This window comes from Asticcacaulis solisilvae, assembly GCF_052327315.1.
Taxonomy (GTDB): domain Bacteria; phylum Pseudomonadota; class Alphaproteobacteria; order Caulobacterales; family Caulobacteraceae; genus Asticcacaulis; species Asticcacaulis solisilvae_B.
Map to the genome: position 1 here is coordinate 3,167,501 of NZ_CP166196.1, position 56,146 is coordinate 3,223,646.

A 56,146-nucleotide genomic window follows, 5' to 3' on the forward strand; every position below is an offset into this window, starting at 1 on the left:
AGGGCGTGCAGGACCGAGAAGACGACCGTATTGGCGACAATGCCCCAGACAATGCCATGGCGGGAACTGACGACCTGCATGAGATAGCCGCGGGTTGCCACCTCCTCGGCGCCGCCCTGGACCATGAAACCGCCCAGCAGCACTATTACGGGCGCGAACGCCGCCAGGCCGGGCTGCCCCCAGAAGCCGGCACTTTCCATACGATAGCCGCCCAGCGCCCAGATCGTGCCGACCACCGCGACCAGGAATCCGCCGCCGATCGCCAGACCACGCAGGTATCGCAAGAGCGCCGGCCCGGAAAAGCCGATCGTCGCCGGCCCCCGGCGCTCGAAAGCCCACAGCCACAGAAAGAAGACGCCATATATGAAGATGAAGCCATAGAGCTGATAGGCATCCGCGCGCCAGTCGACGCCGGTCTGCAACGGGATGTGCAAGACCAGGGCGCAGATCGCCACCGGAAAGGTCGCCAGGACAATGAAGACGACGGTCAGCGGTATCGCGGCTGCCGTCCAGGTTCTGCGATGCCGGACGTCACGCGGGGCATAGAGTTCGAAGCCAGACATTACGTCCTCCTCCAGCTTAAGCCCGAAAAGCGGGATCAGTGATCGACGATTTCGTCGTCGTCGCGCGACGGCCGCACGGCCTTGAGACGCTCACCGCCCTTCGGAAAGCGCATCTGCGACAATAGCAGACCCGCAGCCGCCAGCGTAAACAGCAGGCTTCCGTCGGGGCCTATACCGCCGCCGCTCAGCCAGGACGGCGCATCGCCATTGGTCGAGAGCGCCAGCAGGCCCGGCGTTACGCTGAGATGGCCGCCGTCGATATTCAGCCCAAGCGCCCAGCCCATGGCCAGGTTCCAGCCGGCGTGCAGCCCGGCGGCCGTCCACAGGCTGCCTGTGCGGATGGCGATCAGGCTCAAGGCCGCGCTCATCAATGCCAGATTGATAGCCGCGATCAGCGATTCCGGCGACGACAGGGCATTGAGGCCCGCCTGGATGACCAGGGCGGCGGCGACGTTGAAGATAACCGCTATCCCCCTGCCCCATCGCGCCGCCACGGTATCGAGCATCCAGCCGCGATACAGCGCCTCGGTCGCGGTCGCCTGGATGGCCGTGCCGACAAAGCTCAATACCGTGGCGATCACCCATGTCGAGGTGAAGTGACCGGTCCAGGCGCCCGGGCCATCGATCTGATAGGCGCCGGCAAGCACGCCGGCCGCCGCCACGGCAAAGACAAGGAGCGCGCCGATACCGGCGCCGCGCAGGAACGGGCCGCGGCTGCGGCCATAAAGGCCGATGCCGGCAACGCTGCCGCGCTCGTAATAGCGCAGCCACAGCCACAAAACGCCTGCAACAGGCAAGGACGCGAACAACGCCGCGATATTGTCGGTCCACCGGCCGTTGCCCATGGTGACCATGAACCCCAGCGGCTGGGCGATCTGGCCCGACAACCAGACGCCGGCATAGACGAACAGCCAGACCAGCGGAATGGTCAGCGGCGGCCAGGTTCGCCTGTATGCATTCGATGGATAGATGCCGTCGCCAGCCATGCCTTCCCCTTTGTACCGCAACAGTTTCCATAGTCGGCCGGCGCTGGCAAGAGCACACGGGCTTGACCGGAGGCGAATACAGCCATAATTTTTACGCATGATGACGACACGCGCCCTCCAGCAACAGCAAAGCCGCAAGCCTGCGGCTACGGGGCTGCGTGCGCGAAAGGCATGGCGAGAGTAGGCACATCCCTCTTTCGCTCTTTTCCGCAACCCCGCCCGGCCGGCGGGGTTTTTCCTTGCCGACGGGCCTCTTTTTACCGGAGCCCTCAATGACCACCGACATCGATATCGAACGCATCGCCCATGGCGTGATCGAACGACGCCTGCCCAAGGCCGAATGGACGCATGAAGCGCATTTCGCTGCCGCGCTATGGCTGTTGCGTCATCGCCGCGACGTGCCCGCGATCATGCCGGGCTTGATCCGCGCCTATAACGAGTCCGTCGGCACGATGAACACCGACACCACCGGCTATCACGAGACCATTACCCAGGCGTCTCTGCGCGCGGCGCGACATATATTGGATGACTTCGATGCCGATGCGCCGCTGCCCGTCGTGCTGAGCGCACTGATGGCGTCGGACTTCGGACGGTCGGACTGGCTGCTCAGCTACTGGACGCGCGAGCGGCTGTTTACGCCCGAAGCGCGGCGCGGCTGGGTGGAGCCGGATCGTCGACCCTTGCCATTTTAATCGAGAAGGCTGTGCACGATCTCATGCCAGCGCTCGACAGATATTCCGTTGCTTTGATCTATCGCTAACGGGTGGTCGTCCTGCGTTACACGAAAGAGCGGGACTAGGCCCGGTTCCCGCTGCGTCACCGAAAGGGGCAAGTTTTCCGTGTTCTCGTAAATCGGGATTCGCGAAGACAACCAGCCGAAATAAGGTGGGTCATTCACTCGATCTACATCTGTCCAGCGGTCACATACGCGCAGAAAACTCTTCTCACTCAGAGACGTCCAGACCGCGAAACACAGATCTTCTGTGTAGTCGATAATTGGAATGACAACGTGGCCGCGTTGGAAAAAGTGCTTTTCATCGATGACGCATTGGTCCTTCGTCAAGTCAACACGTTCGGCGAACTGATCCTCAGGTACAAAAAAGCGCCACGGTGCTTCGGCGCCGAAGCACGTCGGCAAATCATTGTGAACTGTCCCGCAAATACGGCAAGTCCAGTCCATGCTACAAATCTCCCCCCTCGTCCTTCATCTGCGCCATCTTGGCCAGGACGCGGCCGCGCCCCTTGGTCAGCGCCGTGACGACGCCGCGCCAGGTGCGGATTTCCTGTTCGGTCATCTGCGCGCGGTTCAGAACGACGCGAAGGTTGCGCACCATCGACTCCTTCTTTTCCGGCGGAAAGAAGAAGCCGGCCTTTTCGAGCTCGTCCTCAAGGTGGCCGTAAAGACCGTGCAGGAATTTCAGGTCGGCCGGCACGTCCATATTCTGCGTAAAGGCGGCCTTCGGCGCGTCCATGACCTGCAGCCGCCATTCGTAGAGCACGATATTGACCGCCTGAGCCAGGTTCAGCGAATGAAAGTGCGGATCGACGGGAATGGTTACGATGGCGTGGCTGAGCGCGATATCCGACGTCTCCAGCCCCGCACGCTCGGCGCCGAACAGAAGCCCGGTCGGCAGATGCTGCTGGGCGGACACATAGGCATCGGCGGCGCACTGGCGCGGCGTGATGACCGGCAATTGCGTCTCACGCGGGCGCGCCGTCGTGGCATAGACAGTCTTCAGGTCGGCGACGGCTTCCGCCACCGTCGGAAAGACCCTGGCGCCGTCGAGCGGCCAGTTGGCGCCCGATGAGGTCGCCCAGGCGCGGTCCTGCGGCCAACCGTCGCGCGGCGCAACCAGACGCAGTTCCTGCAGGCCGAAGTTGGCCATGACGCGGGCGACCGAGCCGATATTGTCGGCCAGTTGCGGGCGGTCGAGGATAACGCACGGCAAGGTCAGATTGGGATCGAGCGGGGGCGTGGCACGGGCTTCTTTCATAGGGCGGCTTATAAGAGCGCTTTTTCGCCATGAATAGTGAAGTTTTCACTTGACCATTTCATCGCAAAAGAATACTGAAGTTAAAACTTCACTTTCGGAGAAACCGCAATGACCACCGTCCACGCCACTTTCAAAATCGAAAAGACCTACCCTCACCCCGTCGCCAGGGTATTCGCCGCCTTTGCCGATACCGCCACCAAGCAGCGCTGGTACGGGCATCGCGGCCCGCAGGACGGCGCGGCCTACGACAACGACTTCCGCGTCGGAGGGCTGGAGCATTCCCGTTCGGTCATGGGCGATCAGACGCCCTTTCCCGGCGCCATTCTGTCGAGTCAGGCCCTCTATCTCGACATCATCGAGAACCGCCGCATCGTGACGGGCTCGAACATGATGATGAACGGCAAGCCCTTTTCCGGGTCGTTGCTGACCTTCGAGTTCGAGGAAGATGGCGAAGGCACGCGTCTGGTCTGTACGCATAACGGCGCGTTTTTCGAAAATTCCGACGGGCCGGACATGCGTGAGCATGGCTGGAACACCCTGCTCGACCGGCTGGGAGACACGCTTTGAACGAACTCGACGCCGCGCGCGTCTTCCAGGCGCTGGGAGACGCGACGCGGCGCGACATGGTCGAGCGGCTGACCGAGGCGCCGATGTCGGTGTCGGCCCTGGCTGCGCCCTATGACATGACGTTGACGGCTGTCGGCCAGCACCTGGCGATCCTTGAGGCTGCCGGACTGGTCACCACGGAAAAGCAGGGCCGCGTGCGCGTTTGCAAGGCGGATGCGCGCGGCCTTGCCGTTTTACAGGCCTGGCTGTCCGACCGGCGCTCGCCCATGGAGCAAAGGCTCGATCGCCTGGGCGACATCCTGGGCGAGGACTGACGTCAGAAGACGGCTTCGACGCCTTGATAGATCCTCGCTTTGGCCTGCCAGCCGGCGATGCGCGAATAGATGACCAGGGCAAAGGTCTGCTGGACGGCAATTACAAGCAGCATGGCCGCGGCCAGTCCCTTGGACGGCGTGCCGGAATCCATACGGCTGACTGTCACGGCCACGGTCATCAGAATGTCCAGGATCACCAATCCCCACCAGACCGAAGTGATCACCGGCCGGCCGAGCTTCACGCCGCCGACGGGTTGGCGGTTGGCATTGTAGAGCTCGGACACCACGATATACGGTTGAACCAGACTGGCAAACGGAACGAAGAACCATCCCACCGCCCAGCCCGGTGAAATGGACGGTTTCGGTGTCGAGATGGCGTGGGTGTTCTTGCTGATCCTGTAGATCCAGAAGCTCTGGACGATCAGCACGCCCCACGGCCAGACATTCACGCTGGCCAGGATCGCCTGATAGGTTTCGAAAATGCCCGGCGGCAGGATAAGCTGCTGCGACATCGAATAGACGATGGCCATTCCGACAATAAGCGCCGTCACAACCTGATAGGCCAGAGCGCCCTGCAGCAAAATCGTCAGAATGGGCGCGCGTTTGAAATCAGATGCCTTCGTCGCCATGAATTGTCCCCCTTGATCCCGCCCCGACTATCGCCGCGATGGTCTTCCCTGGCAACCGGAAACTCGCCTATTTGCGCTCGCCCTCAATTCGTCTATAGGGGGCGCGTTCGCGGCGGGTCGTTCCCTGTGCGTCTTCCCGCCAGCGCTGGCTTTTGAAGAGGATTTCCCTATGGCCAAAATCAAGGTGGCAAACCCGGTCGTCGACATCGACGGCGACGAAATGACCCGCATCATCTGGCAACTGATCAAGGACAAGCTGATCCATCCCTATCTCGACATCGATCTCCAGTATTTCGACCTAGGTATGGAACACCGCGACGCCACCGACGACCAGGTGACGATCGATGCGGCCAACGCCATCAAGGCCTGCGGCGTCGGCGTCAAGTGCGCCACCATCACGCCGGACGAAGCCCGCGTGAAGGAATTCAATCTCAAGAAGATGTGGAAGTCACCGAACGGCACCATCCGCAACATCCTGGGCGGCGTCGTGTTCCGTGAGCCGATCATCTGCAAGAATGTCCCGCGCCTGGTTCCCGGCTGGACCCAGCCGATCGTCGTCGGCCGTCACGCCTTCGGCGACCAGTACAAGGCCACCGACTTCCTGATCCCCGGCAAGGGCCGCCTGACGATCAAGTTCGAAGGCGAAGACGGCCAGGTCATCGAGCACGAAGTGTTCCAGTTCCCGGGTTCGGGCGTCGCCATGGGCATGTACAACCTCGACGAATCGATCCGCGACTTCGCGCACGCTTCGTTCGCCTACGGCCTGGCGCGCAACTATCCGGTCTACCTGTCGACCAAGAACACGATCCTCAAGGCCTATGACGGCCGCTTCAAGGACATCTTCGCCGAAGTCTTCGAGGCCGAATACGCCGACAAGTTCAAGGCCGCCGGCCTGGTCTACGAACACCGCCTGATCGACGACATGGTCGCCTCGGCGCTGAAGTGGTCGGGCGGCTTCGTCTGGGCCTGCAAGAACTACGACGGCGACGTCCAGTCGGACACGGTCGCGCAAGGCTACGGCTCGCTCGGCCTGATGACCTCGGCGCTCGTCACGCCGGACGGCAAGATCATGGAAGCCGAAGCGGCGCACGGCACCGTCACGCGCCACTACCGCCAGCACCAGAAGGGCGAAGCGACCTCGACCAACTCGATCGCCTCGATCTTCGCCTGGACTCAAGGCCTGAAGCACCGCGCCAAGCTCGACGACAATGCCGAGCTGCTGCGCTTTGCCGAAACGCTTGAAAAGGTCTGCGTCGACACCGTCGAAGCCGGCTTCATGACCAAGGACCTGGCCCTGCTGGTCGGCGACAAGCAAAGCTGGCTGACGACCGAAGGCTTCCTGGACAAGGTTTCGGAAAACCTGACCAAGGCTATGGCTTCGTAAGCCCGCGTTTTTCGTAATTCCAACGGCAATAATGATTGCCGTTGACAAGCGCGACTGCGCGCCCGAGGCTATGCGCTCAAGGAGCGAAGCGTTAGCGCTTCGCTATGGGCGAGGAGCCATGCGGCGCTTGAGCTGAAAAATAAGAAAAGCCGCCGGCATTCCCGGCGGCTTTTTTATTGTGGTAACGGCCTCTTTATGCCGCAGTATCCATAGCCGCATCGCCTCTGCGGCGCCGCAACCTTAGTTTCCAGTCTCATTTCGAAACCGGGCGATAGATCATGCGACTGTTCCGCTGCGACAATTGCGGCAATGCCATCCATTTCGAGAACCGGTCCTGCCTGAGTTGCGGCTTCCGGCTGGGCTTTGCGCCGGACGCGCTCAGCATGCACGCGGTCAAGCCATGCGACGACGGCATGCGCTGGTCGCGCGTCGAAAACCCCGGGTACAAGTACCGTTTCTGTCCGAACGCCGCCTGGGACATCTGCAACTGGCTGATTCCGGATCATGAGCCGGAAGAGTATTGCATCGCCTGCCGCTATAACCGGTGGGTGCCGGATCCGGAAACCGCCGACGGCCTCAGGCGCTGGCGTGTCATTTCCGATGCCCAGCGCCATCTCTTCTATTCGTTCCTGCGTTGGGATTTGCCGCGCCCGACGCGGAAAGACGACCCCGAAGGCGGATTGCTGTTCGACCTCAAGGACGACGAAATCCTGCCCGACGGCACCACCAAGCCCGTGCTGATCGGTCATAATGAAGGCGAGATCGTCATTCGCACCGCCGAAGCCGACGATCCGACGCGCGAACAGCAGCGCGACATGATGAACGAGCCCTATCGCACGGTCCTCGGCCACTTCCGCCACGAGACCGGCCATTTCATCTGGAACAAGATGGTCCGCGACGCCGGCAAGACCGGCAGCTTTCGCGCTGTCTTCGGCGACGAAAGCCAGGATTATGGCCAGGCGTTGCAGCATCATTACGAGCAGGGGCCACCGCCGGGCTGGGGATCATCCTACATCAGTTATTACGCCACGACTCATCCGTGGGAGGACTTCGCCGAATGCTTCGCCCACGTTTTACACATTGTGGATTCGCTTGAAACCGCTCACATTTTCGGTTTTGCCCTGGCGCCGCGCAGTCACGGCGAAATGGCGGCACAGGTCAATTTTGATCCATACACTGTCCAGGATTTCGACCGAATCGCCGAGGTATGGATTCCGTTGTCTCTTGCGTTAAACGCCATCCACCACTCGATGGGCGAACGCGACCTCTATCCTTTCATCCTGACGCCGGCGATCCAGGCCAAGCTGAAATATGTCCATAGCCTGATTACCGGACAAATCTGACGCGCTTGACGGCACGCCGTCGAGCGGTCAGCTTGTGACAAAGCCCGAAAAGGGACGGATCAAGGGAGAAGGCGGCGTGGCGATGAAATCGATTACGGCAACTGCGATTCTGTGGATGTTGGCGGGCACGGCGTCAGCCGATACGCGCCTCGATATGGCGATCGGCGGCCAGACCCTGGCGGAATCGACAGGCGCGCACACCGAATGGCGCTATCAATGGCCCGCCATCTATTTCGAGAGCCGCTTCAAGGGGCCGGAGGTCACGCTTGATCTCGACGATTCCAGCAATACCTTCAACGTGCTGATCGACGGCAAGATGTTCATGCAACTGGATCGACCCGGGACGCGGCGGATAACCCTCAACGATCTCGGCGCCGGCAGCCATACGATTCGCCTCGAGAAGCGCTCCGAGACCCAGTACGCCACCGGCGCCTTCCGCGGCTTCTTCGTGCCGGCGAAGGCCGACGCCCTGCCCGCCCCGGCCTATCCCCGTGAAATCGAGGTCATCGGCGATTCGGCCACCGTCGGCTACGGCAATACCTCGGCCTTCACGAAATGCTCGGTGGAAGACATCTTCGCGACGACAGACAGCCAGCAGGGCCCTGTCGTGCTCTCGGCGAAGCATTTCGGCGCCGCCTATCGTATCAACGCCTTCTCAGGACTGGGCATGGTCCGTAATTACGACGGCCATGAGCATCCGAAATACCATATGCCCATGCTCTATCCCCGCGCCGTGTTTGACGACGCGCGCGCCGATTCGTCGCCCTGGGCGCCGCAAATCATCGCCGTCGCCATCGGCGGCAACGATTTCTCGACCGACCTGCATGCCGACGAGCCGTGGAAGACGCGCGCCGATCTGCTGAAGGACTATACCGAGACCTATGTCCGCTTCGTCAAAACGGTGCGGCAGAAGAACCCCAAGGCCTTCCTGCTGATCGTCGGACCGTCGCCCGACCGTAAGGAATATGCCGACGCGGTCATTGGCGTGTTCGATGCGCTGAAGGCCTCCGGCGAAACGCGGATCGACCACCTTACCCTGCCGAAGACCGACAATATGGGCTGCAACAGCCATCCCAATACGCACGACGATGCAAAGGTCGCCCAGATGTATATCGACTACATCGAATCGCATCCGGATCTTTGGCAAAGGCACTAGACTTCAAAGCCACAGATCACGAAGTTTGTTATCGGCGGGGCGACAAGCGCCGTTAACCATGATAAGACACCCGCCAAGGTTCATTCCGGGGGTTGATCGTGTCACGGATATTCGGCGTCATTCTCGTCATCGTTCTGCTGGCCGCAGCCGGTCTGTTCTATGCGTCGCCGATGATCGCCTTCTATGACATCCGCAGCGCCGCCAAGAGCGAGGACATCCAGTCGCTGTCCAAGCTGATCGACTTTGATGCCACACGCACCAGCGTGAAAACCCAGCTCGACGCCGGCGACCAGGGCGTTGCCGCCCCTGCCCCATCGCCGCTGACCGATCCGGTCGGCGCCACCGGCAACGCCGTGAAAAACCTCGGCACATCCATCGGCAAGGCGTGGAACGACCTGACGCATCCGCAACCAGCCGCCAAACCCGCGCCGCCGCTGACGGCTGACGATTACCTCAAGCCACGCGCCCTGCTGGCCCTGACCTATGGCGCGGGCAAGGATGCCGCCACCGTAGATCCTGACAAATTCACCGCCAAGCCGCCTGCGCCCAAGGTTGCCTTCTTCAGCCTGGAGCATACGCGCCTGACGGTAAAGGATGCGGATCGCGGCACGACGACCTTTACGTTCGAGCGCCATGGCCTGATTCACTGGCAGCTGGTCCATATCGGCTTCCCGAAGCCCGGCGAAATAGAGGCCGAAAAGGCCGCCGCCGCCGCGTCGTCCGCCTCGGCATCGGCCGCGGCCCAATAAGACTTTGCCCGCTGCATTCGGCGGTATAATAACCGCTTCATGTTAGACACTCTCGTCCGCGTCCTTGTCTTCTTCGGTTTTATCGGCCTGGGCGTCGCCCTGGTCCGCTTCAAACGCCTGAACGCGCAAGGGCTCGATGGCTTGAGTGCCTACTTCTACTGGCTGGGCTTTCCCGCCTGGCTGATGGTCAGCTTTTCCAGGCTTTCGCGATTCGACGGCCAGACGGCGATGACGCTGCTGGTCTATATCGCCGCCATGCTGACCGGCGCGCTTGTCATTGCGCTAATCGTTCGTCTGTGCCGCCAGCCCCAGGCCAATGCGGTCGGCGCCGGCATGGCCAGCCTGATCAACAATTCCGCCTTCCTGGGTATTCCGATCGCGCTCAGCCTGTTCGGCCCGGAAGCCGGCCGAATCGGGCCTTTGGTCGTCGCCGCGGATTTCCTGGTGTTGTTCAGCACGGCGTGCGCAGCCCTGGCCAAGGCGTCCGGCCAGACCTTTTTAAAAGCCATGCTCAATACGGCGCGCAATCCAACCGTGATCGGCGCTTTGACCGGCGTCGTCCTGATGATTCTGGGCCTGCGGTTTCCGCCCCCGGTCGAAAACGCGCTCGACCTGCTTGGCCGTTCAGGTCCGCCCGTAGCCCTGGTTGCCCTGGGCGGCATGCTGGGCCTGATGGAGCCGCGCTTCCTGATTCGCGCCGATATCACCAGCGGGCTCGCCATCGTCGGCAAGATTTTGCTGGCACCCGCGTTGGTGGCGATCGCGCTCGGCTTCCTGCATCTGGCGCCGGAAACCTACAAGGTCTGTGTCTTCCTGAGCGCCACGCCAACCGCCGTCAGCGTCTTCATCCAGACCAAAATGTATGGCACCTGGTTCGAAGGCGCGGCCAAGACGGTTGCGCAGGGCACAACGCTCAGCGTGTTGACCCTGTCGGCCCTGGCCGTCATCCTGACGCATCTGACGTAAAAAAGGCGCCGGGGTTACCGGCGCCTTGTCTTTTAAGCCTGGAGCGCCTGGCGGACCGCATCGAGCCCGGCTTCGGCCTTGGTATCATCCGGCGCGCCGCCCTGCGCGAAGTCCGGCTTGCCGCCGGCACCCTGCCCGCCCATGGCGATCACCGCGGCCCGGGCCAGTTCAGCGGCGTTGAAACGCCCGGTCAGGTCGGGCGTCACCGCGACGGTAACCGCCGCCTTGCCGTCGAGCTTGCCGACCAGGGCGACGATGCCGCTGCCGACCTGCTTCTTGAAATCTTCGGCGAGCGGACGCAGGTCCTTGCCGCCGACACCGTCCAACACGCGCGCCATGACCTTGACACCGTTGATGTCTTCGGGACCGGCAGCCGCACCGCCGCCACCGCCGACGGCCAGGGCGCGCTTGGCTTCGGACAGCTCCTTTTCCAGGCGCTTGCGGTCGTTGATCAGCGCTTCGACGCGGGCTTCGACCTGCGCCACCGGCACCTTGAACTGCGCCGCCAGGGTTTCGGCGACATTGGCCTCATCCAGCAGGTACTGACGCGCCGCCTCGCCGGTCAGCGCCTCGATACGGCGGATGCCGGTACCCAGCCCGCCTTCGGACACGATCTTGAACAGGGCGATATCGCCGGTGCGCGCCACGTGGGTGCCGCCGCACAGTTCGACCGAGTAACGTTCTTCGCCATGCAGACCTTGGCCCAGCGTCAGGACACGCACTTCGTCGCCGTACTTTTCGCCGAACAGGGCAATGGCGCCAGCGTCGATGGCCGCTTGGGGCGCCATTGATTCGGTGCGCGCCTCAGCATTCTGGCGAATGACGGCATTCACTTCCGCTTCGATGCGCGCGATTTCATCAGCCGACAGCGGGCCGCCGTGGCTGAAGTCGAAGCGCATGCGTTCGGCATCGACCAGTTGGCCTTTCTGCGCCACATGCGGGCCAAGCACATTGCGCAGCGCGGCGTGCACCAGGTGCGCCGCCGAATGGTTCGAGCGCGTCGTGGTGCGCTTGCCGGCATCGACCTGAAGTTCGGCCTTGTCGCCGACGCGCACGCGGCCTTCGGTCAGTTCGACGCGATGGACGTACAACTCGCCGGCCTGCTTTTGCGTATCGAGGATCCGGCCCTTGCCATGGGCGAAATCGACTGTGCCGGTATCGCCGGCCTGGCCGCCGCTTTCAGCATAGAAGGGCGTCTTGTCGAAGACGATTTCGACCGTATCGCCGGCTTCGGCGTCTTCGACGCTTGCGCCGTCGCGCACCATGACCTTGACATGGCCTTGCGCCGACAAATGATCGTAGCCGACGAATTCCGAAGCGCCGACAGCGTCACGGATCGAGAACCATTCGGCAGCCGCGGCCTTTTCGCCGGAGCCCGCCCAGTTCTGCTTACCCATCGCCTTCTGCTCTTCCATGGCAGCGTCATAGGCGGGCACATCGACGCTCAGTCCCTTGCCGCGCACTGCGTCCTGAGTCAGATCAAGCGGGAAGCCGTAGGTGTCGTAGAGTTTAAACGCCGTCCTGCCGTCAAGAACGTCACCCGACTTGAGATCACGCGTCGCTTCGTCGAGCAGTGTCATGCCGCGGCCGAGCGTGGTGCGGAAGCGCTCTTCCTCCTGGCGCAGCGTCTCGACGATCGTAGCCTCGGCGCGCTTTAGCTCGCCATAGTGGTCGCCCATTTCAGCAACCAGGGCCGGCACCAGGCGGTGCATCAACGGTTCCTTCGCACCCAGCAGGTAGGCGTGACGCATGGCGCGGCGCATGATACGGCGCAGGACATAGCCCCGGCCCAGGTTCGACGGCGTCACGCCGTCGGCGATCAGGAAGCTGGTCGAACGCAGATGGTCGGCGATGACGCGGTGCGACGGCAGGGCGTCGCCTTCGGCGGCCACACCGGTCGCTTCGACACTGGCGCCGATCAACGCCTTGAACAGGTCGATGTCGTAATTGTTGTGCACGCCCTGCAGCACGGCGGCGACGCGTTCCAGGCCCATGCCGGTATCGATCGACGGCTTCGGCAGGTTGAGGCGCGTGCCGTCTTCCTGCTGGTCGAACTGCATGAAGACCAGGTTCCAGATTTCGACGAAGCGATCGCCGTCCTCTTCGGGGGCGCCCGGAGGGCCGCCCCAGATATGGTCGCCGTGGTCGTAGAAGATTTCGGTGCACGGGCCGCACGGGCCGGTATCGCCCATCGACCAGAAGTTATCGCTGCCGGCAATGCGGGCGATCTTGGATTCCGGCAGGCCGGCGATCTTCTTCCACAGACCGAAGGCTTCGTCGTCGTCGACATAGACCGTCGCCATCAGGCGGTTCTTGTCGAGGCCGTAGGTCTCGGTGATCAGCTTCCAGGCAAATTCGATCGCGTCGGCCTTGAAATAGTCGCCGAACGAGAAGTTGCCGAGCATTTCGAAGAAGGTGTGGTGGCGAGCCGTATAGCCGACATTGTCGAGGTCGTTGTGCTTGCCACCGGCGCGCACGACCTTCTGCGAGGTGGTGGCGCGCTTGTACGGGCGTGTTTCAGCGCCGGTGAAGACGTTCTTGAATTGCACCATGCCGGCATTGGTGAACATCAGCGTCGGATCGTTCTGCGGAACGAGCGGCGACGAAGACACCACCTCATGGCCTTCGGCCGCAAAGTAATCGAGGAAGGTCTGACGTATCTGGTTCAACGACGGCATGGTGGACTGACCGCTCCGGCAAGTGTGACCGGACATGCAATTCCGGCAAAAGTGACATGCCTATATAGCCATGATGGCTCAAGCGCAAAGCTCTTTGCGCAAGCCAGTCCATTTGCTCCATCCGTAGAACAAAAAAGCGCCCCCTGTTGCCAGGGAGCGCTTTATCAGACCGAACGGTAAAGGGTTTGGGCACTACCGCCCGGCCCGAATTCCTTATCCGATGCCTTACAAGGACTCGTCGCCCTCGTTGGCGTCGGCTTCCGGCGTGCCCAGCAGTTCTTCCGACAAGGCGACCGACTTGTTGCGGATACCCTTTTCGATCTCGGCGCACATGTCCGGATTGGCCTTGAGGAAGTCGCGTGCATTGTCGCGGCCCTGGCCGATACGCGTCGAGTTGAACGAGTACCAGGAGCCCGACTTTTCGACGAGGCCGGCCTTGACGCCGAGATCGATGATTTCACCGATCTTCGAAATGCCATGGCCGTACAGGATGTCGAATTCGACTTCGCGGAACGGCGGGGCGATCTTGTTCTTGACGACCTTGACCTTAACGTTGTTGCCGATGACTTCGTCACGCACCTTGATCGAGCCGGTGCGGCGGATGTCGAGGCGAACCGAGGCGTAGAATTTCAGCGCGTTGCCGCCCGTCGTTGTTTCCGGCGAGCCGTACATGACGCCGATCTTCATGCGGATCTGGTTGATGAAGATGACGATGCACTTCGACTTGGAGATCGAACCCGTCAGCTTGCGCAGGGCTTGCGACATCAAACGCGCCTGAAGACCCGGCAGGCTGTCACCCATGTCGCCTTCGATTTCGGCACGCGGAGTCAACGCGGCCACCGAGTCGACGACGACGATATCGACGGCGCCCGAACGGACCAGCGTATCGGTGATTTCCAGCGCCTGTTCGCCGTTGTCCGGCTGCGAGACCAGCAGGTCGTCGAGATTGACGCCCAGCTTCTGCGCATAGACCGGGTCGAGCGCGTGTTCGGCGTCGACGAAGGCCGCGGTGCCTCCCGCCTTCTGGATTTCAGCGACCGTATGCAGGGCCAGGGTCGTCTTGCCCGACGATTCCGGACCGTAGATTTCAATGACGCGGCCCTTGGGCAGGCCGCCGATGCCCAGCGCCATGTCTAGGCCCAGCGAGCCGGTCGAAATCGACTCGATCTGCTCGACGACGCCATTGGCGCCCAGTTTCATCACCGAGCCCTTGCCGAAGGCGCGATCGATCTGCGCCAGAGCGGCTTCGAGCGCGCGTTGCTTTTCCGTTTCGTTCTTACCCACGAGTTTCAACATTGCCTGAGACATAAAACCAAACCTTCCTATGTCAGATTCCCTCGCCCGAGGGCCAGTTCGTTCTGCGATGTGTCTTCAATTTATCGACAAAACCTGTGTACTCTTTTTGTTCCATGTTCGCAAGATGTTCTCATTAAATATTTCACCGGCCGGAACGCCGCGAAAGCGCCCAGCACCATCCTTTTGAATTTTCGTGGCTTTTCATTTTGACACAGTGCGCGACAAACTGTGACTTGCGGGATATACCCGCTATATAGTCCTTATCGGCATCGAAAGGACGGCGCATGATATCCCGAGCACGCCTGATCGGCAGCCTGACCCGCATCGAAAGCCGGATCAACCGCCCCCTTGTCTTCGCAGCGGCTGTCGTCGCGGTGATGGCCCTGACCGCGCTGTTCGGCATCCTGTTCGGCTATATCAGCGTCGATTCGTGGTACTACATGCTGCTGGCCCAGACCTTCCGGCACGGCCAGGGCTTCCGCCTGCACGGCGAATACCTGGCCGTATATCCAGCCGGATATCCGATGATTCTGGGGCTGACCGCGCCCAATACCGATTTTTCCACCCTGGTCGTCAGCAGCAAGATCGCCAACCTGCTCCTGCTGTCCGGCAGCTTTTTCATGCTGTGGAAGGCATCGAAGAATCCTTTGATGGCGGCCGTCTGCGTGCTCAATCCCGTCGTCCTGCTGATCGGGCTCTATACCTGGTCGGAAAACCTGCTCTTTTTCTGCTTTTCCGGCGCGCTTTTCGCCATAACGCGGCTGTCGGCGCGCAACGACTGGAAGAATCACGTCCTGCTCGGCGTCTTTTTGGTGCTGGGCTGCCTCGCGCGATATGTCTTCGCGCCCTTTGCCCTTATCCTGTGGCTGTCGACCTGGATCGCCTTCGACCGCAAGACCGCCATCCGCGCCCTGCCGGCCTTTGCCGTTACCGGCCTGCTGTTCGTCGCCTATCACGAGTTCAACCGCGAAACGACGGGCTTCGGCACCGGCATGCCACGCGTGCCGGCGCCGGAAAGCTTCTACCTGATCTGCGCCGATTTCGTGCAGGCCTTTGCCGGTATCGCCATATGGGTTGTGGCCGCCCTCGTCATCCTGATCGTCCTCGGCTGGCGGCAGATACGTTTTTCGCCGCCCGACCGGAAAGACTCCGCCGCCACCTTCCTGTTGCTGGCCGGCGCTGGCTTCCTGGCGCTGGCCTTCATACTGCGCGCCCGCACCCTGTTCGACCCCTTCGGCACGCGCACCATCGGGTACGGTATTTCGCTGATGGCCGCGGGCCTGGCCGGTCTTTACGTCCACCTGAAACGCAACCGTGCCCTGCCCGTCGCCGCCATCCTGGTTTCCGGCGTCTTTTCAGCCGTCTATGCCGACGGCACCGCCATTCCCGACTCGATCACACGCCTGATGCGCCATGACTACGCATTGCCGGCGGCCGGCGTCACGGCTATGCGCTCCAGGGCGCCGGCCGCCGACATGATGGTCTTCTTCCAGTTGCCGCCCCCCGACGGCCGAATGGGGGTCATGGATACGGTCGAAGAGATCAATTACGGGCCGCAGACCCCCGTGCTCAGCCCACACGGAGGCCCGGACCTCCAGCCGCAGTCTGCCGCCGACTTCATCCGCCAGGTCATGCCGTTCGCCCATAAGCGTTGCTATTTCGACTTCTCGGGCTTTGCCGACGCCTCGGAGGTAAAGGACTATATCGGCGCCCAGACCCTGGTCGATCAGAGCTTCTCGCTGATCCCCGGCAAGACGCGGAGCCGCTACGTCGACAACTATGCCCCCAGCGTCCGGGCCTATATCACCGCCATCGCCCAGCCCGGAAAGATCGTGCCGTGCGCCGATATCCTGGCCCTGCCACAGACCCAGGCGGCGTTGACCGCCGCGCCCGGCAGGTGAGCCCCATTGCCGTTGTAATCGTTCTCGCCTAGTGTCGGCGGCATAAGCGGCAAAGACCGTGGGGAAAAGGACGCGTGCGCGCGCCTGAGGGAGAACGAGCATATGACACCGGTCCTCAACGACCCGAACTGGGCGCTGTTCTGCGTCGCAGCCGCGGTTATCGTCCTTATCGTGCTGATCGCCTGGCTGAAGATCCAGCCGCTGATCGCCTTCGTCGTCGTGTCGATCGGCGCCGCCCTGGCCCTGCACATGCCGCTCGACGGCGTCATGAAGTCGATCGAAAAAGGCGTCGGCGACATGACCGGGTCGCTGGCCATATTGCTGGCGCTGGGCGCCATGTTCGGCAAGCTGATCGCCGACTCCGGCGCGGCGCAGCGCATCGCCAGGTCGTTGATTTCCCTGTTCGGCGCCAACCGGATGAGCATTGCCCTGACACTGACCGGCTTTATCGTCGGCATCCCGCTGTTCTACAATGTCGGCTTCGTGCTGCTGGTGCCGCTGATCTTTTCGCTGATGCGCCAGTCCGGCAAACCCCTGGTATGGCTGGCCATTCCCTTGATGTGCGGCCTTTCGATCGCCCACGGTTTCCTGCCGCCGCATCCCTCGCCCACGGCTATCGTGCCTATGTTCCACGCCGATCTCGGCCTGACCCTGATCTACGGCCTGATCGTCGGGATACCGACGCTTCTGGTCGCAGGCCCGCTGTTCGCCATGACCGTCAAGGGCATCAAGGCCAATCCGCCGGAACTGTTCGTCGCCGTGCAGAAGTCCGATGCCGAACTGCCAGGCGCCTTCAACAGCTTCCTGACGGCGCTGCTGCCGGTCATCCTGCTGGCCGGCACGACCATCGTCACCATGTCGGGTTGGGTGCCCAAGCCCTATGCCCCGCTGATGGCCTTCCTCAGCAATCCCAGCATTGTCATGCTGGCGGCGCTGATCATCGCGTGCGTGACACTGGGCCTGGCGCGCGGCGCCAATTTCCGCGGCCTGATGGAAAACTCAGGCTCCGCCCTGAGAGAAATTGCCCCCATACTGCTGATCATCGCCGGTGCCGGCGCACTGAAACAGGTGCTGGTCGATTCCGGCGTCAGCGCGCTGCTCGGCACCATGCTGGCGGTCCTGCCCGTGCCGCCGCTGGTGCTGGGCTGGATGATGGCCGGCATTATCCGCGTCTCGCTGGGTTCGGCCACCGTCGCCGGCCTGACGGCGGCAGGTCTGGTGGCGCCGCTGGTCGCCGCCACGGGCGTCAACCCGAACCTCATGGTCCTGGCGATCGGCGCCGGCAGCCTGATGTTCAGCCACGTCAACGATTCCGGCTTCTGGATGTTCAAGGAATATTTCGGCCTGTCGATCAAGGACACCCTGCGGTCATGGACCCTGATGGAGGGTCTGGTCGGCATCTTCGGCCTGATCTTCGTTCTGATCCTGTCGCACTTCGTATAACAAAAGGGCCGCAACGCGATTATCCGTTGCGGCCCGTAACGCGTGCGTCTTCCCGCCTATTTCTTCGGCTTGAGCGATCCGTAATAGGCGTCGTCGAGGACGTTTCTGGCGCCCTTGCCCGACTCCGTCCCGCCGACAATGTTCGAATTCATGAACAGGATGCCGATGACGCCCGGCCCATAGACAGCGACCGAGGTGCTGATCTGGTCGCAATTATTGCCGTTGGAATCGCAGTTTGCACTCCAGCCGCCATTCTTCTCCGACTCGAGATAGCCGCCCGGCCCGGAATTGAAGGGTGTATCGAAGCCCAGTTGCGCCGTTTTCATCGTCTGGAACAGGTCCTTGGTCGGCGTCTTGGCCAGGATCTTGCCGTCGCCAGCATTGAGGCTCTTCATCACCTTGGCCATGTCCTCGACCGTCAGATACCAGCCGGCGGCGCCGCAGATCGAGATATTGTCGCCGAAGTCGTAGCCCGGACGATTGACCGGATTGAGATAGGCGTAGGCATAGATGGCGTTGCCGCCAGGCGGGGAACAGCTGACATTCGCCGCACCGACCGGATCGAAGACTTTCTGCTGCACCAGCTTGACGTATTCCTGCGCCAGGATCGGCCCCTTGATCAGCGGCAGGGCGACAGGCTCCTGCAGCCCCGCCAGTTTCGGCAGGATCAGGCGCAGGATGGCGAAGTTATAGTTGCTGTAGCAGAAGGTATGGTCCTTGGGATTGATCGGGTTGGCTACGTTTTTCGCCTTGGCGTTCTGGCAGGTCTGTCCCCCGTTCGGATCGACCGACTGGGTATAGAAGCTCTGCAGCGCGCCATAGGTCTGGTCGATATTGCCGTAGTCCTTGATGCCGCTGGTCTGCGACAGCAACTGGCGGAAGGTGATCGCCTTGACCGTGCTGCCAGGGTTCCATTCGGACGGCAGGAACGGACCGATCGGCGTATTCAGCCCCTTCGGCAGCATGGCCCGCTTTTCATCGAGCAAGCGGACGGTCGCGATGGCGGTCACCAGCTTGCTGACGCTGGCCACCGTGATCTTGGTCGAAGGCTCGAAGATATAGTCGGCGTCGTTGGCTTTGGTGCGCGCCTTGCCGCCACTGCCGAATTTGGCGTCGCGCCCGACGAAGTAGGCATAGCCGACCACATTGCCGGACAGCGATTTGTCGATCGCCTTGGCGAAATCGCAGGCCACGATGCATTGCGTAGCGTCGCAGATCGGCAGGCTGGGCTGGTCGAAGCCATTGGCCTCTTTCAGCAGGGCCTCCTTGTGCTCGCCGATCGGCGTCTCGGCCTGCGGCCCGCGCCAGTCCATGACGACATGGAATTCGACGCCGCAATGCTGGTCATAGTCGCGATACCATTGCGCATACTGCGCATCCTCCGGCGTCTGCGAGGTCGGCGGCATCAGGATGGCGTTCATGTGCACGCTGACGGTCTGCGATGCGCCGGGCGCCAGGGCCGGAATCGCCACCTTCTGGCTGTCCTGGCGCATCAGCTGGTTCTGGTCGTTGAGCCCCAGCCACATAGGGTCGGTCTTGACCTTGCCGGGATTGCTGACGCGCAGGGTCACGGTGCCGCCGGCGAAATGCAGCTGCGTCCCCTGCACCACGCCGATCTTTTCGTCATAATTGGTGATGACGGCGGTCGGGAAGACGGCCGACGGGCCGAAGGTCACGGGCTTGGGCGGCGGCCCGGCCGGTGTTTCGGTGATGGTGACCGTGGCGGGCGCGCCGAGGGCGGCATTGCCGGCATTATGCGGCTGGATGGAGATGACGAAGGTCAGGGTCTTGGCCGTCGACGCCTTGAGGAAGGTATTGGCGGCGATCGAAAACCGCGTGAGATGGCCGACTGCCGGCGCCGGGGTGACCTCGCCGCTGGCCAGCACCGTACCGGGCGCGGCCTGGTCGACCACCTGCCAGTGCGCGCCTGTCGCCGCGGCCTGGTCGTTGGTCCATTGCAGGGTCAGGGCCTGCGGGGCCTCGACCGTCAGGGTCTGGGGGAAGGACTGGAATTCGCCGCTGCCCTGGACGAAAACAAGGGAAGGAAAGGCCTGGGCCGCCGCGGCGCCCAGGCCGCAGACAAGCACGATAAAAAGCGCCGCAAGGCGTGAAATGCGCGTCATGGGAAATCCTTTGCGTTCTGCCCGGATCAAATTCGTAAGAAAACGCGTACGCACGATGATTGACAGGCCCGCCGTCGCGGCCGGTCCAATGCAATGAAGTCGCAGGGAAAAAGCACCGGACGCACGCTTTCGCGGCCGGCATACGCCCCCGTATGCTGACGCAGGGTAAGTCTTAAATCACGACTTTGTCAATCGTGCCGCGAAGAAAGCATCCATCACGTGCACGGGGTACCGTATCAGATCATGTTTCGGGCGTGGTACACCTGTTCCAGCACCGAAAGCGGCACCGAACCGGCGGTCAGGCCGGCATCGTGGAAAGCCTTGATGTCGAACGCGCCCTTCTGTTTGGCCTTGGCGGCGTCGCGCAGGCGCAGCCAGGTCAGCTTGCCGACCATATAGCCCAGCGCCTGTCCCGGCCAGACGCAGTAACGTTCGACCTCAGCCGCGGCCGCGCTTTCGCTGTCGCCGGTGGCGTCCATCATATAGGTGATGGCCTGTTCGCGGCTCCAGCCGAGATAATGGATGCCGGTATCGACGACCAGGCGGACGGCGCGGAACAGCGCGTCGTGCAGATAGCCGATGCGGCCGGCCGGATCGTTATCGTACAGCCCCATCTCACCCGCCAGCTGTTCAGCATAGAGCGCCCAGCCTTCGATATAGGCGTTGAAGCCCTGGATCTTGCGGATGGTCGGCAGTTGCGCCTCGTTCTGGATCGTACCCTGCAGGTGGTGCCCTGGAATGGCCTCGTGATAGGTAAGGGTCGGCAGGGTCCAGCTCGGGGTATTGGCCGTGTCGCGCAGGTTGATATTGTAGACGCCCGGCCGAGAACCGTCGATCGAGCCCGGCTGATAATAGCCGCCCGGCGCGCCGGCTTCGGTTTCGGCCGGAATGCGGCGGATGGTCACCCTGGCCTTGGGCAGCACGCCGAAATACTGAGGCAACCGGGCCTGGACGACCGCCACCTTGGCGTTGAGGTCGCTCAGCAGCTTGGCCTTGCCCTCGTCGGTATTGGGATAGATGTATTTCGGGTCGACATACATGGCGTTCATGCGCGCCCCGACGGCCCCCTGGGTCAGGCCGAGCTGGCGCAGACGGCGGTCGATTTCGTCCGACAGCTTGCCGACCAGGTCGAGCCCCAGCAGGTGGATTTCGCGCGGTGCGTTGTCGGTCGACGTGCCAAGCTTGGCGCACAGCCCGTAATAGGCATCGCCGTTCGGCAGGTTGCGCACGCTGGCATCGTGCTTCGCATTGGGCAGCGTACCCGTCAAAAGGTCGATCTGGCGCGTCAGGGCGTCCTTGACCGGCCCGTTGACCCTGGCCGCCGCATCGTCCTTCCACGTGCCGGCGATACCGGCCGCCGTGGTGCGGCGATCGAGCGAATTGATCAGCGTATTGTTGGCCGGATCGCCGTCACGCAACGCCGTAAGCTGTTTCAATGCCGCATTGATCACGAAGTCGGGCGGCACGACGCCGCGGCCGAGATCGAGCCGGAAACGTTCGGCCTCCTGATCGAGCGCGCGGGCAAAACCGTCCAGGCGCGTAAGATAGGCCTCGGCGTCGCCACGCGTCTTGATGGTGTGCTGGCTGTCGAGAAGATCCGGAACGTACTGGTAGGCGCCCGACAGCTGGCTGATGACGTAGGGCGACGCGAAACCCCACGAATAGGCGCCGTAGTCGCCGTAGGCGAAGCCCTGCGCCAGTTGCAGCTGGGTGGCGTAATCCCAGCGCACGCTGTCGTACTGGATGCGGTCATTGGCCGACAGCTGGTCGCGGTCGACGGTGTTCAGCGCCTGTACGGCGCGGCTGAGGCGGGAAATATTGCTGGCCTTGGAGGCTTCGGACCGGTCCTCGATCCGCGACTTCGCCGAAGCATATTCGCCCTTGTCGAAACCGAGCCCCGTCACGACGGTCGGCTGGGCCAGGAACTGTTCCTTGAGGATCTGGTCGAAGGCCGTGGTGAGCGCGGCCGTGGCCTCAGGTGAAGACACTTCGGGTACCGGCGGGGGCGGCGGTTCGCGGGGCGTTTCGACGACGTGGCGCGGTTCGGGCTTGCCGTGCTTGCCTTTCTTGCCCTTGGGCTCGGGCTTACCCTTCTTGCCCTTGGTCGATTTCGAGGACGCGCCCTTCTTGGCGGCCGCCTTCTTGGGCTTGGCCTTGGCGATAGCATCGGTCGCCGCCGTGCCGATCAAAGCCCCTAAAGCGCCCAGAATATACCGGCGATCCACCATTATCGTACCTCACGCGACGTCAAAACGACGATCAAGCTAGAGCAAGATCGATACCAAACACAAGCTTTGCAACCGCTTTTATCAATCCGTCGCATAGCGGCATTAGTGTGACGCCGCTGTGATCTGAGTTGGGCCTTAGGGGGCGAGCGTGATTTCGCGTTTTTTCGTACTGCAAGTGACGTGGCTGCTGACGGTCGCCGCCGGCGTGGCCGGTTGGCTTTGGTCGCCGCTCGCGTGGTGGGCGCTGGCCGTCCTGGGGCCGCTTAGCCTGGTGGGCCTGCTCGACATGCTGCAAACCCAGCATTCGATCCTGCGCAACTATCCGATCATCGGGCATTTCCGTTTCTGGCTCGAGGCCATCCGCCCGGAAATCCGCCAGTACATGATCGAGGACGACCGCGACCCGGTACCGTTCTCACGCGAACAGCGCGCCCTGGTCTATCGCCGCGCCAAGGGCGCGCCCGATCAGTTGCCCTTCGGCACGATCCGCGACGTCAACGCCGTGGGTTACGGCTGGATCTCGCACTCCATGGCGCCGGTGCACAATACCGACCACGATTTCCGCATCGATATCGGCGGACCGCAATGTCTGAAGCCATACCGCGCCTCGGTGCTCAACATCTCGGGCACCAGCTTCGGATCGGTCAGCGGCAACGCCATCCAGGCCTTCAACCGGGGCGCAAAACTCGGCAATTTCGCGCACAATACCGGCGAAGGCTCGATCAGCAAGTATCACCGCAAAGGCGGCGGCGATATCATCTGGCAGATCGCTTCGGGCTATTTCGGTTGCCGCACCAGGGACGGCAAGTTCGACCCCGAGCTGTTCGCCAGGACCGCCCGGACCGACCAGGTCAAGATGATAGAGATCAAGCTCAGCCAGGGCGCCAAGGCCGGCCACGGCGGCGTGCTGCCCAAGGCCAAGATCACGGCCGAGATCGCGCGCACGCGCCTGATCGACCGCACGCGCGACTGCATTTCCCCGGCGCGCCATCCGGAATTCTCGACGCCGCTGGAACTGATGGGCTTTATCACGCGCCTGCGCGACCTGTCGGGCGGCAAGCCGGTCGGCCTGAAAATGTGCGTCGGCCACCGCTTCGAATTCCTGGCCCTGATAAAGGCCATGCTCGACACGGGCGTGACGCCCGACTTCATCGTCGTCGACGGAGGCGAAGGCGGCACGGGCGCTGCGCCCGTCGAGCTGTCGAACCATGTCGGCCTGCCGCTGGTCGAAGGCCTGAGCTTCGTGCACAACGCCCTGACCGGCGCCGGCCTGCGCCAGAAAATTCGGCTGGGCGCCTCGGGCAAGATCGTATCGGCCTTCGACTTCTGCCGCATCCACGCACTGGGGGCCGACTACGTCATGGCGGCCCGCGCCTTCATGTTCGCCGTCGGCTGCGTTCAGGCACGGGCCTGCCACACCAACCACTGCCCGTCAGGCGTGGCGACGCAGGACAAGGGCCGCGCCCGCGCACTGGTTGTCTCGGACAAGATGAAGCGCGTCCATACCTATCACCGCAACACCATGCGGGCCCTGGCCGAAATGCTGGGTGCGGCGGGACTGAAACATCCGTCCGAAATCCGGCCCTGGCACCTGCATATCCGCGCAGCCAATGGCGAGGTGGTGCGCGGCGACGTCGCCTATCGCCACCTGGAACCCGGCGCCCTGCTGTGGGGAGAGGTCGAGGACCGGTTGAAGCGCGAATGGGACCGCGCCAATCCGGCCAGCTTCACGCCAAATTTTTGACTATTCTCCGGCCCCGCAGCACTTCTTGAACTTCTTGCCCGATCCGCACGTGCATGGATCGTTGCGGCCGACCGACGTCACCGTGCGCGGTTGCAAGGCGCCTGAGGTTTCCAGCTTGGCGTCATAGAGCGCGTAAACGCATTCCGTGATCAGGTCGGGGGCGGCTGCGGCCAGTTCGGCCATATTCTCTTCGCCCATGTCCTCGGCGACGTCCGGATCTTCCATGGCGACGCCGATCAGCGCGACCAGCATGCGAAACGCTTCCCCGGCTTCGGTTTCCGCCGCCACGAGGGATTCGAATCCTTCGGAAAATTCCCCGACCGCCGCGCCGAAGCCCTGGGCCCACGGCTGCCAGATGACTTCGTCGTCCGCCTCGTCGTCGGGCGCCATATAGACCGGGCTGTAGGCGCCCGAGCGCAGCTCGAAGCCGACGCCGTTATAATGGTCGGCGATAAGCTTGGCCAATTCGATATCGGCGGCCGAATCGCCTTGGTAGGTTTCGTCCTTGCCCCAGCCGAAGACGATCGGCAGCCATTTCCCGGCCGGCGCCTCCTGAGGCAGCAGCCAGAGCGCGGCCAGAAAGCCGTCGAGCTCGGCGATCAGGATGCCGTCGTGTTCGACAAGCGCGCGTTCGAGGCGAGCGACGCGAACATCGGGATCGGTAGTTTCGTCGTAAGGTGAGGTCATGGCGTTTCTTTAGCCCTTTTTCCACGGCAGGTGAAGCCCGCCGGTATGCGGAACTGTGTCTGCCCACCCCCAGATGGCCGTGTCGTTCTAACCAGCCACTCAGGAGACCGGTTCATGGTTGATAATGTCGAAATCCTCGCCAGCTATTCCACTCTCAGAAGCTATGCGGGGACACCCAATGTCGTCGCCATCAGCGCAAAGGGCATAGCGGGCACGTTTTACCGAGATACCGCCGACACCACGTCCAGCGACAATGGCGGCACGGTGATCGTTGCGGGTACCGTCCGCTGGAAGCGCATTTTCAACGGCGCCTACGATGTGCGCTGGTGGGGCGCAGCCTGCGACGGCAGCACCGACGATTACACGGCACTGGTCAACTGCATCGACGCCGTCGACGCGCTTGGCGGCGGCAAGATCTTCATCCCGGGCACGCTGCGCCATACGCAGAAGCTGATCATCGGCAATGGCGCCGGCACCACGCAGTCGACCAAGCATCACCGCATCACCTTCACGGGCCTGGGCTCGGGCCTCGGCGCCGACTTCACCAATGTCGAAAACAACGGCCCGTCGCGCCTGCTCTACGATCCGGCGTCGGTCGTCTCGGACTATGCCTGGGAATTCCGCGGCCCGCTGCACAACCTATTCTTCGAAGCCATCGACTTCGACTGCAATCTCAAGAGCTATGGCCAGAACTGGATTCACGTCTGTGTCGGCGGCACGGCGAATTGCACCATCCGCAATTACCTGACCGTCGCGCTGAACGGCACGACGCGATCCGACTTCGGCTCCGGCTATGTCTACGGTTCGGCCAGCGTCGTGCACGACCATCTGGTCATTTCCCGCGCCAACGATTTCAACTGTACCGGCGTCACCCTGACCTCCGGCGTCACCGGCGATCCTTCGGGTAAGCCGGACTGCGCGCGCTGGGTGTTCCGCGAATGTGAAATCAGCTATGGCGGCGGTGCTGGCTATCACGGTTTCCAGTTCATCGGCGCCGACAACTGCCAGATCTATGGCGGTCTGTGCAACCCGATGTTCCAGTCGCTGACCAATCGCGGCGCCTGGGCCACGGCGACCAGCTATGCCGTCAACGACAAGGTGCTGGTGAACGGCGCCTTCTACAAGTGCCTGACCGCCCACCTTTCGGGGACCTTCGCGACCGATCTGTCGGCCGGCAAGTGGCAGATCCTTGGCTACGACGTCTACCTCTCGCCCTGGCCCGGTACGCCCTCCTTCCCGAAGGAAATCTGGGTTGCCGGCACGGGCATGACGCGGGGCGCCATGGCCGGCAGCGGCTGGACGGGCACCGCCACCTTCAGCCCGTTCCAGACAGACGACGGCGCGCCTGTTCCCGCCTTTGCCGGTGCGGTGGTGCAGACCCATTCCGGCCTCCGCTACCAAGACGGCGTTCGCCTCTATTCGGCGAACGTAGCGGCGCCTTATGAAACCGCTTCGGATACGTCGGTGACGAGCAGCAGCTATGCCGACCTCGGCAGCTACGCCGTCACGATCACGTCCCCCAAGGCCGGATTCGTCGACGCACAGTTCACCGGTCTGGCCTCGATGTTCGGCACCGGCGGAACCGGCTCGGTCCTGCTGTCCATCGACGGCGCCGACGACCTGAACAGCGAACAGCGCCTGGTTCCGGACGGCAACTTCCACGGCGTCTCGGCAAGCTGGCGTTTCAGCGTCGCGGCCGGCTCGCACACCGTCAAGGTCCGGGCAAAGGGCGACGGCACCAACGCCCTGCACGTCGCCAAAGGCAGTCTGAACGCTACGGCCTGGGCTTAAGAATACCGGTCCGCCTCGTCCCGGGGCGGGCCACATTCCCTTATCTCAAAAGAAAACGGCCCCGTTTCCGGGGCCGTTTGCATTTATGCATCTTCCTTGACGCGCTTCTTGCGGAAGCTCGGGTTCAGCTCGCGCTTGCGCAGGCGGATCGACTTCGGCGTCACTTCCACCAGCTCATCGTCCTCGATGTAGGCGATCGCCTGCTCCAGGGTCGGGCGGCGCGGCGGCGTCAGGCGGACGGCCTCGTCCTTGCCCGAGGCGCGGACGTTGGTCAGTTGCTTGGCCTTCATCGGGTTGACGTCCAGATCGTCCGAACGCGAGTTTTCGCCGATGATCATGCCCATATAGGTCTTTTCGCCGGCGCCGACGAACATGGTGCCGCGCTCTTCCAGGTTCCACAGGGCGTAGGCCGCCGTTTCACCGTCCGAGTTCGAGATCAGCACGCCCTTGCGCTGCTGGTCGATGGCGCCCTTGTAGCCTTCATAGTGCGAGAAGACGCGGTTCAGCACGCCCGAACCGCGCGTGTCGGTCAGGAATTCGCCCTGGTAGCCGATCAGCGAACGCGACGGCGATTTCAGCGTGATGCGCGTCTTGCCGGCGCCCGACGGGCCCATGTCCTTCAGCTCGGCCTTACGCGCCGACAGCTTTTCGATGACGACGCCGGTATATTCGTCGTCGACGTCGATCACGACGTCTTCGATCGGCTCCAGGCGCTCGCCGGTTTCCGGATCGTTCTTGAACACCACGCGCGGACGCGAGATGGCGACTTCGAAGCCTTCGCGGCGCATGTTTTCGATCAACACGCCCAGTTGCAGTTCGCCGCGGCCGGCGACTTCGAAGGCGTCCTTTTCGGCCGTTTCGGTGACGCGGATGGCGACGTTCGATTCGGCTTCTTTCTGCAGGCGCGCGGCGATGACGCGCGACTGGACCTTGTCGCCTTCGCGGCCGGCCAGCGGGCTGTCATTGACCGACACGGTCATGGAGATGGTCGGCGGGTCGATCGGCTGGGCGGGCAGCGCGTCGGTCAGCGACATGTCGCACAGGGTGTCGGCGACGGTCGCCTTCGACAGGCCGGCGATGGCGACGATATCGCCGGCTTCGGCGCCCTCGTCGATCGGCTGGCGCTTCAGGCCGCGGAAGGCCAGGACCTTGGTGATGCGGCCGCGCTCGATTTCATTGCCGTTGCGGTCCAGCGCCTTGATGGCCAGGCCGGGGACGGCCTTGCCAGAGGCGATGCGGCCGGTCAGGATGCGGCCCAGGAACGGATCGCTTTCGATCAGCACCGACAGCATCTGGAAGGGCTCGGCGGTCTTTTGTTGCGCGGCGGGCGGCGGCACGTGGTCGACGATCAGGTCGAACAGCGGCGCCAGGGTTTCCGACGGCGTGTTCATGTCCATCGTCGCCCAGCCGTTCTTGCCCGAAGCGTAGATGTGCGGGAAGTCGAGCTGTTCGTCCGTCGCGCCCATGGCGGCGAACAGGTCGAAGGCTTCGTTGTGCACGCGGTCCGGGTCGGCGTGCGGACGGTCGACCTTGTTGATGCAGAGGATGGGGCGCAGGCCCAGCTTCAGCGCCTTGCCCAGCACGAACTTGGTCTGCGGCATGACGCCTTCTTCGGCGTCGATCAGGATGACGCAGCCATCGACCATACCGAGGATGCGTTCGACTTCGCCGCCGAAGTCGGCGTGGCCCGGGGTGTCGATGATGTTGATGCGGGTTTCGCCGGCCTTGCCGTTCCACAGGACGCTGGTGCACTTGGCCAGGATGGTGATGCCGCGCTCGCGTTCCTGGTCGTTGGAGTCCATGGCGCGTTCGACCGTCGCTTCGTTAGCGCGGAAAACGCCCGACTGGGCCAGGAGGGCGTCGACAAGGGTGGTCTTCCCGTGGTCGACGTGAGCGATGATGGCGATGTTACGCAGGTTCATGAAAGCCTTTGCATACAACAAAAGCCTCTCATCCGTGAGAGGCTTGGAGACGGATAGGGATGTCGATTTTGGGCGCTATATACCCGAATCCGCTCGCAATTGCCAGAGGAGGGAGTGGATTATTTTCGCGGGTGCGAGACAATTCTATATAACACCCTCATACAGGCTATTGCTAATCCTAGGCCTAAGTGTCCCTTGGGTATCGTGAACGGCGCATTCTATAATCAGCGAAATTAAAACTATCACGGATAAACGACTGAAAACCAGACGTAGAGAGCACCAACATTAAAGTTCCAAATATAAAAATTAACTCTGGATACATTTTTTCCAAATGGTATCCCTGCCGCAGCTGATCATAAATCCAGTATATTCCACCGGATATTATGAATAGTATGCTATATATTCTTAACATTCTTTCAGGAAAAGTTAACCTGCCCTGCGACGGGTTCATAAATACCTTAGGAGGAAAGTTATATTTTTTTTCAGATAAATTTACCGTCTGCTCAAACTTCGCCAAGTTGTTCCATACCCTTATAATTGCCATAAAATATAAAGTAGAATTTACAGCAGACCAAAAAGATTCACTGCCAAATTCATCCAAAATCTCTATATCAAAAGGGATTATCCCCAATGTGGAAAATTCATCTGCGTACCGAGATCTATCGACAACGTCTTCATATACCTTTATATTTCTTCCCTTGTTGATTATCGTGTATATTACACGCGCATATTTTCTCGAATGAAGAAATCTCACCAAATTCACATTGGTTTGGCGACCAACGTCATCGTCTTCCGCAACTGACAAAACGATATCGGCGACATAGCATGTCGCAGCCACCAAACTATCCATTCCAGCGCGATTGTCTAAGAATATATAATCGTATTCCCCCTGAAGGGAATTAACAAGTTCAGATACCTGCCGCCTACAAAATTGTTCATTACTCAAATTTTCATCATCGTAATCTAATGGCGCACCGATGTTATCGACAGCCGGAAGAACATCACACTCAAAGAAGCGTTGAATTAAATACTTTCCACTATCCGTCGGCAATGGCCTCTTATCCTGACTGCTTTTTTCAAATACACCCATCAAATCAGACGTCGTGTATTTACCCCGTGATTTGTCAGGTTTACCGAAACCAAACAATAGAACCGTTAATCCTCGTACAAATATATCCATATCAATTAGTAGTACACGGCTTCCTTCACGCGCAACCGCACGTCCAAGAACAGCCGTCAACAGGCTTTTCCCCGCTCCCCCTTTGCCGCTCACAACACTTATTACTTTTGTCATTTCGACTTCCTGCCGCGCGCACCTGCCCCAACATACGGGCTAGACATTTCTTTCCATATAGTTCCGCCGATTAAAACCAAAAAACCGACCGCAAATGAAACTAAAAGGGTAAGTGGCATCCGAGCAGACAATTGTGAAAAAGTCAGCTCATGTTTCAGTATATCGCAATTCACCAGGCAAAATATTACCGCAGTATATCCTAAACCGATCGATACATGAAACATATAGTGAGAATTTTGAACAACCTTCTTCCGATAATCAAATATTATAAAAGAAATTCCATAACCAAGAAACGACGAAAGAGCTATGCATATTACAGCCTGGGGCGACGTCGCCACTAATGCCCAAAATTTTTTTTGTGCTTCGTTTGGCATTCGACTCTCATTTAGAAGTTTGAATATTTAAGCTCAAAACTCAGATCATCCTTATGAAATTTTTATTTTTGATAACCGGAAAGCGGGCGAATCGCAACCGAGAAGTTTACCCAAAAGGCGCCATCTGAAGCTCAGCCAGAAGGGGGCCAATGAACATTAACGACTACCTGATCAGCCACGACGGAATGGACTGGGCAAGCTTCTCGCGGAGTGGCTGCCGCCCTTGCCGCCGGAATATACAGTCTGGATGATGAACCGCTTTGGCGACCTCATCGTCGTATTTGGGTGCGGCTCGATTCATTAAATCGATGTCAGCGCCAACGAACTGCGCCGAATCGCCGACGGCCAGGACAATTTCTACATCAGGACCGATCAGGGCAACAATGCCGATGACCGGCTGATGATTCTGCTGGTTGATGCCTGTATGGCCGCCGGAATGCCCCCCCTTGCAATGCGACAGCTCTAAGATAAAGCCCGTGCTCAGCGGCCAATACGACGTCGACAATATCGCCCCGCTCGATATCGACGTGAATTATGCGTTTCTGGCAGACATTCACCTGCAAATCAAAGACCTGCCGGACGGCGCGAAGATCAATTTTGGTGAGTTACGACGAACGCGCCCTCAAATCCCGATCGTGATGTCCTTATTATAATCCTGGCGCAGGCCGGCTTCGCGCGCGGCCTGGAGGCTCAGGATCTTGAGCAGGCGTGGGGCGTCGGGATTGGTCTTCATCGGGCGGCCGTCGATGTCGTACTGCCAGTCGCCGACATTGAACGCGGCCGCGTTGTTGCGGTCTCGCGAGACCTGCACGGGTTGTTCTTGGCCCTCGATCAGGACCCAGGCCGATTCATATAGACGCATACGCAGAAACCTTACTCGAAAAGGGGATTTCTCGTATTTGGCGAGAGCGGGGCGTCGGGGTCAAGCCACATTGATGTGAGAAGGCAATACGGCTGTGGATGGTATGGATGGCATGGTTTTTGAGCCAGCCTGCGTCTCTTTCTGATACCAAACTTGCGCGTTCGCAGGCACGCGCTTGGTACTGACGCTAAAGGCCTGGCTGCACCGTCGCACCCCGCCCACCGCCTTCGGCGGTCCCCGCTCCCCGCTCCCCGCTCCGCAGCAGGGGCATCGCATATGGCATTCCAAGTGGGCGCATTACTTTTTCCTTCTCCCCTTGAATAGGGGAGAAGGTGGCCCGAAGGGTCGGATGAGGGGTAAATCCGGCATCTTGCGCGCGCGTATCTGCTGACGGTTTCCCCCTCACCCTACCCTCTCCCCTAAAAAGGGGAGAGGAAGAATAAAACGAACCCCGCAAATTCCATATGCGATAGCCCTGGCTCCGCAGGGAGGGCCAAGATTCGCCGCTAAATCAAACACCGTCCAGCGGCGAAGCCGTGGAAGAGTGAGGTTAGTGAGGCACCACCTGGATCAGGGCCAGGCGGCGTTCCAGATCGGCCATGTCGTCGGCGCCGAGAGTCGGGCGCGCGGCCATTTCCAGCACGGCCGTGAACACTTCCTTCGGCGCGTGCAGCTTCATGCCGGCCAAGAGGTTCAGACGCTCGTCGCGGTTGGCCGCCGGGATCATCAGCCGCATGAACATGATCTTCTTTTCCGGCGGAATCGAGCCGACGATGGCGCCTTCGATGCCACGGATTTCACCGTCATCGAACAGCGACCACAAAAGCGGCGCCGTCACAGTCTCTTCTTCCAGCATGTGCTCGAAATCCTCGGCGATAAAGCGCGAATAGCCGAGGTAAAGCCGCCGGCCGATCGCCGCACGATGATGCGCCTCGGCCATTTCGAGCTCAGCCAGCAAGGCTTCCAGCACCGCGAACTGGGCGCGGTGGCTGACGTGCTGCTCGTCCAGTACCAACGTGCCCCCCGGCGCCCTGGCCTCCAGCGCCCCGTGGATGTGGGCCTCCTCATGGGCGATGTGGCCGGCGCCCATGGCCAGAAGGCCGCGCAGCTCTTCGACCAGGCCGCGGACATTGCCGTGGACGAAATCGAACTGGCCCAGACGGACCAGCATCTGGCATTGCGCCATGCGCAGCGCCTTGTGCACCAGACCGTAAAGGTCATGACGGCCGTTGAGGTCGGCGATCACCGGGCTATTATCAATATGGACGGATTGGGTATCGGGCACGCGTGCACTCTCCTTGTTATGTGTCTCTGTTGGACGAGTGCTCTAATCTCAGTTGCAAAACCCTGCATCCTAAATGGTTGCTAAGGCCCCGCCCCTATTCCTAAAAACCTCCTAAGCGGCTAGATTACCGGCGACTCCCCGGGGGATTTCCTTGACTGCCGCAATGACACCGCAACTGGCCGAGCACTTTGCCGGACCGCTGATGCCGATCCTGGCCGTGCGCGACGACCGCTTCCGCGCGGCGATCGCGCGCGCCATCGGCGTCAATCTCGATGCGGACAGCGGGCACCTCGATATCTTCGTGGCCTCGGCCCTGTGGCTGGACTTCATGCGCGCGCTGAAACCCGGCGCGATCGTCGCCGTGACGGCCACGCATCCGGGGACCTATGTCAGCTATCAGGTCAAGGGCCCGGTCGAGACGATCGATCGCGCCGAAGACTGCGACGTGGCGCGCGGCCGGCTGCACATCGACCGCATGCTGGGCCTGCTCAATACGCTGGGCTCGACACGCCAGCAACTGTCGCACATGTATACGGTCGACGGCCTGGTGCGCGTACGCATGCGCATTACCGAGGTCTTCGAACAGACGCCCGGCCCCGCCGCCGGCGCCCGTATAGGCGCCCCGGCATGATCCGGCTCAGCGACCTGCGCGATGCCTTCGAAGGCATCATCCCGTCCGTCGTGGGCACGGTCGATGCGCAAGGCATCCCCAATGTCAGCTACCTGTCGCACGTCTACTATGTCGACGACAGCCACGTTGCCATGTCGAACCAGTATTTCTCGAAGACCATCGCCAATGTGCGCAGCCAGGGCGTGGCGACCGTCCTGGTGCTCGACGCGCGCACCGGCCAGCAATACATGCTCGACCTCAGCTTCAAGGAAGCGCTCGACTCGGGCCCGATCTTCGAGCGCATGGACAACCAGCTCGACGTCATCAGCGAACTGCACGGCTTCGGCGCCCTGATGAAGCTCAAGACCGCCGACATTTACCAGGTGACGGACTGCCGTCCGGTCGACCCGGCGACGACACTGGAACCGCCTCCGCCGCCACGTCCGCGCTGCGACCGGATGGGCCGCGCCGCCAGTCTGGGTGCGGCCATTTCGGCGCTGGACGACGCCGACGCCATCCTCGACGCCACGCTCGATGGTCTGCGCGATATGGGCTTCGGCCATCTGATGGTCCTGCTGCCCGATGCCGACGGCAGGGCACTCAGCACCATCGCCAGCCGCGGATATGACCGGCGCGGCGCCGGCGCGGAAATCGTCGTCGGCGACGGGCTGATCGGGCGCGTAGCGACGTCGCGCCGGCCGATCCGTATCGCCGACATGCGCTCGGCCGTGCGCTATGCCGCATCGGCCGGCGGCGAAGGGCGTTCGATCCCCCTGCCTGGCCTTGAGCACCCGCAATGCCAGATGGCCGTACCCATGCTGGCGCGCGGACAGTTGCGCGGCGTGGTGTTCGCCGAATCCGAAACCTCTTTCGCCTTCGACCACGATGACGAACAAGCCCTGTCGGTGGTGGCCGGGCAACTGGCCTCGGCTTTAATGCTGGCGGAACTGGCGCCCGAAGCCAGCCCTGCGGGTGGTGGCGCGGCGTGTCCGGACCGTGCGGACAGCGGCCGGCGGTTCCGGTTCCGCTATTTCATGCACGACGACAGCGTCTTCATCGACGACGACTATGTCATCAAGGGCGTCGCCGGGCGGCTGCTCTATCACTTCGTGCGCTGCCACGCCGACAGCGGGCGCTGCGAATTCGCCAACCGCGAAATCCGCCGCGAGACCGCGCTGAAACTGCCCGACCTCAAGGACAATCTGGAGACGCGCCTTATCCTGCTGCGCCAGCGTCTGGAGGACAAGCAGGGGCCCGTGCGCCTGGTGCGGCCCGAACGCGGGCAGTTGCGGCTGCTGGTCGACGGAAAGCCCGAGATCGAGGTCGTTGAGAGTGTCTGAACATCCGCTCGACCGGCCGGTGTGGAGCGCACTGAACGGCGGCTGGAAGGCCGTATCGTGGGGCGACGCGCAAGCGCGGCAGCTCGATCCGGATTACGGACCGTTTGCCGCGTCGCACGATCGCTCGCCGGACGCCCTGACGGCCTTGGCCGCGTTTACGCCCGGCCCCGACGGTTTGTGGGTCGTCGAGGACGAGGATTTTCCCCTGCCGTCCGGGATGACGGTCGTGAAAAGCGCCCTGTGCCATCAGATGTGGGCGCAAGCGATGACGCCCGGCGGCAAGGCCCTGGACGTCATGCCGCTCAGCGACGGTGACGCGGCGGAAATGCTGGCCCTGGCGCTATTGACCAAACCCGGGCCGTTTGCGGCGCGGACGCATGCATTCGGCAACTTCATCGGCGTGAAGATCGACGGACGCCTGGCCGCCATGGCCGGCGAGCGTATGCGCATGGACGGCTTCGCCGAGGTCAGCGGGGTGTGTACGCATCCCGATTTCCGCGGGCGGGGTTTGGCGTCGAACCTGTTGCGAATGGTGGCGGAGCGGATTTTGAAACGCGGCGAGGTGCCGTTTCTGCACACCTACGCGGACAACGCCGTGGCGATTGCCATGTATGAAGGGCTCGGTTTCCAGTTTCGGAAAGAGCTGATGTTGCGGGTTTTGGTGCAGGAATAGGTTCCGCTTCTCCTCCCCATGCGAAGCATGGGGAGGAGATTCTTTCCACCTTACTTCAAATACTTATCGAACCACCCGACCGTCCGCGTCGTCACGTCCCTGGCGTGTTCCGGCGCGCGGATGCCGTGGCCTTCGCCTTCGTAGACAACCAGCGACACCGGCACGCCCATCGCCTTGAGCCCGTGCCAGAATTCCAGCGACTGCGCCGCTGGACATTCGACATCGCGTTCGCCGACATAGATGAAGGTCGGGGTGTGTGCGTCCTTGATATAGCGGATCGGCGAAAGCTTGTCGTAGATAGCCGGGTCGTCATAGAAGGACGCGCCGAAGAAGGGGATCATCCACTGGTCGATGCCGTTTTCGCCGTAATAGCTCGACCAGTTGGCAATTCCCGCACCCGCCACCGCCGCCTTGAAGCGCTGCGAATGCGTCACCGTCCACATGGTCATCAGCCCCCCGTAGGAATGCCCCATGATGCCGAGACGCTTGTCATCGACCGGCGCGATCTTCTCGACAGCATCGATGCCGGTAAGGATGTCACGCAAGTCGCCTCCGCCGAAATCCCGGCGGTTGGACAACACGAAGGCCTCGCCCTGGCCATAGGAACCGCGCGGATTGGGCTGGAAGACGAAATAGCCGGCCTTGACCAGGTCGACCGCCGTACCGCCGGTAGTAAAGCGCGCCGTCACCGCCGACGACGGGCCGCCGTGCACGATCGTCACCATGGGATAGGTCTTGCCGGGCTCGGTCTTCGGGCCCATCAGCCAGCCCTGGACCGTAAAGCCCTCATTGCTCCAGGCGACGCTTTTGGCGACATATTCCGGTTTCAGGGCGTCATTGTCGTGGGTGATGGCGACCGGCGCCGACAACGGACCGCGCACGATATGCGCCGCCGCGTCGAACGATTCCTCGACCGCCGCCATGGTCTTGCCCGATGCGTCGGCCGCGAAACGCGCGTCTCCGGCGCTCATCGATATTTCGGCGTGGCTCAGCGGCGTCACGCCCCTGATGTCGACATGCGCCAGGCCGACCTCGCCCCCGGTGACAAGCGAGGCCAAAAGACCGCCCCTTGTGCTGACCAGACTGGTGAAGGTTCCTTTGTAGCCGGGGGTCAGGTTGATGGGCTTGCCGCCGTTGAACGGCACCGCGAAGACATCGCCGCCCGATATCGGAAAATCGCTCATCAGCCCGCCGATGATATAGACGATCTTGCCGTCCGGACTCATGCGCGGATAGTTCATCTGCATGTCCGGCGCGGCGATGACGCGGCTCTCACCCGACAGCGTGAAGCTTTCCAGCCTGGCCGTCCACCAGTTGTTGTCGCCGTCGCCCTTGGCCGCCGTGGCCACAAAGCCCTGTCCGTCCGGCGTCCAGTCGTATTCATAGACCCAGGTGTCGCCGGGCGAGACCATCTTCAGCGCGCCGCCGGCCGCCGGAACGACGGCGATGCGCTGCTCGTCGATCCCTTCGGCGATACCGATTTCGCCGACCTGTTTCGCCCCGGCCTGCGTCGCGCCGACCAGCTTGTGCGGATTTTCGACGGCGAGCACGGCGATCGACTTGCCGTCGGACGACCAGCGCACGGCATCGAGCGTCCCTTTCAGCGTGGCCAGCAGCCGGACATTGCCGCCTTCGACGACATAGACGCTTTGCATGCCGGCCTTGTCGTCGGCCGCCACCACCGCCAGCGCCCTGCCGTCGGGCGACCATGCCGCATCGCCGTAATGGCAGGTGGCGCAGGGATCGGAGGTGGCGACGATCGCGCCCTGGGCATTGCGGATCGTCACCACCGGATGGCTGCTGCCGTTCACCAGTTCAAAGGTCGAGGTCCGGCTGCCGTCGGGCGACAGGGTCAGGGCCTCATAGCGATGGATGCCGGCGGGGGCGGTTTGCAAAGCGGCCGCCAGGGCGGCAACGGCGATCAGGCTCAAGGACGGTCTCCATCGACAGGTTGCCAACCGTTTTGAGAGGGCGCGCAACCTGTTGCAAGCGAAATCGTTTTTGCAGCGCCGAAGCGGCTACTTGATCGTTATTTGATCTGGGACGCCCGCCCCATCTGACGGTCCGCCCACAGGATGAAGCTCTTCATATTCGGCGCGTCGGTGTGGCCACCGTCGTGCTGCCGCCAGGCCAACTGGCCGTCGAGCAGGCCGTTCAACACCGGCGGCATCTTCACGGTCTTGTAGTCATTGCCGACGCCGAGGTCCTTCGCGCCCAGCAGCGTCCATACCCGGCCGGCCGCGACGGTGGCCATATAGCTGCCCTGCTGGTCCAGCCACCTGGCGTCGCCCTTTTCCGGCACGCCGTACGAGATGAAGGTCGGGCGCGGCGCCGCCAGGGCGATCAGTTCGTGCGAATCCACGGGCAGGTCGCCCGGGGTCTTCGGACCGCCGTATTTCAGGAAGTTCCCGGCCATCCAGTGATATTCGCCGGTGCCCGTCAGGCTTTCGACCGCCTCGCCGAAGTTGCGGCGATGCGGCTTGGCGCCGCCCTCGCCCGACGACCCGACCAGCACGAAGGCGAAGCGCTGGTCGAAGTCCATGGTGACCAGCGCCGCCTTGCCGTACCGCGACACGCCTTCGATGCCGACATGCTTCGCATCGACCTCGGGTCGGGTCGCAAGATAGTCGAGCACGCGGCTGGCACCCCAACCCCAGGCCCGAAGCGCGCCCCAGTCGTCGGGCTTGCGCGGCTGGCCCTCGTTGACCAGGCCGATAATGCCGCGCGTCAGGCCGGCGCCGTTGTCCGCCTGGACGCTGGTCGGGTCCATGACCGCCACACCCCAACCGTCAGCCAGCAGTTGCTGGATGCGCTCGTCCGGGCCGCTGCCGGGCGGCGGCGGGAACGGCGCGGCGACCACCAGGTCGTAGGCCGGATGCGAGGCGAAGACGTCCGCCAGGCCGGGATCGCGCGCGACCAGCTCGGCCTTCAGCGCCGCATTGATGCGCGCCATGTCGGCGGGCTGGGGCTGCATCGGTGCGGGAAACCTGGGCGGCCCCCAGTTGAACATGATCAGCACGGGCACGGGCTTTTTCGCCGCGTCGGCCGGCAGGATCAGCATCATGTCGATATTGACGTCGATCAGCGGATAGGCCGAATTGTCGACGTGACCGACCAGCTTCGTCACCATGACCGGCTTGAAGTTGACGAACTCCATTTCGCTGGCGGCGACCGCCCAGGTCACCTTGGGCGTGTCGGCCGGCTGGCGGCCAATGACCTCGCGTTCGAAATCCTCGACGATCTCGGGCCGGCGCAGCTTCCACCAGTCGTCGGCGGTGGTAACCTTGCGGCCGTTCTTCAGTGTCAGGATATCCGGCCAGTCGGGATAAGGATTGGCCTTGGCCTCATCGGTATTGGCGGCGTTCGGCGCACTCTCGTCGCCGCTCGGCCCCGGCCGCAGCGAAGTAATATGCAGTTGGTCCATCATGTTCTGATGGTCCTGTTCGGCCGTGAAGGTCACCGGCGGCTTCGGCGCCTGCGCAAGCGATGGTAGCGCTATCATTCCGAAGCCTAGGGCCAGCGCGAAAAGGCTCGTTCTCATGGTCGTTTCCTGTGGTTTTGGCCAGACCCTACCACCGTAGTGGTCTGTCCAAAAGACCAAACTGCAAGGCGAAGGTTTTATCGGTTTTTTGCCGAACGGCGGCCGCAAACCTCAGGCGTCCGCCGTTTTTCGCGCGCATAGTCGCTGCCGGTTCCGGAGGCTCCGTCATGCGCAAACGTCTCATATCCTATCTCTTCCCCATCACCGCTGCCGTTCTCAGCGTGGCCGTCGCCGCCTGCAACAAGCAGGGCGAACACCTGACGTCCAACGGCACAGAGCTGTCGTCGGAGTTCGCTTCCGAAAATGCGCCGATGCAAGCGTCGGAAAGCGCCGGCCTGCCGTCGGTTGACCTGCCCGGCGTCAACAGCGCGTCGGCATCGCGCTAGGCCGGCGACACCGGATCTGAAACGCCCGAGAGCCCGGCCCTCAGCCGGTCGCGATCAAGCTCGCCCTCCGACCGCGCGATTACGACGCAGGCGACGGCATTGCCGACGAAGTTGGTCAGCGCCCGGCACTCGCTCATGAACTTGTCGATGCCCAGCACGATGGCCATACCCGGCACTAGGGCGGGGTTGACCACGGCCAGGGTCGCGCCCAGCGTGATGAAGCCGGCGCCGGTGACGCCGCTGGCGCCCTTCGAGGTCAGCATGGCGACGACGAGCAGCATAAGTTGCTGTTCAAGAGTCAGGTGAATACCCATGGCCTCGGAGATGAACAGGCTGGCCAGCGTCATGTAGATATTGGTGCCGTCGAGATTGAAGCTGTAGCCTGTCGGGATGACCAGGCCGACGACCTGCCGCGAGCAGCCCAGCCGCTCCATCTTTTCCATCAGGCTGGCCAGCGCACTTTCCGACGACGAGGTGCCGAGGATGATCAGCAGTTCATCCTTAATGAAGGCGACCAGGCGCAGGATCGAGAACCCGGCCAGCGCCGCGATAATGCCCAGCACGACGACAATGAAAATAGCCGAGGTGGCGTAGAAGGTCGCGACCAGCGCCAGCAGGTTGCCCAGGACGCTGGGGCCATACTTGCCCAGGGTAAACGCCATCGCCGCGCCGGCGCCGATGGGCGCAGCACGCATGATCATGTTGACGATGTCGAAGATAACGCGCGAGCCTTCCTCGACCAGCGTACGGATGTGGGCTGCGCGATCGCCCAACCGCATCAGCGCGAAGCCGCTCAGGACCGCGACCACCAGGACCTGCAGGATATTGCCTTCGGCCAGGCCCGACAGGAAGGTCGCCGGGATCAGCTTCAGCAGGAAGTCGCTGACGGTCTCGTGCGTATCGGGCGAGACGAATTTGGCGATCTTCGAGGCGTCGCCGTGCAGGTTCAGGCCTTCGCCCGGATGGACCAGGTTGCCGATGATCAGCCCCAGCGCCAGGGCCAGGGTCGATACCACCTCGAAATAGACGATGGCTTTCAGACCTACGCGTCCGACCTGGCGCGCCGCATTCATATGGCCGATGCCGGTGGTGACCGTACAGAAGATCAGCACGCCGATCATCATCTTCAGCAGGTTGACGAAGGCGTCGCCGATAGCCTTCATCCATGGCTGCGAACCGATCAGCGGCCAGATAAGGCCTATAGCCGCTCCAAGGGCGATTCCGATCAGAACCTGGACGTACAGGTGGGCGTAGAAGGGCTTTTTCGTCATTGCGCCGGCTTTCCGATGACGACATCGAGGTCGCTCAAGCCCGCAATCATCACCGAAAGAGCGTCGCCGGGCTGTACCGGCCCTACGCCTTCCGGCGTGCCGGTGAATATCAGGTCGCCGGCTTCCAGCGCGTAAAAGCGCGAGATATAGGCGATCACATCGACGACCGGCCAGATCATGTCCCACAGGTCGCCGGACTGTTTAAGCATGCCGTTCTGCGTGAGCGTGATCCCGCCCAGCGTCATGTCGGGCGCATCGGCGGCGGGATGGATCAGGCCGATCGGCGCCGACTGCTCGACATTCTTGGCGATGTCCCAGGGCCGCCCCTTTTTCTTGGCTTCGGCCTGGAGGTCGCGCCGCGTCATATCCAGCCCGCAGGCATAGCCGTAGATATGCGTTTCGGCATCGGCCGGATCGATATTACGCCCGCCCTTGCCGATGGCCACCACCAGTTCCGCTTCGAACTGATAGTCGGCGGTTTCGGGCGGCATGGCGATTTCACCGCCCTGCACGACGGTCTCGCCCCATTTCGTGAAGAAGAAGGGCGGCTCGCGGTCTGGGTCGTGGCCCATTTCGCGCGCATGGGCGGCATAGTTGCGGCCGATGCAGAAGACACGCCTGACAGGGAAACCTTCGCCGCGCGAGGTGACGGCGACGACCGGAGCCTGGGGTTCGAACACTCGCTTCATTGCACGCCTCCTGACAGCGGGCGGCAGTATGCACGCGGCGCGGATTCCGGCAATGGGCTCGACCCCGCCTTCACAACCGTTTACAACCGGCGGATGGAAACGCGCGCCCTGACCCCGGCTGAACGCGCCGCCTTGCCGCAAGGCCTGGTGGCCGCCCTGCCCGACGGCATTGTCCTGGTCAATGCGCATCATCCCCTGTCGCACCTGTCGCGCATCTTCCGCGGTTTTGCCGTCATCCTAGTGCGCCACAAGACCATCTACTGGCCGGGGCTTATCGGCGACATGTCATCCGACCCGGCGCACCTGAGCCTGCTGGCGCACGAGCTGATGCACGTGTTGCAATACCAGGCGGGCATGACGGTCTGGCGCTATGTTCTGCGCGACGTCATCGGAAATCTCGGCGGCTACACATATAAGCTCGAGACCGGCAAGCCGTTCGACGCCTATGCCTACGAACAGCAGGCGGCCATGGTCGAGGACTGGGTGCTGCTGTCGAACGGCCTGCCGCAGCGCTATGGCGCCTTCGGCACGACGCGAAAGGCCCTGGCGGAGTTCGTCCCGGTGCTGAACCTATGACCGACAATGACCCCGACCTGTGGCGCGACGCCCTGCCCCGCCTCAAACCCGATGGCAGCAAGTACGACCGCGGCCACGCCATCGTTTTCGGCGGCCCGGTCCATTCGACCGGCGCCGCCCGCATGGCGGCGCGGGCGGCCCTGCGCATCGGGGCGGGCCTGGTGTCGGTCGCCTGTTCTCCGGCCAGCCTGACGGTCTATGCGGCAACGCTCCAAGCCGTCATGACCAAGCCCGTCAAGGACGCCGGCGCCTTTGCCGCGCTCATTGCCGATCCGCGCATCAATGCCGTGCTGATCGGTCCGGCCGCCGGCGTCAACAGCCACACCCGCGCGTGCGTGTTGAAGGCGCTGGAAGCAAAAAAAGCCTGCGTGCTCGATGCCGACGCCCTGACCGTGTTCAAGGACGATGCAAAGGCCTTGTTTTCGGCGATCGTTTCGCCGGTGGTGCTGACACCGCACGAAGGCGAGTTCGCCCGTATCTTCTGGACCGTTGGCGACCGCGAAGCCGACGCCGTGCGTGCCGCCAGGAGCAGCGGCGCCGTGGTGCTTTTGAAAGGCCGCGACACGGTCATCGCCGCGCCGGACGGGCGGGTGATCATTAACCGCGACGCGCCGCCGCAACTGGCGACCGCCGGCAGCGGCGATGTGCTGGCCGGCCTGATCACCGGCCTGCTGGCACAAGGGATGGATGCCTTCCATGCCGCAGCCGCTGCGGCCTGGATGCACGCCGAAGCGGCGCGCCACTTCGGTCCCGGTCTGATCGCCGAGGATTTGGAGACGCAGATTCCGGCGGTGCTGACAGCGCTCGCTCAGCGCTGATAGACGCGGACGTAATCGACCTCCATGTGCGCCGGCAGGGCGTCGTCATCGATCCCCTTCTGCCCCGCCCAGCCGCCGCCCATGGCGACATTGAGCAGCAGGTATTCCGGCGTGTCGAAGGGCCAGGTTTCCGCCGTGGCGTTGTCGGGCTTGCGATAGGTGTGATAGGCACGGCCGTCGACCATGAAGGTCACGGCGTCCTGCGTCCATTCGACCTGGTAGTCGTGGAAGGCCGTGCAGGGTTCGGAAATCGTCGTCTTGTCGCCGCTCGGCGTATGGTGCGCCACCGAATCTGGCGTGTGCGCGGTGCCGTAGACGGTCGAGGGATCGAAGCTCAACTGCTCCATGATGTCGATCTCGCCGCCCTTCGGCCAGTTCGGTCCGACCAGCCAGATCGCCGGCCAGCCGCCGCGATTGCACGGCAGCTTGGCGCGGATTTCAAAGAAACCATAGGTCCACTGGGCCTTGCCGTCGGTGATCAGCCGCGCCGAGCTGTATTTCTGCCCGCCGAAATCGGGCAAGGCCGACAGGTCTTCGCGCCGCACCTCGATGACCAGATGGCCGTTTTCGATGCGCGCGTTTTCGGGCCGGTTGCCGGAATAGTACTGCGCCTCGTTGTTCCACCAGCCGTCCTTGTTACGCCAGGTATCGTAGCGCCATTTGGCCGCGTCGGGCCGGGTGCCTGCGTCGAACTCATCCGACCAGACCAGGTGATAGCCGGCGGGCGCTTTCGCATCAGCGCCTGCTGAGAATGCCGCTAGCATTGCCGCCAAGGACAGGATCGCGCTTTTCATGGTCCGCTCCAAACAAAAAGGCCCGCCGTAAGCTAGGTACAGCGGGCCTCCATTGTAAAGCGTGATGTGTTCAGATCGGGCAGACCGCGCCCGTGCCCTTCAGGCCGCAATAGCCGTCCGGATTCTTTTCAAGATAGCCCTGGTGGTAGCCCTCCGCGAAATAGAAGGGCGTCAGCGCATCCGGCCTGGTCGTGTCCGACGGCAGGAAGACCTCGGTGGTGATCGCGCCCTTGCCGAGCGCCTTCATTTCCGTAGCGAACGCGTCGCGCGACAGCATGGCTGCGTCGTACTGCGTCCCGGTCGACGGGATGATGGCCGAGCGGTACTGCGTGCCGATATCGTTGCCCTGGCGGAACCCTTGAGTCGGATCGTGGTTTTCCCAGAAGACCTTCAGCAGATGCTGGAAGCCGACGACCTTGGGGTCATAGACGACCAGCACGCCTTCGGTATGCCCGGTCTGGCCGGTGCAAACCTCCTTGTAGGTCGGGTTCTCGGTATAGCCGCCGATATAGCCGGCGGCGGTGGTGAAAACGCCCGGCAGTTTCCAGAACAGGCGTTCCACGCCCCAGAAGCAGCCCATGGCGAAGACGACGCTTTCGCTGCCTTCGGGATATGGCCCCTTGAGCGGGGTTCCGAGCACGGCGTGGGTGGTTTCGGTGGGGATGGCTTCGCCGCGGCCCTTGAGGGCACGGGCTTCGTCGATCATCTGGGTTTTGAGGCCGAACATGGCGGAATACCTTTCGTTGCGCGGGTTACTACGCGCCTTCGGGTCATATGGTTACAAAAAATCCCTGGGAAAGGGCAAGTTGCACTTGCTCTTTGCGCCCCGAACGATATAAACGCCGCCTTTCCAGCGGACAGGTGACCGAGTGGTTGAAGGTGCCCGTCCTTTTGGCTTGCCAAAAGGACAAACGCAAACAGGCGTGCACTGCCACAGGCTTTGTCGGTGGGAATGAGTATGGACAGGTGACCGAGTGGTTGAAGGTGCACGCCTGGAACGCGTGTGTAGGGGCAACTCTACCGAGGGTTCGAATCCCTCTCTGTCCGCCATCATTCAAAAGGCCCGCATTGATTATGCGGGCTTTTTTGTTTTTGTCCGAAAGTTAGCGCAATTGCCCTTTTGAATATTGTTTTCTTTTTTCTTGTCGGGCCGGCCGATTGAAACCAGAACAACAAACGCCATACCTGCCGGGAGACGTCCATGATCGCCCTTATCCTCACCGCCCTTGTCATCGCCATCCACATCTACATCGTCATCCTGGAAATGGCGCTGTGGACCACGCCCACGGGCCGCCGCGCCTTCGGGCTGGCCGAGGACTTCGCCAGACAGACCAAAACCCTGGCCGCCAACCAGGGCCTGTATAACGGCTTCCTGGCGGCAGGCCTGGCCTACGGCCTCTGGCGCGGCACGGACGGCCGCGAGTTCGTCATCTTCTTCCTTGGCTGTGTTATCATCGCTGGGCTGTTCGGCGCGGCGACCGCCAGCAGGAAAATCCTGTTCATCCAGGCCCTACCCGCAGCCGCAGCCTTGACGGCCTTTTTACTGAACAAATAGCCCATCCGTCCGGCGAACATTTTCGGCCACAAAAATTGCTGCAATGCGTCATATTCAGGTCATCACTGACAGCTAGTGTGCCGCCCCACGCTTGAGCCCTTGCCGCATAAGGTATAGGTTCAATTTCCACGGGGGTTCGGGAGTACGCGATGCTGACTTTGCTTCATACGAAATTCGGTATCGGCCCTCATCGCTGGCAGGCCTTCGGTGAGGAAAAGCTGTTCGATCCGGAAAATCCATCGGTTCAGACCGCGGTCAAGATCCGCAGGCGCTGCGCCTGCGGCACCATGCTGACGACCATGGAAACGACCGGTTTCACAACGGCGGCAAAAGCGACGGCTACACAGATTTTGTAAACGCTCTGCTGCTACCCTGTGCTCAGGCAGGGAAGAGTACCATGAGTATGCCGTACCGTATGAACGTGTTTGTCGACGACGATCGCAAGGTAATGGTCCTGCGCGTCATCGGCCCCATGCCCGGTTTCGAATACGCCGAACGCCTGTTCGAAGCCTACGACACCGTTCCCGACGCGTGGAATTATGCGCGATTGATGGACTTCCGCCGCTTCGAGGGCGAACTCGGTTTCAAGGAAATCGACGCCATTGCCGACCGCTGGAAGGCAATGACGGACGGTATCGATTATCACGGCAAGGTCGCCGTGGTCTCGACCGATCCGCTCGACGCCGTGCGCGTGCCCGCGGTATCACCGCAGTTCCCCAAGGAAACCGTCTGCCATTTCAGCGATTTCCATGAGGCGATGGACTGGCTGACCGCCGGCGGCGGCGAAGCGCAGGCCCTGGCCGGCTGACAGCCATCCGTACCTGTGTTACCGTGCCGACAGGAGCCTTGACCATGGACCAGCCCGACCCCGTACCCGTTCCGGCCGAAACACCGTCAGAACCCCTGACCCTGGCCGAAGCCGCCAACGATCTCGCCTTTCGCTTCGAGGCCCTGACCATGCGCGCGCCGTTCGCCACCATGGGCCTGTGCCTGCTGGCCGGCATCGGTGTCGGCCTGCTGGTGACGCGCAGGCGCTGATCGACATCCATAGCCCGGGTTGACAACCCGCTCCGGCGGGCGGATTACTTATTGCAAAAATAAGTAATACAGGGGAAGGCGCCATGCCTAAAGTCAATCTTACGGCCGTCATCATTGCGTCCCTGGCGGGGCTGCTGTTCGGCTTCGACACCGCCGTGATTTCCGGTGTCACCAACGACCTCAAACACGTCTTCGCGCTCGATCCGCAGGGTCTGGGCCAGGCCGTCGCAGTCGCCCTGGTCGGCACCTTCGTCGGCGCGTTTTTCGGCGGGAGGCTGGGCGATGCGATCGGCGGCCGGGACGCGCTGCGGGTGATCGGCGCCATGTACATCCTCTCGTCGCTCGGCTGCGCCATGTCGCCGAACTTCATCGGCTTCGTGGTCTTCCGTTTCGTTCTGGGCCTGGCGGTCGGGGCGTCGTCCGTGCTGGCGCCGGTCTATATGTCCGAAATCGTGCCGGCGGAACGGCGCGGACAACTGGTCGGCCTGTTCCAGTTCAACATCGTCTTCGGCATCCTGCTGGCCTATGTCAGCAACTTCGCCGTGGCCAGCCTGATGTCGGGCGACAGCGTCTGGCGCTGGAAGCTGGGCCTGGCGTCGCTGCCTGCCCTGGTCTTCTTCGTCCTGCTCTACGCCATTCCGCAAAGCGCGCGCTGGCTGGTCGCCAAGGGCCGCCGAGCCGACGCAGCCGAAAGCCTGAAGCGCCTCGGCGTCACGGAGACCGACGGCATGATCGCGGAATTCGCGGCCGGCGACCTGGGCGGCGGCAAGCTGTCCCTGAAGCAGCACGGCAAGCCGATCCTGTTCGCCATCCTGCTGGCCATGTTCAACCAGCTCTCCGGCATCAACGCCATCCTCTACTACCTCAACGACATCTTCGCGGCGGCGGGCTTCGACCGCGTGTCGTCCGACATGCAGGCCATGGCGGTAGGCCTCGCCAACCTGGTCGCGACCGTGATCGGCATGAGCTTCATCGACCGCATCGGACGCAAGCGCCTGCTCATCATCGGCGGCATCGGCGTGACGGCGGCGCTGGCCGGCGTCTCGGTCATCATGGCCACCGGCCAGGGCCAGGCCCTGCTGCTGTGGATGCTGCTGCTGTTCATCGTCTCCTTCGCCTTCTCGCAGGGCGCGGTCATCTGGGTCTACCTGTCGGAAATATTCCCGACGCCCGTGCGCAGCCGCGGCCAGTCGCTGGGCAGCGCCACGCACTGGATCATGAACGCCATCATATCGGCCGTCTTCCCCGTGGTGGCGGCCCAGACCAAGGCCCTGCCCTTCGTCGTCTTCGGTATTTGCACACTGGCATCGGTGCTGATCATCGGCCGCTTCTTCCCCGAGACCAAAGGTGTCGAACTGGAGGCCATGGAGGCCCGCATCGGGCATTGATGATCACCAGAAAGTCCGTTGACAAAAACACCAAACGGGCGACTGTCCGTGCGCCAATTCTTTAAAAGGAGCGCACATGGCCAGGGTATCGGGACTGTCAGGCAATGAAATCTATTGCATGGCGCTGAAGGGGTATACGGCGGGCGAACTGGTCGTCGGCAACAGCGTCAATTCCATGGGTTTCCTCGGCAGCCTCGGCGCCGGGCTCAACAACATCCTCGGCGGCGAAATCCCACAGGTGACCCAGGCCATCCAGGACGGCCGCATGCACGCCTTTTCGCGCATGGCCAAGGAAGCGCAAACGCACGGGGCGTCGGGCGTGGCCGGCGTGTCGGGCGACCTGCGCGGCCTTTCCGGAAACACGGAATTCCTGTTCGTCGGCAGTTGCGTCTTCTCGAAGTCGGGCGGCGGGAACTTCTTCACCTCGGCGGGCGACGCCCAGGAACTCTATTGCCATATGGATGCGGGCTATACGCCGATCCACCATGTCTTCGGCAATATCGCCTATTCGATGGGCGTCGGCGGCGGGCTGCTGGGCGCGCTCAAGCAGCTGGCGCGTGGTGAAATTTCCGAATATTCGGATGTGTTCAACAAGACGCGCCACAAGGCGCTGGAACGCATCACGGCGGCGGCGCGCAACGACGGCGCCAATGCCGTGCTCGGCATCCGCACCACTGTCCTGCCGTGGATGGGCACGCACGAAATGGTCATGACCGGCACGGCCATGCACCATCCCGGCCTGCCGGCCGGCGACGTGGTGACCAGCGACCTGACGGGCGAAGAGCTGTGGTCGATGGCCAGCCTCGGCTATGCTCCGGTGAAGCTGCTCATGTCGACCTCGATCTATTCGCTGGGCGTGGTCGGCGGCATCTTCTCGGCGCTGAAATCGCTGGCCCGCGGCGAGATCTCGGAACTGACGACGCTGGTGCACGATGCGCGCGAGCACTGCATCGACCGCCTGAAGCGCGAAGCCGACGGGCTGGGCGCCGAAGAAGTCGTCGGCGTGAAGACCTACATCATCGAGATCGGCCAGGGCCTGATCGAGTTCATGGCCATCGGCACCGCGGTGCGCAAGGTCACCGGCATGGGCACCGCCACGCAGATGCTGCCCGCCCAGGCCATTGTCCGCGACAAGGACACCTGGGTCGACGGCGATACGGGCTTCAGCCTGCTGCGCAACACCGACAGTTGATCGCTGCCCGACAAGACCTACATAGCCGGTATGACCATTTCCCCCCTGCTTGAGGAAATCCGGGCGTGCCGGCTGTGCGAGGCGCACCTGCCGCTCGGGCCGCGTCCCGTGTTGCGCGCCGCCTCACCCGAGGCCCGCGTGCTGATCGTCGGCCAGGCGCCCGGCACCAAGGTCCATGCGTCCGGCATTCCGTGGGACGACGCGTCGGGCAAACGCTTGCGCGACTGGATGGGCGTCGAGCCCGATGCCTTCTACGACGAGACGAAATTCGCCATCGTGCCCATGGGTTTCTGCTATCCGGGGCGCGGCAAGGGTGGCGACAATCCGCCCCGGCCCGAATGCGCGCCGCTGTGGCACGTCCGGGTGCGCGAGCACCTGCCTAATATCAGGCTGACGCTGCTGATCGGCAGTTACGCCCACGCCTGGTATCTGAAGGACAAACGCAAGGCGACGCTTGGCGAGACGGTCCGGGCATGGCACGACTATACCGGCCAGGGCTTCCTGCCGCTGGTGCATCCGTCGCCGCGCAACCAGATGTGGCTGCGGCGAAATTCGTGGTTCGAGGATGAGATCGTGCCGTATTTACGCGAACGCATCGCCGCCGCGGGACTTGCCTGATGTGCGGCCAGTTCGAAGCCTCGATCCGCGCCAGGCAGATGCTGGCCGAAATCGATGAAAGCCAGATCGTCGACCTGTCCGACGTCGTCAAGCCGACCCTGGCCGCGCCGATCCTGATCGCCAATCCCGAAACCGGAAAGCCCGAAGTGGCGCCGATGCGCTTCGGCCTGGTGCCACACTGGTATCGCAAGGCTTTCAAGGACTGGAAGGCCACGACCTTCAACGCCCGCATCGAGGAGGCTGACGAAAAGCCGGCCTTCAAGGGCGCCTTCCGCTATCGCCGCGCCATCGTGCCGGCGGAAGCCTTCTACGAATGGTCGGGACCGAAAACCGCGCGGACGAAGTGGCGCTTCACACGCGCCGACAACGCGCCGCTGGGCTTTGCCGGCCTGTGGGACGAGGCGGACTGCCTGGAAGGCGGCATGTTCAGCTTCGCCATCCTGACGCGGCCTGCCGGGGAGCAGATGTCGGCGATCCATGATCGCGAGCCTATCGTCCTTGCGCGCGACACCTGGTCGGACTGGATCAGGCTCAAGCCGGTCGACCTGACGGCGCCCGCCCCGCTGCGGCTCGCCAATTTGGATGCGCCGCAGTCGCTGTTTTAGCTATAAAGGCGAAACGCCGACCTCCGGAAGGTGACCCGGTAGATCATCTATGACCGGACAGCTTGCCTCCATCATGCGACGACAAAGTGCCGAATTCAGGCTCTCATCATCGACATGTAGCAAGACCTGGTTGGAAATATTGAAAATACAATATCCCGCTTCAAGCTCCGGAGCTTTCAAGAGAACCCATCCAGCCTGAGCCCTATTCCAGAGGTAGGCATAGCTTTCCGTTTGGGAATCTATCAATTTTTCACCACACTCATTCCCCGAAAAACTCTTTCTGGGACTGTTCAAGCTCTTCGACATAGCGTCGATTGATGTACTTCTCCGACACGAAGCCCAGCAGCTTGTGGTATTCGTCGACCACGGCCAGGTCGTCGACGCTGAAATGGTCGAAGACGCGCAGGATGGCCGCGATATCCATGTCCGGCCGGACGTAGACCTCGGTCTGCTTGGCCAGTTGCGACAGCGGCGTATCGGGATCGAGCGTGTCGACATAGGCCTCGGCGGTCTGGACGATGCCGCGATAGTCGCCGCGGTCGTCGACCAGCAGCACGCGGCTGGTCGAGCCGAGCGCCACCTTGTCGCGCAGCTGGGTGACGCTGTCATGGTCGTGAAGGGTGGCGTGGTTCTTGCGCATCAGCGTGCTAGCCGTCAGCGCCCGCATCCAGCCGATGTCGCGCGCCGTGCGGACGGCTTCGCCGCGCAGGTGCAGCCGCCAGGTCGAAAATGAATAGCCGAATTTTTCGCGCACAATGGCGCTGGAGGTCAGGGCCGCCGTCACCACCGCCGCCGTAAGGGCAAAGTCGTGGGTGACTTCCAGGACCATCAACGACATGGTCATCGGCCCGCCGACCACGGCCACGGCCAGGGCCGCCATGCCGACCAGGGCGGCATTGGTGACATCGAGTCCGGCGCCGGGATCGACCAGGTTGACCACCTGGGCGAAGACCGCACCGATCAGCGATCCGAGGAAGAGCGACGCGAAGAACAGGCCGCCGCGGAAATTGAAGGCCAGGGACAGGACCGAAGCACAGACCTTGAGCGCGAATACGCCGAGCAGGGTTACGATCAAGGCCTGCTGACCGAGATAGAGCTGCATGGCGCCGTGGCCCGACGACAGGACCTGCGGCGCGGCATAGGCCATGGGCATCAGGCAGACCCCGCCGATCAGCGGCCGCCAGACATCGCCGATCGGCAGCTTGCGCACCGCGGCTTCCGCTGACGCGACCAGGCGGATGATCAGGATGCCGACCAGCGCGCACAGCACGCCCAGGATGGCATAAAGCAGGTAGCCGCTGAGCGCGATGTCGCGCCCGATGGTCGAGGCGATAACGAAGGGCTCGTTATGCATCAGGGTGGCCGCGACCACCGCCGCCAGCGACGCCGCTGCCACCGGCGCCAGGGTCGCCGGCGTATAGCCGCCCAGCACGATTTCGAAGGCATAGAAGCTGCCGGCCAGGGGCGCGCCGAACGCCGCTCCGATAGCCGATCCGGCCCCGGCGCCGACCAGGGTGCGTAACGACGCCCGCTTCAGGTCCAGCCATTGGCCGATCTTGGACGCCACGCCGCCGCCCATCTGGGCATAGGCCGCCTCGAGCCCGACCGAAGCGCCGAAGCCGTTGGAAATCAGGGTTTGCAGGCTGACCATGATGCTGTCGCGCAAGGGGATGCGGCCGCCGTGCAGCGCATTGGCCTCGACGGCGTCGACGGGGGCGCGCGACCGGCGCGGAAACGCAAAGCGCACGAAGCCCAGGATGGCCCCGCCTATCGGCAGGGCGACCAGCCGCCACGGATCGACATTCAGCAGGCCCGACAGGCGCAGGTCCGGTGAAAAGCCATAGAGCAGGACCTGCATGCCGTGCGAAATATGGCCGGCGACCGCCGCCATCGTACCGGCGATCAGCCCGATCCCGGCGGCCAGGATGATAAAGGCGATCTGGCTCGACTGGATTTCCCGGCGCAGCCACGCAACCGTGCGGAGCGCCGGGCGGCGGACCGACTTTCCGATATTGGCATCGCTCTGGAACGGCATGACGGCACCGGTTGGGTTGTTGCAAGCCTAATCCGCGTCGACCGCAAAAGAAAGCTGGTTTGCCACAATACAGGCCAGACGCTACAGTATGGTTACCAAGATGCTTATCGGGGGTCCGTCATGCTGAAAGCCGCACTCGTCGCCATCGCCTTCGTTCCCGCAGCCGCACTGGCGGCGCCGCCGGAAACCATCGCGCCGCACAAGATCATCAGCGCCGTCGAAGGCGATTTCAACGGCGACGGCAGCCTGGACCGCGCCGTGCTGATGGACAATGGCGACACCGACGCCGACCTGGTCATCTATTTCAACGACGGCAATGGTGGCTTCAAGCCGGCGGGCAGCGCGGCGGCCATCGCCTTCAATGGCGGCCTGGCGGGCAATTCGCCCGACCTGCGCCTCAGCAAGAGCGGGGCGCTCCAGGTCCACTCGGAAAACATGGCCATCGGCCGCAGCCACTGGGAACGGACGCTTACGCTCAGCTATCGCGGCGGGCAGTTCGTGGTATCCGGCATAACGGCATCGGATTTCGATACACTCGACCCCGGGGCCGGCGGCGCTTGCGATATCAATCTGCTGACCGGCAAGGGCACGTCAGGCCGCAAAAAGGTCACTGTGAAGGGCGGCGCGGTCCCGCTCAGCCAGTGGACCGAAGACAAGATTCCGGCCGCCTGCCAATAATTACCTGAGCAGGCGTTCCGCCGCGGCCTTGGCGGCCTCGAACGCCTCGGTGTCGCGGCGCAGTTGCGAGGTCAGGACCGCGCCCTGCAACAACAGCGCGACCATGGCGCCGGTGCCTTCGGGGTCGTCATAGCCCGCAAGACGGCAGAGCTCGACGAAGCGCGCCTTGACATAGTCGACCGACCGGCGTCCGGCGGCTTCGATGCCGGGATGGCGGTCCTTGTATTCCTCGGCCGCCTTCATCGCCAGGCAGCCGGCAAAAGCGGTGCAATTCATCAGGTCGCGGCGTACGTCGAACACCGCCAGGATGCGCCCGCGCGGATCGTCGGTCCTGGCCAGGGCCGGATCGAAAATCACCGTCTCGACATTGCCGGCATAGCGGTCCAGCACCGCCTCGATCAGCTCTTCCTTGGACGCGAAGTACTTGTAGAGCGTCCGCTTCGATATGCCGCTGTCGGCCAGCACGGTGTCCACGCCGGTGGCGTGGAAGCCGCCGCAATAGAAGAGGCGTTCGGCCCGGTCGAGAATCTCCTGCTTTTTCAGCGCCTGGGTGTCGGTCGTCATGTGCGTACTCTTACTCTCTAATGCAGCGTTCGCAAACAGGCCGTGCGCCGCGCAGACCGTAAGGCAGCGTCTGCAAAAAATATATGGGGTCGCCCCTTGAAGATGTAAACAGGTCTGTTTACCTACACTTTGTAAACAGATCGGTTTACACCGCCGCGACCGCGACGGATAAAAATCCAAGGAGCCCACCATGTCTGTCCTTTCCGGCAAAACTGTCCTCGTCACCGGCGCCAACCGCGGTATCGGCCTGGCCACCGTCCGCCGCCTGCTGGCCACCGGCGTCACGAAGATCTACGCCGCCGCGCGCCGCACCGACGCCCTCCCCGACTTCGGCGATGCCCGCGTCCATCCGCTGCAACTCGACATCCGCGACACGGCAAGCATCGCCGCCGCCGCCGCCCAGGCCGGCGATGTCGATGTGCTGATCAACAATGCCGGCACCGCCACCTTCAACGACTTCCTGACCAGCCCCATCGACAGCATCGCGTCGGACCTCGACACCAACTATTACGGCACGCTCAACGTCGTACGCGCCTTTGCGCCGAAGTTCATCGCGCGGGGCAAGGGCACCATCGCCAACGTAGTCAGCGTCGTCGGCCTGACATCGGCCCCCATCTTCCCGGGCTATTCGGCGTCGAAGGCCGCGCTGCATTCCCTGACCCAGACCCTGCGCTTCCAGCTCAAGCCGTCGGGTGTATCGGTGCTCGGCATCTATCCGGGCCCGATCGACACCGACATGGCCAAGGACCTGACCTTCGACAAGGCGTCGCCGGAATCGACCGCAGACCTGATCGTCAAGGGCATCGAAGCCGGCGACACCTACATCTTCCCGGATCCCGCCTCGCAGTGGATCGGTTCCCTGTGGGAAAAGGATGGCCGCGCGCTCGACACGGCCCTGGCCCAGTCCGAAACCGCCGAAGTCGAACCGGCTTAATTTCAGCTCAAGGGTCGCATGGCTCGCGCAAACGTGCGCGGCAGGCAGCCGCCCGCTGGCAACGGCAATCGAGTGACCTCGATTGCCGTTGTTGTTACTTCAGCGTCGCCATGATCTGAGGCAACGGCGTCTTTGGTACGTGACCGATGATGCCTTCAAGCCGCCGGTCCTTCAGGGCATGCGCCACGTCCCACAGGTACAGCATCTCCAGCGTGGCCCTGAGCGAAGGGCCGAAAAGCGCCGCCACATAGAACAGCGGACGGGGGAAAGTCCCAAGCCGGGCGCCCGCGACCTCGGCAATCTGCCGCATCGACGCATTGTGGTTTTCGAAGTGGAAGACCTCCAAATTGCCGAGACGATCCTCTTCCTCCGCCAGCCGAACGACGGTTTCGGCGAAGTCGGGCAGATAGGCCCAGGCATGGACGATATCGGTGCGGCCGGGCGCCGTCAGCCGGCCCTTCTTCAGGTTCTTGGCCACCACCATCGACATCCAGCTGTTGTCCCCGCCGATAAAGTCGCCGGCCCGGACGATGGCGACCTTCAGGCGGCCTGACCGGGCGCGTTCCGCCAGCATGGCTTCAATGGCGACCCGATTCTGCCCCTTGACCGTCGACGGCTTTGCCCTCGTTTCCGGCCAGAGCTCCGCCGGCATGGTGCGGCCGAAATTATAGACATTGCCCGGGAAGATCATGCGCGCGCCCAGGGTTTCGGCGAGATCGGCCGCCGCCCGATGCAGCGGCAGACCCAGCTTCCGCCACTGGTGATAGGGCGCATTCAGGCCGTTGAACACGATATCGACCGGACCGGTAGCTCTGGCGACGGCGGCGGCGTCGAACAAATCGGCCGTGACAGGAACGACGCCTTGCGGAAGGTCTCCGGTCCTTGCCTTGCGGACCAGCGCCAGGACGCGCCAGCCGTGGTCGAGAAAAGCCAGTGTCATGGCCTTGCCGGCGCTGCCCATGGCGCCGAGGATAAGAACGGTCTTCATCACACGGCCTCCGCGGTGCGGCATTGCGCGGCCCGGGCAGCCTTGCCCTTGAGGCCGAGATGCGTGGCGCCGAAGCCGTCGGCATATTTCAGCCCGTAGCCGAGCGTACGGTCAAAGCCGATATGGGCCATCCAGATCAGGCCGATATCGAGCGCCAGCGGGCTTTGCCCGAAGACACCCCAGGCCAGGCACGCCAACGGCGCCGCATACCAGTGGCCCAGATTGTAAAGGGCGGCGCCCGCCTTGCGGCCCGCCATATAGCCCAGCATGGACAGGTCGGGCGCCAGGAACAGGGCGGCGAACAACCACCAGTTCCCACCGGTATGGGCATAGGCCGCACAGGCGGCGATCAGGACAAAAAGGCCTTCAAGGCGAAGGAGCGCCTTGGGCGCCCCGGTTACGGTACCGGACATGATGCAATCTCCGTTTCATTGCGTGGTTGACGATCGAATATTGCATCATTTATTTTTGCATGTTTATTGGCGAAATAATCATAACAGGCATTCAAAAATGAATAGCATCGATTGGACCTTGCTGCGTTCCTTCCTGGCCGTCGTCGAGACGGGATCGCTGTCCGCCGCCGCCACGCGCATCGCGACCACCCAGCCGACGCTCAGCCGCCATGTCCGCGAACTCGAAACCGCGCTTGGCGTCACGCTGTTCACCCGATCCGTGCGCGGACTGGAACCCACCGAGGCCGCGCTAGGCCTTATCGAGGATGCCCGAGCCATGGGTGCGGCCGCCGAAGCCCTGGCGCTGAAGGCACAGGGACGATCGCAACAACTCACCGGTACGGTGCGCATCACGGCGTCGGTCGTCGTCGCCAACCTGCTGCTGCCGTCGATTCTGGCGAGCTTGCGCGAGGCCGAACCCCACATCCAGGTGGAGATCGTCGCCTCGGACATGGCACAGAACCTCCTGCGCCGCGACGCCGACATAGCGCTGCGCATGTTCGATCCGACGCAGAACGCCCTGATCGCGCGCAAGCTCGGCGAAACGCCGCTCGGCCTGTTCGGCGCGAAATCCTATATCGCACGACGCGGCAGGCCCGAATCCCTGGCCGACCTGCTGAATCACGACGTCATCGGCTTCGACCGCAGCGATCTTATCCTCAAGGGCTATGCCTTCCACGGCTTCCCGGTGACACGCGAACAGTTCCCGGTGCGCTGCGACGACCAGATGGTTATCTGGAACCTGTTGCTGGCGGGCGCCGGCCTCGGCTTCGCCCAGACCCTGCTGGCCGGACGGCGGCCGGAGCTGGAACAGATCGACATCGGCATGTTCGTGCCGCCCCTGCCCGTCTGGCTGGTCATGCATGAAGAGGTGCGCAGCAACGCCCGCATCCGGCGCGTCGCGGATTTCCTGACGTCCGCTCTCACCGAAATCCTGCATAAGCCCTGAAAAGATCTGAATGTTGCCAACGTAGCAACATGATGCGTGATTGCAACGTTAATCAACATGTTGAAAAAACAGCTTTCTTTTCTCGAGAACGCAGGTATGGCTTGGTAAAAACAAGCGTCCGGGGACGATACTCAATGAATGCGAATGTTTTTCTTGGCCGTAGGGGCGTCTGG

The 56,146-nt window shown here is 62.6% G+C and carries 56 protein-coding genes and 1 tRNA gene (2 of these 57 cut by a window edge); 31 read left to right on the forward strand and 26 right to left on the reverse strand.

Annotated features, from left to right (window positions below):
- Together AB8717_RS15020 and AB8717_RS15025 are read right to left on the reverse strand one after the other, a co-directional pair.
- Positions 1–563, reverse strand: partial view of a CPBP family intramembrane glutamic endopeptidase gene (locus AB8717_RS15020; protein WP_443748129.1) — the 5' portion only. Its footprint begins 385 nt before the window's first position; only the first 563 of its 948 coding nucleotides appear in the window; the start codon lies at positions 561–563; the stop codon falls past the left edge of the window.
- Positions 564–598: 35 nt separating this feature from the next.
- Positions 599–1,549, reverse strand: coding sequence for a lysostaphin resistance A-like protein (locus AB8717_RS15025; RefSeq protein WP_443748130.1), 951 nt, complete (start codon positions 1,547–1,549; stop codon positions 599–601).
- Positions 1,550–1,821: 272 nt separating this feature from the next.
- On the opposite strand from AB8717_RS15025, the gene AB8717_RS15030 reads away from it, so the two are divergent.
- Positions 1,822–2,241 (forward strand): hypothetical protein, encoded by a 420-nt coding sequence (locus AB8717_RS15030; protein WP_443748131.1) that lies wholly within the window; start codon positions 1,822–1,824, stop codon positions 2,239–2,241.
- On the opposite strand, the gene AB8717_RS15035 is transcribed toward AB8717_RS15030, so the two are convergent.
- The gene (locus AB8717_RS15035; RefSeq protein ID WP_443748132.1) at positions 2,238–2,729 is read right to left on the reverse strand and encodes a DUF2199 domain-containing protein; all 492 of its coding nucleotides are present in this window, start codon (positions 2,727–2,729) and stop codon (positions 2,238–2,240) included. The genes AB8717_RS15030 and AB8717_RS15035 overlap by 4 nt on opposite strands.
- A 1-nt stretch (position 2,730) precedes the next feature.
- Positions 2,731–3,543 (reverse strand): RNA methyltransferase, encoded by an 813-nt coding sequence (locus AB8717_RS15040; RefSeq protein WP_443748133.1) that lies wholly within the window; start codon positions 3,541–3,543, stop codon positions 2,731–2,733.
- 108 nt (positions 3,544–3,651) lie between these two features.
- On the opposite strand from AB8717_RS15040, the gene AB8717_RS15045 reads away from it, so the two are divergent.
- On the forward strand, positions 3,652–4,110 hold the full coding sequence (locus AB8717_RS15045) for an SRPBCC domain-containing protein (RefSeq protein WP_443748134.1): 459 nt from the start codon (positions 3,652–3,654) through the stop codon (positions 4,108–4,110).
- Positions 4,107–4,424, forward strand: a complete 318-nt coding sequence (locus tag AB8717_RS15050) for an ArsR/SmtB family transcription factor (protein WP_443748135.1) — start codon at positions 4,107–4,109, stop codon at positions 4,422–4,424. Before AB8717_RS15045 ends, AB8717_RS15050 begins: the two co-directional genes overlap by 4 nt.
- Before the next feature lie 2 nt (positions 4,425–4,426).
- Here the strand turns inward: AB8717_RS15050 and AB8717_RS15055 are convergent, their stop codons facing one another.
- Positions 4,427–5,053, reverse strand: coding sequence for a DUF4328 domain-containing protein (locus AB8717_RS15055; RefSeq protein ID WP_443748136.1), 627 nt, complete (start codon positions 5,051–5,053; stop codon positions 4,427–4,429).
- A gap of 169 nt (positions 5,054–5,222) precedes the next feature.
- Between AB8717_RS15055 and AB8717_RS15060 the strand changes: the two genes are divergently transcribed.
- From AB8717_RS15060 to AB8717_RS15080, 5 genes are all read left to right on the forward strand, one after another.
- Positions 5,223–6,437, forward strand: a complete 1,215-nt coding sequence (locus AB8717_RS15060; RefSeq protein WP_443748137.1) for an NADP-dependent isocitrate dehydrogenase — start codon at positions 5,223–5,225, stop codon at positions 6,435–6,437.
- 278 nt (positions 6,438–6,715) lie between these two features.
- Complete coding sequence (locus AB8717_RS15065; RefSeq protein ID WP_443748138.1) at positions 6,716–7,780, forward strand: zinc-binding metallopeptidase family protein; 1,065 nt, start codon at positions 6,716–6,718, stop codon at positions 7,778–7,780.
- 82 nt (positions 7,781–7,862) lie between these two features.
- Entirely contained in the window at positions 7,863–8,936 is a 1,074-nt protein-coding gene (locus tag AB8717_RS15070) for an SGNH/GDSL hydrolase family protein (protein WP_443748139.1), read from the forward strand.
- Between the two features lie 98 nt (positions 8,937–9,034).
- The gene (locus AB8717_RS15075) at positions 9,035–9,685 is read left to right on the forward strand and encodes a DUF2939 domain-containing protein (RefSeq protein ID WP_443748140.1); all 651 of its coding nucleotides are present in this window, start codon (positions 9,035–9,037) and stop codon (positions 9,683–9,685) included.
- A gap of 39 nt (positions 9,686–9,724) precedes the next feature.
- Positions 9,725–10,651, forward strand: coding sequence for an AEC family transporter (locus AB8717_RS15080; protein WP_443748141.1), 927 nt, complete (start codon positions 9,725–9,727; stop codon positions 10,649–10,651).
- A 32-nt stretch (positions 10,652–10,683) separates the two neighbouring features.
- Here the strand turns inward: AB8717_RS15080 and alaS are convergent, their stop codons facing one another.
- Both alaS and recA read right to left on the reverse strand, forming a co-directional pair.
- Positions 10,684–13,329, reverse strand: coding sequence for an alanine--tRNA ligase (gene alaS, locus AB8717_RS15085; RefSeq protein WP_443748142.1), 2,646 nt, complete (start codon positions 13,327–13,329; stop codon positions 10,684–10,686).
- A 225-nt stretch (positions 13,330–13,554) separates the two neighbouring features.
- A complete protein-coding gene (recA, locus tag AB8717_RS15090; protein WP_443748143.1) occupies positions 13,555–14,637 on the reverse strand; it encodes a recombinase RecA in 1,083 nt (360 codons plus the stop codon).
- Between the two features lie 272 nt (positions 14,638–14,909).
- Here recA and AB8717_RS15095 point away from each other — a divergent pair, with 272 nt between their 5' ends.
- Together AB8717_RS15095 and AB8717_RS15100 are read left to right on the forward strand one after the other, a co-directional pair.
- On the forward strand, positions 14,910–16,526 hold the full coding sequence (locus AB8717_RS15095; protein ID WP_443748144.1) for a hypothetical protein: 1,617 nt from the start codon (positions 14,910–14,912) through the stop codon (positions 16,524–16,526).
- Between the two features lie 102 nt (positions 16,527–16,628).
- The gene (locus AB8717_RS15100) at positions 16,629–17,969 is read left to right on the forward strand and encodes a gluconate:H+ symporter (RefSeq protein WP_443748145.1); all 1,341 of its coding nucleotides are present in this window, start codon (positions 16,629–16,631) and stop codon (positions 17,967–17,969) included.
- Between the two features lie 56 nt (positions 17,970–18,025).
- On the opposite strand, the gene AB8717_RS15105 is transcribed toward AB8717_RS15100, so the two are convergent.
- Together AB8717_RS15105 and AB8717_RS15110 are read right to left on the reverse strand one after the other, a co-directional pair.
- The gene (locus AB8717_RS15105) at positions 18,026–20,092 is read right to left on the reverse strand and encodes a serine hydrolase domain-containing protein (RefSeq protein WP_443748146.1); all 2,067 of its coding nucleotides are present in this window, start codon (positions 20,090–20,092) and stop codon (positions 18,026–18,028) included.
- Between the two features lie 236 nt (positions 20,093–20,328).
- Positions 20,329–22,320, reverse strand: a complete 1,992-nt coding sequence (locus tag AB8717_RS15110; protein WP_443748147.1) for a DUF885 domain-containing protein — start codon at positions 22,318–22,320, stop codon at positions 20,329–20,331.
- A 148-nt stretch (positions 22,321–22,468) separates the two neighbouring features.
- Between AB8717_RS15110 and AB8717_RS15115 the strand changes: the two genes are divergently transcribed.
- On the forward strand, positions 22,469–24,064 hold the full coding sequence (locus AB8717_RS15115; RefSeq protein ID WP_443748148.1) for an FMN-binding glutamate synthase family protein: 1,596 nt from the start codon (positions 22,469–22,471) through the stop codon (positions 24,062–24,064).
- On the opposite strand, the gene AB8717_RS15120 is transcribed toward AB8717_RS15115, so the two are convergent.
- The gene (locus AB8717_RS15120; RefSeq protein ID WP_443748149.1) at positions 24,065–24,751 is read right to left on the reverse strand and encodes a UPF0149 family protein; all 687 of its coding nucleotides are present in this window, start codon (positions 24,749–24,751) and stop codon (positions 24,065–24,067) included. It abuts the gene before it with no gap.
- A 114-nt stretch (positions 24,752–24,865) separates the two neighbouring features.
- Here AB8717_RS15120 and AB8717_RS15125 point away from each other — a divergent pair, with 114 nt between their 5' ends.
- Positions 24,866–26,542, forward strand: coding sequence for a carbohydrate-binding protein (locus tag AB8717_RS15125; protein WP_443748150.1), 1,677 nt, complete (start codon positions 24,866–24,868; stop codon positions 26,540–26,542).
- 83 nt (positions 26,543–26,625) lie between these two features.
- Here AB8717_RS15125 and typA read toward each other — a convergent pair whose 3' ends face one another.
- From typA to AB8717_RS15155, 6 genes are all read right to left on the reverse strand, one after another.
- Entirely contained in the window at positions 26,626–28,464 is a 1,839-nt protein-coding gene (gene typA / locus AB8717_RS15130; protein WP_443748151.1) for a translational GTPase TypA, read from the reverse strand.
- Positions 28,465–28,648: 184 nt separating this feature from the next.
- Positions 28,649–29,758 (reverse strand): nucleotide-binding protein, encoded by a 1,110-nt coding sequence (locus AB8717_RS15135; RefSeq protein WP_443748152.1) that lies wholly within the window; start codon positions 29,756–29,758, stop codon positions 28,649–28,651.
- The gene (locus tag AB8717_RS15140; RefSeq protein WP_443748153.1) at positions 29,755–30,132 is read right to left on the reverse strand and encodes a hypothetical protein; all 378 of its coding nucleotides are present in this window, start codon (positions 30,130–30,132) and stop codon (positions 29,755–29,757) included. Before AB8717_RS15140 ends, AB8717_RS15135 begins: the two co-directional genes overlap by 4 nt.
- A 163-nt stretch (positions 30,133–30,295) precedes the next feature.
- On the reverse strand, positions 30,296–30,637 hold the full coding sequence (locus AB8717_RS15145; RefSeq protein ID WP_443748154.1) for a hypothetical protein: 342 nt from the start codon (positions 30,635–30,637) through the stop codon (positions 30,296–30,298).
- 117 nt (positions 30,638–30,754) lie between these two features.
- On the reverse strand, positions 30,755–30,994 hold the full coding sequence (locus tag AB8717_RS15150; RefSeq protein ID WP_443748155.1) for a hypothetical protein: 240 nt from the start codon (positions 30,992–30,994) through the stop codon (positions 30,755–30,757).
- A gap of 550 nt (positions 30,995–31,544) precedes the next feature.
- On the reverse strand, positions 31,545–32,279 hold the full coding sequence (locus tag AB8717_RS15155) for a hypothetical protein (RefSeq protein WP_443748156.1): 735 nt from the start codon (positions 32,277–32,279) through the stop codon (positions 31,545–31,547).
- A gap of 151 nt (positions 32,280–32,430) precedes the next feature.
- Here AB8717_RS15155 and AB8717_RS15160 point away from each other — a divergent pair, with 151 nt between their 5' ends.
- Genes AB8717_RS15160 through AB8717_RS15170 form a run of 3 tightly spaced genes read left to right on the forward strand, consistent with a single transcriptional unit; the run spans position 32,431 to position 34,902 of the window.
- Positions 32,431–32,910: a hypothetical protein gene (locus tag AB8717_RS15160; RefSeq protein WP_443748157.1), complete on the forward strand. Its 480-nt coding sequence runs from the start codon at positions 32,431–32,433 to the stop codon at positions 32,908–32,910.
- A complete protein-coding gene (locus AB8717_RS15165) occupies positions 32,907–34,229 on the forward strand; it encodes a GAF domain-containing protein (RefSeq protein ID WP_443748158.1) in 1,323 nt (440 codons plus the stop codon). Before AB8717_RS15160 ends, AB8717_RS15165 begins: the two co-directional genes overlap by 4 nt.
- On the forward strand, positions 34,222–34,902 hold the full coding sequence (locus tag AB8717_RS15170; protein WP_443748159.1) for a GNAT family N-acetyltransferase: 681 nt from the start codon (positions 34,222–34,224) through the stop codon (positions 34,900–34,902). Before AB8717_RS15165 ends, AB8717_RS15170 begins: the two co-directional genes overlap by 8 nt.
- 50 nt (positions 34,903–34,952) lie before the next feature.
- Here the strand turns inward: AB8717_RS15170 and AB8717_RS15175 are convergent, their stop codons facing one another.
- Together AB8717_RS15175 and AB8717_RS15180 are read right to left on the reverse strand one after the other, a co-directional pair.
- Positions 34,953–36,833: a S9 family peptidase gene (locus tag AB8717_RS15175; RefSeq protein ID WP_443748160.1), complete on the reverse strand. Its 1,881-nt coding sequence runs from the start codon at positions 36,831–36,833 to the stop codon at positions 34,953–34,955.
- Between the two features lie 98 nt (positions 36,834–36,931).
- Positions 36,932–38,443 (reverse strand): glucuronyl esterase domain-containing protein, encoded by a 1,512-nt coding sequence (locus AB8717_RS15180; RefSeq protein WP_443748161.1) that lies wholly within the window; start codon positions 38,441–38,443, stop codon positions 36,932–36,934.
- 167 nt (positions 38,444–38,610) lie between these two features.
- Here AB8717_RS15180 and AB8717_RS15185 point away from each other — a divergent pair, with 167 nt between their 5' ends.
- Positions 38,611–38,829 (forward strand): hypothetical protein, encoded by a 219-nt coding sequence (locus AB8717_RS15185; protein ID WP_443748162.1) that lies wholly within the window; start codon positions 38,611–38,613, stop codon positions 38,827–38,829.
- On the opposite strand, the gene dctA is transcribed toward AB8717_RS15185, so the two are convergent.
- Together dctA and AB8717_RS15195 are read right to left on the reverse strand one after the other, a co-directional pair.
- Positions 38,826–40,100 (reverse strand): C4-dicarboxylate transporter DctA, encoded by a 1,275-nt coding sequence (gene dctA / locus AB8717_RS15190; protein WP_443748163.1) that lies wholly within the window; start codon positions 40,098–40,100, stop codon positions 38,826–38,828. The two genes, AB8717_RS15185 and dctA, sit on opposite strands and share 4 nt — an antisense overlap.
- Positions 40,097–40,789 carry a fumarylacetoacetate hydrolase family protein gene (locus tag AB8717_RS15195; RefSeq protein WP_443748164.1) on the reverse strand — a complete coding sequence of 231 codons (693 nt, stop codon included), beginning with the start codon at positions 40,787–40,789 and terminating at the stop codon, positions 40,097–40,099. Before AB8717_RS15195 ends, dctA begins: the two co-directional genes overlap by 4 nt.
- 93 nt (positions 40,790–40,882) lie before the next feature.
- Here AB8717_RS15195 and AB8717_RS15200 point away from each other — a divergent pair, with 93 nt between their 5' ends.
- Positions 40,883–41,365 carry a hypothetical protein gene (locus tag AB8717_RS15200; RefSeq protein ID WP_443748165.1) on the forward strand — a complete coding sequence of 161 codons (483 nt, stop codon included), beginning with the start codon at positions 40,883–40,885 and terminating at the stop codon, positions 41,363–41,365.
- Positions 41,362–42,183 (forward strand): NAD(P)H-hydrate dehydratase, encoded by an 822-nt coding sequence (locus AB8717_RS15205; RefSeq protein ID WP_443748166.1) that lies wholly within the window; start codon positions 41,362–41,364, stop codon positions 42,181–42,183. The genes AB8717_RS15200 and AB8717_RS15205 overlap by 4 nt, the downstream gene beginning before the upstream one ends.
- Here the strand turns inward: AB8717_RS15205 and AB8717_RS15210 are convergent.
- Together AB8717_RS15210 and msrA are read right to left on the reverse strand one after the other, a co-directional pair.
- A complete protein-coding gene (locus tag AB8717_RS15210) occupies positions 42,174–42,977 on the reverse strand; it encodes a glycoside hydrolase family 16 protein (RefSeq protein WP_443748167.1) in 804 nt (267 codons plus the stop codon). The genes AB8717_RS15205 and AB8717_RS15210 overlap by 10 nt on opposite strands.
- Positions 42,978–43,047: 70 nt before the next feature.
- Positions 43,048–43,704 (reverse strand): peptide-methionine (S)-S-oxide reductase MsrA, encoded by a 657-nt coding sequence (gene msrA, locus AB8717_RS15215; protein ID WP_443748168.1) that lies wholly within the window; start codon positions 43,702–43,704, stop codon positions 43,048–43,050.
- 233 nt (positions 43,705–43,937) lie between these two features.
- On the opposite strand from msrA, the gene AB8717_RS15220 reads away from it, so the two are divergent.
- From AB8717_RS15220 to AB8717_RS15260, 9 genes are all read left to right on the forward strand, one after another.
- A tRNA-Ser gene (locus AB8717_RS15220) sits at positions 43,938–44,027 on the forward strand.
- A 151-nt stretch (positions 44,028–44,178) separates the two neighbouring features.
- Positions 44,179–44,532, forward strand: a complete 354-nt coding sequence (locus AB8717_RS15225; protein WP_443748169.1) for a DUF1304 domain-containing protein — start codon at positions 44,179–44,181, stop codon at positions 44,530–44,532.
- 149 nt (positions 44,533–44,681) lie between these two features.
- Positions 44,682–44,888, forward strand: coding sequence for a hypothetical protein (locus AB8717_RS15230; RefSeq protein WP_443748170.1), 207 nt, complete (start codon positions 44,682–44,684; stop codon positions 44,886–44,888).
- Between the two features lie 41 nt (positions 44,889–44,929).
- Entirely contained in the window at positions 44,930–45,340 is a 411-nt protein-coding gene (locus AB8717_RS15235; protein WP_443748171.1) for a hypothetical protein, read from the forward strand.
- 44 nt (positions 45,341–45,384) lie between these two features.
- A complete protein-coding gene (locus AB8717_RS15240) occupies positions 45,385–45,570 on the forward strand; it encodes a hypothetical protein (protein ID WP_443748172.1) in 186 nt (61 codons plus the stop codon).
- Positions 45,571–45,653: 83 nt separating this feature from the next.
- The gene (locus AB8717_RS15245) at positions 45,654–46,958 is read left to right on the forward strand and encodes a sugar porter family MFS transporter (protein ID WP_443748173.1); all 1,305 of its coding nucleotides are present in this window, start codon (positions 45,654–45,656) and stop codon (positions 46,956–46,958) included.
- 76 nt (positions 46,959–47,034) lie between these two features.
- Positions 47,035–48,150, forward strand: coding sequence for a heavy metal-binding domain-containing protein (locus AB8717_RS15250; protein WP_443748174.1), 1,116 nt, complete (start codon positions 47,035–47,037; stop codon positions 48,148–48,150).
- 30 nt (positions 48,151–48,180) lie between these two features.
- Entirely contained in the window at positions 48,181–48,768 is a 588-nt protein-coding gene (locus AB8717_RS15255; RefSeq protein ID WP_443748175.1) for a uracil-DNA glycosylase family protein, read from the forward strand.
- A complete protein-coding gene (locus AB8717_RS15260) occupies positions 48,768–49,373 on the forward strand; it encodes an SOS response-associated peptidase (protein ID WP_443748176.1) in 606 nt (201 codons plus the stop codon). The genes AB8717_RS15255 and AB8717_RS15260 overlap by 1 nt, the downstream gene beginning before the upstream one ends.
- A 259-nt stretch (positions 49,374–49,632) precedes the next feature.
- Here AB8717_RS15260 and AB8717_RS15265 read toward each other — a convergent pair whose 3' ends face one another.
- Positions 49,633–51,408, reverse strand: coding sequence for a chloride channel protein (locus AB8717_RS15265; protein ID WP_443748177.1), 1,776 nt, complete (start codon positions 51,406–51,408; stop codon positions 49,633–49,635).
- A 120-nt stretch (positions 51,409–51,528) separates the two neighbouring features.
- On the opposite strand from AB8717_RS15265, the gene AB8717_RS15270 reads away from it, so the two are divergent.
- Positions 51,529–52,086: an FG-GAP repeat domain-containing protein gene (locus AB8717_RS15270; RefSeq protein WP_443748178.1), complete on the forward strand. Its 558-nt coding sequence runs from the start codon at positions 51,529–51,531 to the stop codon at positions 52,084–52,086.
- Here the strand turns inward: AB8717_RS15270 and AB8717_RS15275 are convergent, their stop codons facing one another.
- Positions 52,087–52,650 (reverse strand): TetR/AcrR family transcriptional regulator, encoded by a 564-nt coding sequence (locus AB8717_RS15275; protein ID WP_443748179.1) that lies wholly within the window; start codon positions 52,648–52,650, stop codon positions 52,087–52,089.
- A gap of 190 nt (positions 52,651–52,840) precedes the next feature.
- On the opposite strand from AB8717_RS15275, the gene AB8717_RS15280 reads away from it, so the two are divergent.
- The gene (locus AB8717_RS15280; RefSeq protein WP_443748180.1) at positions 52,841–53,584 is read left to right on the forward strand and encodes an SDR family oxidoreductase; all 744 of its coding nucleotides are present in this window, start codon (positions 52,841–52,843) and stop codon (positions 53,582–53,584) included.
- A 94-nt stretch (positions 53,585–53,678) separates the two neighbouring features.
- Here the strand turns inward: AB8717_RS15280 and AB8717_RS15285 are convergent, their stop codons facing one another.
- The gene (locus AB8717_RS15285; protein ID WP_443748181.1) at positions 53,679–54,572 is read right to left on the reverse strand and encodes an NAD-dependent epimerase/dehydratase family protein; all 894 of its coding nucleotides are present in this window, start codon (positions 54,570–54,572) and stop codon (positions 53,679–53,681) included.
- A complete protein-coding gene (locus AB8717_RS15290; RefSeq protein WP_443748182.1) occupies positions 54,572–54,985 on the reverse strand; it encodes a DUF4260 domain-containing protein in 414 nt (137 codons plus the stop codon). The genes AB8717_RS15285 and AB8717_RS15290 overlap by 1 nt, the downstream gene beginning before the upstream one ends.
- Positions 54,986–55,082: 97 nt before the next feature.
- Here AB8717_RS15290 and AB8717_RS15295 point away from each other — a divergent pair, with 97 nt between their 5' ends.
- Both AB8717_RS15295 and AB8717_RS15300 read left to right on the forward strand, forming a co-directional pair.
- Positions 55,083–55,973, forward strand: a complete 891-nt coding sequence (locus AB8717_RS15295; RefSeq protein ID WP_443748183.1) for a LysR family transcriptional regulator — start codon at positions 55,083–55,085, stop codon at positions 55,971–55,973.
- Between the two features lie 134 nt (positions 55,974–56,107).
- Positions 56,108–56,146: the 5' portion of an MFS transporter gene (locus AB8717_RS15300; protein ID WP_443748184.1), read on the forward strand. Its footprint extends 1,551 nt past the window's final position; the window shows 39 of its 1,590 coding nt (coding positions 1–39); the start codon lies at positions 56,108–56,110; its stop codon lies off the right edge, out of view.

Bases quoted from the DNA above. Each gene is read 5' to 3' on its own strand.
- AB8717_RS15045 (WP_443748134.1), top strand. From the start codon at position 3,652: ATGACCACCGTCCACGCCACTTTCAAAATCGAAAAGACCTACCCTCAC.
- AB8717_RS15040 (WP_443748133.1), bottom strand. From the start codon at position 3,543: ATGAAAGAAGCCCGTGCCACGCCCCCGCTCGATCCCAATCTGACCTTG.
- AB8717_RS15240 (WP_443748172.1), top strand. From the start codon at position 45,385: ATGGACCAGCCCGACCCCGTACCCGTTCCGGCCGAAACACCGTCAGAA.
- AB8717_RS15080 (WP_443748141.1), top strand. From the start codon at position 9,725: ATGTTAGACACTCTCGTCCGCGTCCTTGTCTTCTTCGGTTTTATCGGC.
- AB8717_RS15230 (WP_443748170.1), top strand. From the start codon at position 44,682: ATGCTGACTTTGCTTCATACGAAATTCGGTATCGGCCCTCATCGCTGG.
- AB8717_RS15210 (WP_443748167.1), bottom strand. From the start codon at position 42,977: ATGAAAAGCGCGATCCTGTCCTTGGCGGCAATGCTAGCGGCATTCTCA.
- AB8717_RS15270 (WP_443748178.1), top strand. From the start codon at position 51,529: ATGCTGAAAGCCGCACTCGTCGCCATCGCCTTCGTTCCCGCAGCCGCA.
- AB8717_RS15225 (WP_443748169.1), top strand. From the start codon at position 44,179: ATGATCGCCCTTATCCTCACCGCCCTTGTCATCGCCATCCACATCTAC.
- AB8717_RS15290 (WP_443748182.1), bottom strand. From the start codon at position 54,985: ATGTCCGGTACCGTAACCGGGGCGCCCAAGGCGCTCCTTCGCCTTGAA.
- AB8717_RS15060 (WP_443748137.1), top strand. From the start codon at position 5,223: ATGGCCAAAATCAAGGTGGCAAACCCGGTCGTCGACATCGACGGCGAC.
- AB8717_RS15070 (WP_443748139.1), top strand. From the start codon at position 7,863: ATGAAATCGATTACGGCAACTGCGATTCTGTGGATGTTGGCGGGCACG.
- recA (WP_443748143.1), bottom strand. From the start codon at position 14,637: ATGTCTCAGGCAATGTTGAAACTCGTGGGTAAGAACGAAACGGAAAAG.
- AB8717_RS15105 (WP_443748146.1), bottom strand. From the start codon at position 20,092: ATGACGCGCATTTCACGCCTTGCGGCGCTTTTTATCGTGCTTGTCTGC.
- AB8717_RS15285 (WP_443748181.1), bottom strand. From the start codon at position 54,572: ATGAAGACCGTTCTTATCCTCGGCGCCATGGGCAGCGCCGGCAAGGCC.
- AB8717_RS15150 (WP_443748155.1), bottom strand. From the start codon at position 30,994: ATGCGTCTATATGAATCGGCCTGGGTCCTGATCGAGGGCCAAGAACAA.
- AB8717_RS15035 (WP_443748132.1), bottom strand. From the start codon at position 2,729: ATGGACTGGACTTGCCGTATTTGCGGGACAGTTCACAATGATTTGCCG.
- AB8717_RS15245 (WP_443748173.1), top strand. From the start codon at position 45,654: ATGCCTAAAGTCAATCTTACGGCCGTCATCATTGCGTCCCTGGCGGGG.
- AB8717_RS15100 (WP_443748145.1), top strand. From the start codon at position 16,629: ATGACACCGGTCCTCAACGACCCGAACTGGGCGCTGTTCTGCGTCGCA.
- AB8717_RS15065 (WP_443748138.1), top strand. From the start codon at position 6,716: ATGCGACTGTTCCGCTGCGACAATTGCGGCAATGCCATCCATTTCGAG.
- AB8717_RS15055 (WP_443748136.1), bottom strand. From the start codon at position 5,053: ATGGCGACGAAGGCATCTGATTTCAAACGCGCGCCCATTCTGACGATT.
- AB8717_RS15120 (WP_443748149.1), bottom strand. From the start codon at position 24,751: ATGACCTCACCTTACGACGAAACTACCGATCCCGATGTTCGCGTCGCT.
- typA (WP_443748151.1), bottom strand. From the start codon at position 28,464: ATGAACCTGCGTAACATCGCCATCATCGCTCACGTCGACCACGGGAAG.
- AB8717_RS15280 (WP_443748180.1), top strand. From the start codon at position 52,841: ATGTCTGTCCTTTCCGGCAAAACTGTCCTCGTCACCGGCGCCAACCGC.
- AB8717_RS15295 (WP_443748183.1), top strand. From the start codon at position 55,083: ATGAATAGCATCGATTGGACCTTGCTGCGTTCCTTCCTGGCCGTCGTC.
- AB8717_RS15250 (WP_443748174.1), top strand. From the start codon at position 47,035: ATGGCCAGGGTATCGGGACTGTCAGGCAATGAAATCTATTGCATGGCG.
- AB8717_RS15135 (WP_443748152.1), bottom strand. From the start codon at position 29,758: ATGACAAAAGTAATAAGTGTTGTGAGCGGCAAAGGGGGAGCGGGGAAA.
- AB8717_RS15030 (WP_443748131.1), top strand. From the start codon at position 1,822: ATGACCACCGACATCGATATCGAACGCATCGCCCATGGCGTGATCGAA.
- AB8717_RS15125 (WP_443748150.1), top strand. From the start codon at position 24,866: ATGGTTGATAATGTCGAAATCCTCGCCAGCTATTCCACTCTCAGAAGC.
- AB8717_RS15110 (WP_443748147.1), bottom strand. From the start codon at position 22,320: ATGGTGGATCGCCGGTATATTCTGGGCGCTTTAGGGGCTTTGATCGGC.
- AB8717_RS15260 (WP_443748176.1), top strand. From the start codon at position 48,768: ATGTGCGGCCAGTTCGAAGCCTCGATCCGCGCCAGGCAGATGCTGGCC.
- AB8717_RS15140 (WP_443748153.1), bottom strand. From the start codon at position 30,132: ATGCCAAACGAAGCACAAAAAAAATTTTGGGCATTAGTGGCGACGTCG.
- AB8717_RS15205 (WP_443748166.1), top strand. From the start codon at position 41,362: ATGACCGACAATGACCCCGACCTGTGGCGCGACGCCCTGCCCCGCCTC.
- AB8717_RS15195 (WP_443748164.1), bottom strand. From the start codon at position 40,789: ATGAAGCGAGTGTTCGAACCCCAGGCTCCGGTCGTCGCCGTCACCTCG.
- dctA (WP_443748163.1), bottom strand. From the start codon at position 40,100: ATGACGAAAAAGCCCTTCTACGCCCACCTGTACGTCCAGGTTCTGATC.
- AB8717_RS15275 (WP_443748179.1), bottom strand. From the start codon at position 52,650: ATGACGACCGACACCCAGGCGCTGAAAAAGCAGGAGATTCTCGACCGG.
- AB8717_RS15095 (WP_443748144.1), top strand. From the start codon at position 14,910: ATGATATCCCGAGCACGCCTGATCGGCAGCCTGACCCGCATCGAAAGC.
- AB8717_RS15185 (WP_443748162.1), top strand. From the start codon at position 38,611: ATGCGCAAACGTCTCATATCCTATCTCTTCCCCATCACCGCTGCCGTT.
- AB8717_RS15235 (WP_443748171.1), top strand. From the start codon at position 44,930: ATGAGTATGCCGTACCGTATGAACGTGTTTGTCGACGACGATCGCAAG.
- AB8717_RS15200 (WP_443748165.1), top strand. From the start codon at position 40,883: ATGGAAACGCGCGCCCTGACCCCGGCTGAACGCGCCGCCTTGCCGCAA.
- alaS (WP_443748142.1), bottom strand. From the start codon at position 13,329: ATGCCGTCGTTGAACCAGATACGTCAGACCTTCCTCGATTACTTTGCG.
- AB8717_RS15255 (WP_443748175.1), top strand. From the start codon at position 48,181: ATGACCATTTCCCCCCTGCTTGAGGAAATCCGGGCGTGCCGGCTGTGC.
- AB8717_RS15025 (WP_443748130.1), bottom strand. From the start codon at position 1,549: ATGGCTGGCGACGGCATCTATCCATCGAATGCATACAGGCGAACCTGG.
- AB8717_RS15180 (WP_443748161.1), bottom strand. From the start codon at position 38,443: ATGAGAACGAGCCTTTTCGCGCTGGCCCTAGGCTTCGGAATGATAGCG.
- AB8717_RS15165 (WP_443748158.1), top strand. From the start codon at position 32,907: ATGATCCGGCTCAGCGACCTGCGCGATGCCTTCGAAGGCATCATCCCG.
- AB8717_RS15265 (WP_443748177.1), bottom strand. From the start codon at position 51,408: ATGCCGTTCCAGAGCGATGCCAATATCGGAAAGTCGGTCCGCCGCCCG.
- msrA (WP_443748168.1), bottom strand. From the start codon at position 43,704: ATGTTCGGCCTCAAAACCCAGATGATCGACGAAGCCCGTGCCCTCAAG.